We start from the raw sequence: 56,631 nt of genomic DNA on the forward strand, positions 1-56,631 counted from the left end.
GCTCGTGCCGCTGATGGTCGTGGTGGTCGCTGCGGCGATCCAGTACGGCCGGGTCTTCGTGGTCGCGGCGACGGTGGCCGCGCTGTGTGCGGTCAACACGCTGTATCAACTCGTGTCCGCGCTCTGATCCGTGTGTCCCGGGCGGGTGTATCGCCGCCGGTACACTCGCCGACGATGGCCGAATCAGAGATCGACGACGACCCGGCTGCGTTGCGAGCCGAGATCGACCGCCTGCGTGAGCTGGTCGGGCCGTCCGAACAGAGCTACGCCGACCTCCGCCACGAACTGCTGGCCGCTCGCGACGCGGCCCGCGGCGCCGAGGCCACAGCCGGCAGCCTCCGCGGGCAGATGGCCGAGCTGCACGTGGCGCTCGACCGGGCGCAACAAGACCAGGAGCACTTCCAGAAGACCGTGTTCAGCGCGATCCGGTTCGGGCGCCGGCGTGTCGGACGGGCCATGCGCTCGCGCCTGCTGTGAGCTGACCGATGGCCCCACGCATCTCGGTCCTGACGACCGTGTTCGACCCCGAACGCGAACATCTCGAGGCGTGCCTCCGGTCGGTGGCCGACCAGGAGTTCACCGATTGGGAACACGTGCTCGTCGACGACGCCTCGACGAAGCCGTGGGTCGCGGACGTGCTCGCCGACGCTGCCAGGGCGGACCCGAGGGTGCGCCTCGTCACGCGAACGGCGAACGGCGGCATCGTCGCCGCCGGCACGGACGCTCTCGCGGCGGCAACCGGGGAGTGGGTGGCACTGATCGACCACGACGACGAACTCGAACCGACCGCGCTGGCAGCGATGCTCGCCGCGGTCGGTGACGACACCGACGTCGTGTACAGCGATCACGATCTGCTGCGGGCCGACGGTCGCTACGCGTCGCCGTCCTACAAGCCCGACTTCTCGCCCGAACGGCTGCGCAGCCAGAACTACATCACCCACTTCCTGATGGCGCGACGTGCACTGGTCGAGCAGGTTGGCGGGTTCCGGCAGGGGTTCGACGGAGCACAAGACCACGACCTGGTCCTCCGTCTCACCGAGCAGGCCCGGCAGGTGACGCACGTGCCGCAGGTGCTCTACCACTGGCGTCAGTCGCCAGCGAGCGTCACCTCCGACAGCGCCAACAAGCGCTGGGCATTCGACGCCGGTGTGCGTGCGGTGGGCGACCACTGTCGCCGGGTCGGCATTGACGCCACCGTCGAACACACCGAACACGACGGCTGCTACCGGGTCGACCGTCACCTCGCCGACCAGCCGCTGGTGAGCGTGGTGATTCCCACTCGTGGATCATCCGGGCGGGTGTGGGGCGTCTCCCGGGTGTTCGTCGTCGATGCCGTCCGCAGCATCCTCGAGACGTCGAGCTACACCAACCTCGAGTTCGTGATCGTCCACGACACCGTCACACCCGAGCCGGTCATGCAGGCGCTCGACCGACTCCTCGGCGACCGCCTCGTGGCGGTCCGGTACGACCGCCCGACGTTCAATTTCTCGGAGAAGATGAACATCGGCGTGCTGCACGCCGGCGGAGATCTCCTGCTCCTGCTCAACGACGACACCGAACTGATCGAGCCCGACAGCATCGGTGAACTGGTGGGGTTGCTCGCCGACGACGACGTCGCGATGGCCGGCGGCAAGTTGCTGTTCGAGGACGGCACGCTCCAGCACGGCGGTCACGTCTACCACCACGACCTGATGCACATCTGTTTCGGATGGAGCGGCGACTCGCCGGGGCCGTGGCCGCTCCGCCCGCTCGCGGTGGCCCGTGAGTGCAGCGGCGTCACCGCGGCCGCCTCGCTCCTGAAGCGGTCGGTCTTCGACGAGGTCGGCGGCTTCCCCGAGGCCCTCCCGCTCAATTACAACGACGTCGATCTGTGCCTCAAGATCCGCGACCTCGGACACCGGATCGTCTGGACGCCGTGGGCCTCGTGGTACCACTTCGAGAGCCGGACGCGGGACAGCGTGCTCCAACCCGAGGAGTACCAGTTCATCAACCAGCGGTGGCACACCGAGATCAACAACGACCCGTACTACAACGTGAATCTCGCGCCGAACCGCAACGACTGGCTCGAACGGCCCTTGCGGTCGGGTGCCCCGCCGATCGAGACCCGGCCGAACGCCGTCCGGCGACTCGTCGCCCGGCTCCGAGGTCGGTGAGGTGATGGCCGGCCGATGGTGGGCGGCGATCCGGCGCCGGCTCGTGAGCGTCCGGTCCGCTGAACGTGCTCCTCACGGCGTCAACGTCGTCGGCTACCTCGATGCGACGAGCGGGCTGGGGGAGCGGGCGCGCGAACTCGCCGCGACGCTCCGGTCCGGCGGCGTGGCGGTCAGCGAGTGGTCGGTGCCCGCGACCGGCGGGCCGGCCGCGACGCACGAGCGTCCGGTCGTCTACGACACGACGATCGCGGTGGTGACGGCGGTGCAGCTCGCCGACGTGACGCAACGTGTGCCGGCGCCGTTCGAGCGAGCCGCATCGACGGTCGGCTACTTCTTCTGGGAGCTCGCCGACGTGCCCGACGAACAGCAGTGGGGCATCGGGCTCGTCGACGAGATCTGGGCGCCGACGCAGTTCGTCGCCGACGCCTATCGAGCCGCGACCGCGGTCCCGGTTCGCGACGTGCCGCTCCCGTTGCCGGATCCGCACCGCCCGCCCGTCGGCTCGAACGGTGATCGCCGTGGTGGGGCCGAGTCGCGACTCGACGTGCTGGTGGCGTTCGACTTCCTGAGCGTGATGGAACGCAAGCATCCACTGGGTGCGATCGAGGCGTTCCGACGTGCGTTCCCCGCCGGCGAAGCGGTGCGCCTCACGGTCAAGACGATCAACGGCGCCGAGCGGCCTGAACAGCTCGATCGCATCAGGGCGGCGATCCGCGACGACGACCGGATCGAGCTGCGCGACGAGCGGTGCAGCAGGGAGGCGTTGAACGAGTTGACCGCATCGTCCGATGTGCTGCTCAGCCTCCACCGGTCGGAGGGACTCGGTCTGCACCTCGCCGAAGCGATGGCGCTCGGGACGATGGTCGTCGCGAGCCGCTACGGCGGCAGTCTCGACCTGATGGACGACGAGTGCGCGGCCCTGGTCGACGTCCGACTGATCGAGGTCCGTGACGGCGAAGGGGCGTACGCAGCCCCGGCACGGTGGGCGGACCCCGACCTCGACCATGCGGCGCGCCTGCTCCGGCGTGCCGCCGATGAACCGGCGTGGCGCGAGTCGCTCGCTCGACGGGCCAGGGAGCGGATCGCCGAGTCGCCGTCGCGCGAGGAGATCGGCGCTAACCTCGCCCGCATCCTGTCGTGATGCGGTCGTGGCATCCGGACAGCCACCTCGATCCATGAGCACCTTCGCATGAGCGTCCCGTCCGTCCGCCGAGTGGCCCGTGGGGCGACCTCGCCGCTGCGTGAGTTCTTCAACCAGCACTTCGAGATGGTCAAGGCCGAGATCCGGTCGGTCGACGCCGGTGCCGAGTTGCCGGCGCTCCAGGCGGTCATCGCCGATCTCGAGGCCGATCTGGTCGAGCAGTCGCTCCACCACGCCCGGGTCCTGTCGCGGCTGCGGGCCGATGTCGGCGCGCTCGACCAGCGCATCGTCGAGCTCGAACGCCTCATCGGACGGCTGACCGACGTGGTCGCGGCGGCCATGCTCGACGACGCTCCCGACGAGAGCTGATCCGGCGATGATCGCGTTCGATCTCCAGGCGATGCAGAGCATCGGCAACAGTGAGCGCGGGATCGCCCGGTATGTCACCGAGGTCGTGCGCCACCTGGTCGACGGCCCGCACCGCGATCGGGTCGACCTGTTTCTGTGGAACGACCGCATGCCCCGCCCCGAGCGCCTCGACGAACTCGGTCTCGGCGACCGACTCCGCTCGTTCTCCGACGTCGCCGGTCGTGACGTCGACGTGCTGCACGTCAACTCGCCGTTCGAGCTGCCGAGTATCGTCGACCAGTTCCCGCCGGTCCGAGCCCGTCATCTGGTCACGACCTGCTACGACCTGATCCCGTACCTGTTCCCGGAGCACTACATCGCCCAGCGGTTCGCCAGCGCGGCGTACCGGCGCCGGTTGGGCGTGATCGCCACGTCCGATGCCGTGGTGACCGACTCGCAGTCGGCCGCGGACGACGTCGTCCGCCACCTGGGGGTCGACGCCGAGCGGGTCACGGTGCTGGGCGCCGGCGTGTCGTCCCAGTTCCGACCGCCCGCCGAGCCGCTCGCCGACCGCATCGCCGGGCTCCGTCGGGAATGGCCCGGTCTCAGCGCCCGCTACGTCCTCGTGCCGACGGCCGCCGACTGGCGCAAGAACTCGCTCGGAGCGATCCAGGCGTTCGCCGGTCTGCCGCTTGAGGTCCGTCGCCGACATCAGCTGGTGCTGTTCTGCCGCCTCACCGACGACCAACGAGCCGATCTCGAATCGGCGGCCGACGCAGCCGGTGTCGGCGACCAGGTGCTGTTCACCGGGTTCGTGCCCGACGAACTGCTGGTCGCGCTCTACCAGAGCGCCGAGTTGGTGATGTTCCCGACCTATTACGAGGGGTTCGGCCTCCCGGTGCTCGAGGCGCGCCGATGCGGGGCCCGGGTCATCTGCAGCAACAATTCGTCGTTGCCCGAGGTGATCGTCGACGTCCGAGCCCGCTTCAACCCGTTCGACCCCGCCGACGTCACGGCGACCCTCCACCGGGCGCTCACCGACGAGGACCTGATCGGCGTGCTCGAACGGGTGCCGGAACCCGGTTTCACCTGGGACCTGGCGGTCGACCGGCTGATCGGGGTCTACGACCGACTGATGACCGACGTCCAGCGGCCGCCTGCATCGTCGCTCCCGGGAGATCCGCCCGAGGTCGCGAGCCGGATCGCGGTCGTCGGCCCGCTGATCCCCGAGCGGAGCGACGACGCCGCCCGGTTGCGTGAGCAGGTGCTGCACCCGCTCGTCGCCGACCCTCGGTTCGACGTGGCCGCCTTCGCAGCCCACCACCTTCCCGAGATCCTCGGCGACATCCCGTGCCCGATCCGACCGTTCGCCGAGTTGGCGCTGGCGTGGGAGTCGGGCGATATCGACGCGATCGTGTACGCCGTCGGTGAGCAGCTGCCACGGGCGCAGCTCGCGGCGATGAGCCTGCTGCCCGGACACGTCGTGCTGCTGTCGGGCCCCCGGCCCGGCACACCGGAGGACCGGGCGCTGTCGACGCACGCTGCCGACGGCAGCGACCTCGTCGACGGACTGTGGTCGGCGATCAGCGAATCGCGTCGGGCGGTCGCGGCTGCGACCACCTGATCCGCGGGACACGGGCGAGGAGCTCGTCGCGCTGCGCCGACGTATCGGCGGCGAGGGAGGACCCGTGCGTGCCCATGCCGCGGTGGTGGACGACGGCCACGTCGGGTACGACGCGGAGGCCGCCGCCGAGCCGGCCGGCGCGCAGCGCGAACTCGACGTCTTCGTAATAGGCCGGGTGGAACGCGGCGTCGAACCCGCCGAGGCGTTCGTGCTCACTGCGATCGATCAGCCAGCATGCGGCCGACGCGTAGTCGGGTTGCCGGTCGTCGCTGCCACCGAGTGACGACGGCGACGTGATGGGGGCCGTCGAACCGTCGGCGAACAGTACGTGGCCCGCCTCCTGTACCCGGCCGTCGGGCTCGATGAACACCGGAGCGACGATCGACGCGTCGCCGCCCAATTGGTCGATCAACGGGCGGATCCAGCCGGCGTGGACGACGAGGTCGGGGTTCACGAAGGCGAGGATCCGGCCCGTTGCGTGCAGAGCGCCGAGCTCGCATCCGCCCGCGAACCCAAGGTTCCGGCCAGGTGACACGATCCTGACCCCGGCGGTCGACAGCGCGAGTTCGTTGCGGGAGCGCCGGGCTGCGACGGGGTGCTCGTTGTCGACCACGATCACCTCGTAGTCGAGATCGACGTCGGCCATCGACTCGGCGATGGCGGCGATGGCGTCGACGACCAGCGGTCCGGTCCCGTAGGTCACGGTCACGAACGACACGTCGACGGGGCCGTCGGACGCAGGTATCCGAACGACCGGAGCCGCCGACCGGGTTGCGGTGGCGTGCCAGACGGCCGTCACGCGGACGGCCCGCCCGTCGGATCGAGCTGGGCCCGGTCGAGCCGTTCGCCGAGCGAGTCGCGTTCGGCGGTGAGGAGCTCGATGCGTTCGAGCAACTCACGTTCGTTGCGCACGAGTTCGTCGTCGGCGTGCCGGAGCCGGCTCCGCAGCTCGATGTTCTCGGCTCGGAGCCGAGCGATCGTGATGGTCGTGTCGGTCGGGACCGCGGCGACCACATCGTCGAACCAGCGGTCGATCGCTGCGACGGCGTCCGCCCCGGGCTCGAGACGCAGGGGGCGATGTGCCGGGTCGCTCGTGGCCGGGTCGGCTGCTGCCCGTACGACGAGCCAGAGATCGGTCGGCCGCGCCGGTGCCGGCAGCAGGTCGACGAGGAGTTCGTCGGTGAGTGCCGTCTCACCGGTCGGGAGCACGCCCAGGTGCTCCAGCATGCGCGACCGCACGTCGGCTGCGTCGGGCTCGACGGTGCGTCCGAACAGTGCGACGAGGTGCGGCGCCCGCTCGCCCAGGTCGTCGATGTCGATCGTCGCGTCGACGTCGCCGGGCCACGCCGCGTGCGCCATGGGCAGCCATGGGCCGACCGTCTTGCCGTCGGTGCGCAGGTCGAGCGTGACGGGTCCCACCCGACGCTCGAGTTCGGCGCGAACGACGCGAGCTTCCATCTCGGCGATCGTGGGATCGGTCGAGGCGCCGGACGCACGCACGACCCCCAGCCGCAACGTTCCGGGGTCGTCGGCGTCGTTCGTGGTGTCGGGTGTCATGGCGCTCCGATCGTGGTGTCGCCGGTGTTCAGCCGGCGTGTTCGGCCGTCAGCTGGCGTTCGTGCCACCGGTAGGCGGTCTCGACGATCTCCGTGAGACCGTACTTGGCCTGCCAACCGAGCACGGACTCCGCGGTGGACGTGTCGGCGAACGTGGTGACCGGATCGCCGGGGCGGCGATCGACGTACTCGTGCGGGACGGGCCGTCCGGCGACCGACTCGATCGCGTCGAGCACCTGCTTGATCGACGACCCGACACCCGTGCCGACGTTGACGGCGGTGGTGGCTCCGCCGTTGCCGAGGTAGTCGATCGCCGCGAGGTGTGCCGCGGCCAGATCGTCGACGTGGATGTAGTCGCGGATACAGGTCCCGTCGGGTGTCGGGTAGTCGTCGCCGTAGATCTGCAGCGGTGCGCCACCGGTGAGCAGCGCCCGGATCGCCACCGGGATCAGGTTGAGCGCGTAGGTCCAGTCCTCGCCGATGCGGGCGTCGAAGCTCGCTCCGGCGGCGTTGAAGTAGCGAAGGCTGACACTGCGCAGTCCGTGGATCTCGCCGTACCAGTGCAGGACCCGCTCGACGATCGCCTTCGTCTCGGCGTACACGGACTCGGGAGCGATCGCCTGGCCCTCGTCGACGGGTACCCGCTCGGGAGTGCCGTAGACCGAACACGACGACGAGAACACGATTCGGTCGACGCCGCCCCGCCGGATGCCGTCGAGGAGTCGAACGGTGTTGTCGACGTTGTTGTGGAAGTACTTGGCCGGCTCGACCATGGACTCGCCGACGTTCTTGTACGCCGCGAAGTGGACCACGGTGTCGACGTCGTGCTCGCGGCAGGTCTGCGCGACGAGGTCGCTGTCACCGATGTCGCCGACCACCAGCTCGGCGTCGATCACGGCGTCGGCGGTGCTCAGCTCGAGCGAGTCGAGCACGACGACCCGGCGATCGGCCGCCCGGAGTGCACGAACGGTGTGGGCGCCGATGTATCCGGCGCCGCCGGTGACGAGAGTCGCAGGAGACATGGCGGTGCACTGTACCGTTCGACGCGTGTACGCCGCCGTCGTCGTGACCTACTCGGCACCCGCCGAGGTGCTCGACCGGTGTCTGCGCTCGGTCGTCGACGCCGGCGGCATCGATCGCATCGTGGTGGTCGACAACGGCGGGCGGGCGGTCGTCTCCGACGACCTCGCCGACAGGGTCGAGCTGATCGTGCTGGACAACCCGGGCTACGGCGCGGCGGCCAACCGGGGGTTCACCGCGGTCGCCGACGCCACGGCGATCGCGCTGCTCAACGACGACGTCGTCGTGCAGCCCGGCTGGTTCCCTCCGCTCGCCGATCGCCTGGCGGCGCCTCACGTGGGGGCGGCGCAGCCGATGCTGGTCGGTGCCGACCACGCGGTCGTGACCAGCCTCGGTGTCGAGCTCGACCGGTTCGGCGCCGGATCCGACATCGGCGACGGGGCGCCGGTCCCTGCCGACCGGTCGGCGAGCGACCTCGACATCTTCAACGGAGGCGCCGTCGTGTTCGACCCACGCTTCCTCCGAGCGACCGGGGGGTTCGACGAGTCGTTCTTTCTGTACTACGAGGACGTCGACCTGGCGTTGCGCGGGCGACGCATCGGGTGGAGGTATGTGCTCGTGCCCGAATCGGTGGTCGAGCACCGACGGGGGACGTCGACGGGCGCCGACACCGAGGGCACGCGGTTCCATCAGGAGCGCAACCGGCTGTGGACGGCGTTCCGGTTCGGCGCACCGACCACCATCGTGCGTGCACTGTGGCTCTCGATCCGGCGGCTGCGTCGTGCGCCGCGGTCGGTGCACCGCCGGGCGCTGCTGGCAGGGTTGTCGGGGGCGCCGCGGCGACTGGTGCGGCGGGTCAGAGCCCCTGGTACACGAACGGCACGTCGCTGACCGCGGCGATCGCGACCCAGAGCAGCAGGAGCGCGATCGCGAGGCCGACGGCGGCTTCGGCGAGGTGGGTGCGGATCGGCGATTTCACGAACAACTCCAGTTCGGGTCGATTCGGGTCCACTGCGCACAGAGCCGCTCGACGAGCACGTCGCCGAACGGCTGGGCGTCGTTCATGTGGACGTGGTCGATGAAGAGCCCGTCGCTGTCGAAGTCCCGGCTCATCGAGCGTGGTTCGATCTCGATCATCGGGTCGTCGACATCGGCCGCGACCGACGCCCAGAACGCCTCGACGTCTCGGGCGGCGGCGTCGAACTCGGGGTCGGCGAGGCTGTCGGGGTCGAAGATCGTGGTGTACATGAACACGGGCACGTCGGCGTCGGCGAGTCGATCGATCAGCGCGTCGACGAAGAACCGGGCCTCGTCGCGGCTGGGACCGATGCCCTCCATCAGCGTGCGCACCCGTACGTCGTCGTCCTCGACCCGCTCGGGGCCGTACGCCTGCGTGATCCAGAAGGTGCTCGGTTCGGTCGGGAGCCGCGGGTCGCCGGGGTCGGCCGCAGCCGGTTCGTCGGGTGCGACGATCAGATCGAGCCGGTCGGACTCGTCGTCGGCCCGTTCGTTGAGCCGTGACTGCACCTCGACGAGGGGGATCAGCGCTCGGCTCGCCCGCCAGGCGACGTCGGCGGGCGACGTGAGCAGGGCACCCCACGACGCGGTCGCGGGTCGTTCGAACAGCAGGCCGAGGTTCGACACGTCGAGGTTGGTCCAGTCGCGCATCGACCACTCGCTGCGGGCCCACGCCGGGTTCAGGGCCATCACGATCGCGTCGGCGTCGTGGTCGATCGCGGTGTCGACCGCGCGGAGCATGTCGATGAGGCGGGGCGCGATCACGTTGTAGCTGTCGATCAGCAGTGGACGACCACCGACCGCGTCGATGCGGTTCTCGACCGCACCGGGCACCGACACGGTGTTGAGCTTGACCTCCGACCCGCCGATCCAGGCCACGGTGAACGAGCCGTCCGCGTGATCGGGTGGGAGGAACCCGGCGAAGTCGGTCCTCGAGATCGGCCCGACGTACCGCACGTTCGAGGGAGGGTTGTCGGGGGAGTGGGCGCGATCGGTGTATCGAGGGAGCGACGGAGCCAGCACCGCCGAGATGATCAGCGTCCATGCGAATGCCCACGCCGCCACCCGGACGAAACTGGGCCAGGTGCGGAACACGCCGAAGCGGTCGGTGAGGATGCGGAGGACACGGGTCATGCTGCGACCCCCAGCATCGCACCGTAGAAGTCGACGGCACCGTCGAGCGACAGGTGCAGCAGCGGCAGGCTGGCACCGAACCAGGAGAAGATCCCGACCGACTTGGCGTACCGCGCCACCGGTGAGGTCGACGGTGGCCGGCGCTGCGAGACGACTCGATGGCCGACGAGGAACGCGGCGTGGTAGAGGCCGAACACGAGCGTCGCCCACGACACGCCGTGCCAGAGGGCGATCAGCAGCATCGTGATCGTCGTGCCGGCGTACTGGCGACGCGGGTGGCCGGCGACCAGCGGCGTGTACACGTTGATCCGCAGGAACCGGGTGAGACTGATGTGCCAACTGTTCCAGAACGCGGCCGGGGTGGTCTGCCGGTACGGCCGGTCGAAGTTCGGTCGCAGGTTCGCCCCGAGCAGCGTGCCTGCCCCGATCGCCATGTCGGAGTAGCCGGCGAAGTTCACATAGAAGAACCAGGTGAACGCGATCAAGCCGACCCACAACCGCCACGGTGCGTTGTCGGCGTAGAACGCGAAGATCTCGACCGACCAGTCGAGGAGGTAGGCGATCACGAAGACCTTGAACAACCCGGTCAGGATCTGCGAGGTGCCCGACAGCAGCCGTTCACGTTCGAGGGGGACCCGATCGATCAGCGTCTTCTCGGTCTCGTCGTAGGAGGCGATCGGCCCGACGACGAGCAGGGGAGGGAACAGCCCGGTCGCGAGCACACGGCCGGGACGCAACCGGTCGATCAGCCCGAGGTGGCTCCGCACGAGCAGGTCGGCGGCGCGGAAGGCCCCGAACGACAGCCCGATCGGTGCGAGGATCGGTGCGGTGTAATCGAGGGCCTCGATCCACGTCGACGGCCACGCGACCAGATCGTGCGTGAGCACGTTGAACTCGATCACGAACTCGATCGGCCACACCTTCCAGAGCACCACCGGCAGCAGGGTGACGCCCAACGCGGCCGCGAGCACTGCGAGCCCGGCGCGACGTTCGCCGGTGGCGGCCACCAGCGGTTGCAGTGCGGCGACGACGAGCCAGAACACGAGATGGAACAGGGCCAGGCGCGGGGCGATCAACGCGAGCAGGTAGAGGCCGGCGAGCGTGATCAGCGCGACCCGCGCGCCGGTGGCGCGCACGACGAGCAGCACCGGCACCAGCACCAGGAGGAGCGGGAAGAGGCTGGCGAAGTAGTCGAACGAATCGAAGACCGGGATCACCGGGCGGTGACCTCGATGTGGTCGGGAATCGACGGTGCGCGGCCGGGAGGCAGGACGACCTCGCCCGCCCCGCCGGTCGCTTCGAAGCCGTGATCGGCGAGCAGCTCCGCGACCATCCCGTTGCGGTCGGTCGCGACGTACCGGCCGGCGATCGGAAGGTCGCCGTCGGCGCGGAGCACCGACACCGAGTCGGCGAGCATCGCGGTCTCGACGCCGCGTCCGAGCACCCGGCAGCTCATCAGTACGGTGTCGAGTGACCACTGCTCGTCGTCACGCACTGCGATGACCACGCCGATGATGCCGTACTCGCCGAAGCGGTCGTCGGCGGCGTAGGCCAGCACGATCGCGTCGTCGCGTTCGACGAGATCGGCGACCTCCGGTTCGGAGCGGCGCACGGTCGTCAAGTTGAACTGATTGGTCTTGTTGATCAGCTGCGTGACCCTCGTGAGGTCGGACGAGCCGACCTCGATGCGGCGAACCGTCAGACCGAGCGATGTGAGGAACTCGCCGTGCGTCATCGTGGTCGCCGCATGTTCGCGCCCGCCCTGGGCCCGGATGCGCGCGGTTCGCTCGCGGTCGTCGTCGGTGACCTGCATGTTCCGGAACCAGCCCGACTCCGCCAACAGGTCGGGGAGCGCCTCGATGTCCTCGGGAACCAGCAGGGTGCGCACGGACGGCAACTGCTCGTTGACGGACCCGACCTCGAACGGACTGTCGTCGACGAACACGAACGAATCGAGACCGAGGTTGAACTCGTCGGCGAGTTCGGCGATGCCCTGCGGTTTCGGGTCCCACGACACCCGCCGGCCGGCGATGTCGTCGTCGGTCAGCACCATGCCGTCGACCTCGTCGAACGCTTGCACGACGGTCTCGGGGTCGTTCTTGCTGGCGAGCGCCAGCAGCACGCCACGGTGGCGCAGGCGGCGCGCCGCCATCTGGAAAGCTCGATGGGCCGACCCGGGGAACGCGTCGCCGGCCTCGAGCCCGCCGATGCCGTCGTCGACGGCGATGCCGCCCCAGATCGTGTTGTCGCAGTCGAGGACGAGCACCTTCGGTGCAGCGCTGGTGCGGCGTAGGACGACCTCGGCGATCGACCGGCCGACCACGTGCGCGAACTCGGTGGTGAACGGCTGGCGGTACATCAGCCAGTTGCGGCGGTCGAAGGAGTTGGCGGTGCCCGACGCGAGTTGAAGCGCGGCGAGCCGGACCCGTTCGACCGGCGCGTCGGCGAGCCCTCGGTCGAACGCCGCGTTGACGTCGCGCTGCAGCGAGGCGAGCGAGGTCAGCTCCGACGGGTCGGCGTGGTCGAGTCCGAACCCGATCGGCACCGGAGCGTCGGACACGATGACGTTCGCGTCGATCTGCGAACGGCACGAGGCGACCGCGCGACCGAGGGCTTCCGCGGCTTCGTCGAGCGCGGCGCCTGCCCCGTCGTCGCCGTTCGACCAGCGAAGGAAGTCGCGTTCGAACACGTCCTCGATCCGCCAGAGCACGACGACGTCGTCGATGTCGGGAGCGACGTGTTCGGCAGGCGCCAGACACAGCTGGAAGATCTGGTTGTAGTCGTGGTGCGCCACCGAGGGGGTCAGACCCTCCCCGTCGAGCAGGCTCAGGCCGAGGCCGGCGTCGATGGCATTGGCGGTGAAGCTGGCCACGACGAGGACGCGTCGACCGTCGACGTCACCGGTGGGAACCGCTCGGGTCGCGGCGCGCCATCGCGAGATGTCCGCTCGGACATCGCTCACTCCGCTCATGGCTCAGATCCCGTCGACGCCCTTGCCCTTGAGCACCTCGCGCGCCAGACCGATCGTCTGCATCTTCATGATCTCGCGAGCCCCCAGACGAACGTCGAAGTGGGCTTCGATCAGCTCGACGAGCGTGATCGCGGCGAGGCTGTCCCACTCGCTGGTGTTGTCGGGCGACGTGTCCTCGCCCAGGTCGGCCGGGTCGAGGCCGAGCCCGTCGGAGAAGATGTTGATCAGAGGGTCCGACACGGTGGCCAGTGTACCGGTCGCCGCAGTTCAGCCCGAGAACGCCCGGAGCGCTGCGAGCAGCGTGGTCGGGGCATCGTCGTAGTCGACCGGCAGGAACGAGGCGGTCTGATCGGTGCGGAGCCGGGGCAGTCGCGGTGTCGACACCAGCACGTGCTCGTGCTCCCGACCGAGTGCGGCGCACCGCTCCTCGCCGAGCCGCTTGACGGCCGCGTACTCGGCGAGACCCGACACGTCGTGGTCGACTGCCTCGGACGACGGCCACAGCACACCACGCAGCCGGGCGACGTCGAGGTGGGCGAACACCGCTTCGAAACCATCGACGTAGATCGTCCGGAAGCGTTGTTCGAGCCGGGTCGAGTACGAGCCAGGTGCGCCGTCGAAGATCGGCGGGGACGCGAAGTAGGCGAGGTGCGTCGGCTGCCATCCATCGGCCGTGAGGGCGACGACCCCCGGTCCGGGCCGGGTGACGTCGAGTCGGTGGGCCGTGGCGCCGATCGACATGGCGAGTTGGTCGGCATCGTCGGCGCCGACCCGGTAGGTGAGTCGTACCTCGCCGCCTCCGGCCGCCACGAGCAGCGCCGTGGTGGCACCGAGACCCCGGGAGCCGCCGACGACGAGCCAGCGCTGCCCGGCGAACTCGTCGGGTTCGGGGTGGGCATCGCCGATGGCCGGTGTGATCGGGCGCGGCCGGACGAACGCGACGAGTTCGCCCGCGAGCGACCGACCGGACACGGCGATCGTTGCCTTGGCGAAACGTTCGTCGAAGCGTTCGACGGCGTAGTGCAGGCGGTCCACCCCGTCGTCGTGGCGGAACGTGACGGTGAACGACGAGAACAGCGAGTGCAGACCCGGAACGTGCATCCCGACGAGTCGCGTCAGCGACAGCAACTCGGCTGCACGCTGCGGGCCCGCGACGTCGACGAGGTCGGGGAATCGGTCGCGCAACGTATCGAGGTCGGCGCGCACGTCGATCGACCCTGCGGCACCGGCGAGCTCGTCGACCGGGACCTCGACCGGCACGTCGATCGTCACGTCGGCCGCGGTGCGACCGACGTCGGTCTCATCGCCATCTCGATCGTCATGGCCAGGCGCAGCGTCGCTCGGCGCGAGTCGGACGTGGAGGTCCGCGACGCGCCACACATCGTGCTCGACGACGATGCGGGCTTCACGGTCGGAGACCATCGTGATCCGCGTCGTGAGCTCATCGTCGATGCCGACCGAGCGCCGGAAGGTGCAGCGCACCTGTTCCGGCGGCTGTTGCTGGTGCGCTGCCAGCCGGTCGAGGGCATCGAGGGCGAGATGCACCCCGTGCACTGCCACGCGGCCGAACGGCAGCCGCCGAGCGACGATCGGGTCGGTGTGCAACGGGTTGGCGTCACCACTCGCGGCGACGAAGGCCCGCTGCATCGCGTCGGTGACGCGGTGGGTCGCCTCCCACTCGTCGGACATGCGGGCGATCGTAGTGTTCGGGCACGGCCTGACGGTTGGCGGGCCGATTTCTGGGGTAGACCTCTGTCGTGCCCGCCTTCCGTTCCCGCAACCGGTCGATCTCGATCGTGCCGGTCTCGCCCGAGCAGATGTGGGAGGCATTGACCGATCCCGAACTCCTCGCCGATCTCACGCCGCTGGTCGACCGGATCGAGGCCACGGGCGACCGATGGTCGTGGACGCTCGCCGGCATCTCCGGTCTCGGTATCGAGGTCGCGCCGACGTTCACGGAGCGGATGACCTTCGTGCCGATCAGTCGTATCGACTACGTGCACGAACCACCCCCCGGGAAGTCCGAGCGAGCCGGTGTCGACGGCACCTACCTGATCACCAAGGTCGACGACGACAGCACCAAGCTGGCGATCGATCTGACCCTCTGCGTCGAGCTACCGCTGCCCGGTTTCAGCCGCTCGCTGGTCGAGGGCATCATGGCGCGGTCGATGGGCCGTACGGGCGACGCCTTCGCCCGGAACCTGTACCGCCACCTCGATCTCGATCCCGACACGGTGTCGATCAAGGTGGTCGAGGGCGAGGGCGTCGCTTGAGGTCGTCCGACCTCCGCCTCGGCTCGCGCCGAGTACGTCGAACCTGACGATGGGTGTGGCCGCGGGCGCCATCCTGGCGCTCACGTTCGTCGGGTGGGCCGTCGTGTTCGGGCCGTCCCGCCGCGGTATCTGGCATCGCTCGTGGATCACCGCCGCGGTGCTCGTCGCGGTGTCGGTCGGCGCGCTGTGGGGTGCCGGCGAGCTGGGCGACGCGGTCGGAACCGTGTCGCCGGCTGCCGTGCTCGCCGGGGGAGCGGTCGGGATCGTCTGGGTCGTCGTGACCCAGATCGGTCACGCCGTGCTGTGCCGGGTGCTCCCGTCGTTCATCGAGCGGGTGCGGGATCTGTACTCGATCGCCGCGGGTGATCGGCGAGGCGACGTGCTGATCGCCCTGGTGGGCATGGCGGTCGCCGAGGAGTTCGTCTTCCGACTCTTGGTGCAACGCGAGCTCGGTCTCGTCGTTGCGGTCGTCGCCTACACGGCCGTCCAGGCCGTCGTGCGGAACTGGGCGCTGATGCTGGCCGGGGGAGCGTGCGGCGTCGTCTGGGGGCTGCTGTACGGCTGGCAGGAAGGCCTCACAGCGCCGCTGTTGGCCCACATCATCTGGACGGGCACGCTGACGTTCGTCTGGCCGCTGCGGGGCTGCAGCGCCCCGTCGGTGCCCGATGAGCCGGCGATCGCCGGCGAACGTTGAGCGGATCTCGCGGTCAGGCGAAGATCCGAGCGCTCGACTCGATCGCTTCCCGGAGCGGCGTCGGCGCCGGGCCGCCCGCGACCTCGAACCAGTCGGTGGCGTCTGCGCCTTCGATGACGGGGAGCGGGGTGTCGCCGACCGTGATCCCGCTGAAGCCGGTGACCGTCTCGACCATCTCCGCGAATGCGGCGACGGTCGTGCAGTGACCGGCGAGATTGAACGTCGGAGCCCCGGGGAGCTCGACTCGGGCAGCGTGGATGAACGCGGCGGCGACGTCGCGAGCGTGCTGGAAGTCGAGCGAACCGCCGAAATCGATGTGGAAGGGTTCGCCGTGCACGGCCCGTTCGATCGCGACGCTCGGCAGCGAGGTCATGCCTTGGTCACGGCCGGGACCGAAGACGGTGTGCGGGCGGAGACCGACGCTGCGGACCCGTTGTTCGTGCCAGTAGACCTCGGCGAGGTCCTCGGTGGCGACCTTGTAGACGCCGTACAGCGTCGTCGGCTTCCTGGGGGCGTCCGACGGGATGATCCGGTCGGCGTAGTCGTCGGTGGTGCCGAACACGGCGATGCTGCTCGCTTGGGCGATCTGTTCGATCCCGTGCCGAGCCGCGGCTTCGAAGACGTTGACGGTGCCTGTCACGTTCACGGCGGCGCCGGCTGCAGGGTCGGCGCGGCAGAAGGGGATCTGGAGCGCGGCCAGGTGGATGATGCGAGCGGCTCCCTCGGCCGCTGCGATCACGTCGTCCTGGACGGTGAGGTCGCCGGCGACCCAGGTCGCCTCGGGCACGGCACCGTCGTTGATCAGCCGGTGGCGGTGGTCGTCGGTCCCGAGGTCGAACGCCACGACATCGACACCCTCGGCGCACAGCAGCTTGACCACCCAGGCGCCGATGCATCCGTTGGCGCCGGTGACGAGCACCCGGTCGGTCACCGGCCGATCTCCGAAGCACCAGCGGACTCGGACGGCGCACAGACGTGAGTTGCGTGGATGGCCACGACGATGGTGGGGTGGCTGAACATTATAGGATCAGCCTATTGCTCGGTCGTCCGCCGGGCCAATCCGGGGGCAACGCCGTCAGGCGTCGGCGCGACGGCGCCGCCGCATGTCGGCGGCGTACTCGTCCGCCAGCGACGACTTCTCGTCGTCGCTCAACGCCTTCCCGGCGAGTTGGAACACCTCCTGCTCCTCCTCGTCGAGGTGGTGCGTCAACAGGTGTGCCAGCTTCTCCGCTGTCTGGATCCACTGCGGGCCGCTCATGTCGTAACCCTCGAGCTGCTCGACGAGGTCGTCCAGTTCCTTGTGCTCGGCGACGGAGTGGCGAGCCTTCTCCTGGGTGAGGTCGTGCTCCATCAACGGGACGTAGAAGAAGCGTTCCTCGGCGCCGGCGTGCGCCTCGAGCTCGCGCTTCAACCGTGCGAACAACTCGTTGCGACCGTCACTGTCGCCGTGGGTCTTGGTGAGCAGGTCGGCAAGCGTCCGCTGGGTCTCGTGGTCGGCACGCAGGGATTCGAAGATCGTCATGATCCAACTTCTTCCCGGGCGCGATCGATCTGAAACCCGATCGGGTGTCGTCGATGACCCGATCGCGCAGGATCGTCGGGCGCTCGCTGCGGTCGACGGCGATCGATCTACGCTCGGGTCATGACACGCCCCCACACCGGACGCTGGTTCGAACAACTCACACCCGGCACGGTCATCGACCACGCGATCCGCCGGACGGTCACCGAGTCCGACAACGTCATGTTCACGTCGATGACGATGAACCCGGCCTGGCTCCACCTCGATTTCGACTACGCCGAGAACGAGACCGAGTTCGGCAAACCCCTCGTCAACTCGATGCTGACGATCGCGATGGTGATCGGTATCAGCGTGCACGAAACGACGCTCGGGACCACGGTCGCGAACCTCGGGTTCAGCGACGTCTCCTTCCCGGCCCCGATGTTCCATGGCGACACGCTTCGCGTCCAGACCGAGGTGACGGAGGCGCGTACGTCGTCGTCACGTCCGCGTCAGGGCATCGTCACGTTCGAGCACCGCGGCTACAACCAACACGGCACCCTCGTGTGTCGGGCCGTTCGTCAGGCGCTCATGCACATGACGCCCGACGACGACTGAGTGATGACTCAGGTGCGTCGGTGTGTCACGACTCGGCCAGTTCGATGACGCGGCGGGCCTGGGCGGCCAGGGGTTCGTCGACCATCTGCCCCTCGAAGTCGATCGCGGCGATGCCCTCCGCCGCGGCCTCGTCATACGCGGCGAGCAGTCGCTCGGCCCGTTCGACCTCCTCGGCCGACGGCACGAAGTGTTCGTTCGCCAGGGCGACCTGCCCCGGATGGATGCACAGCTTGCCGCCGTACCCCATCGCCCGGGCCTCGATCGCCTCACGGACGAACCGCTCGTCGTCGCGGAAATCGGCAACGACCTGGTCGAGCACGGGCACCCCGGCGAGTCGGGCGGCGATCGCGACCTGGGCGCGGGCGAACGACACCTCCGCGTTGTCGGGGGTGCGGACCCCGCCCATGTCGGCGATGAAGTCCTCGGCACCGAAGTAGGCCGAGTTCACCTGGTGGTGGGCGAGGATCGCACGGGCGTCGGCCACACCGAGCGCGGTCTCGATGCCGACCATCACCCCGAGGTCGGGGATCCCGCGGTCGGCGAACGCGGCGGCGACGGCGTCCATCTGTTCGACCGACTCGACCTTCGGGACGATCGCCGCGGTCATCTCGTACGACAGGGCTTCGGCGACGTCATCGGCGAACCACCGCGTCGGCACGGCGTTGACGCGCACCACCACGGTGGCGCCGTCGTCGATGAGGCGTGGTGCCCATTCGGCAGCGTTGCGGCGCGCCTGCGCCTTCGCGTCGTCGTTCGCCGGGGTCGCGTCCTCGCAGTCGATCACGATCGCGTCGGCCCGACGGCCGCCGAGCTTGGCGAGGAAGTCGGGGCGCACCGCCGGCGCGAACAGCAGCGAGCGCAGTCGGGAGAACTCGGTGACGTGACGTCGGGCGGGCATCGGAACAGTCTGGCGGTTCAGGCGCCGATGATCGAGCGCTTGGCGACCTCTTCGAGCATGACCTCGGTCGCCCCGCCGCCGATCGGCAGGATGCGGGCGTCGCGGTACATCCGCTCGACCGGTGTCTCGCGCATGTAACCCATGCCGCCGTGGAACTGCACGCAGTCGTACATGATCTGGTTGACGATCTCGGCGCCGAACGCCTTGACGCCCGACATCTCCTTCACGTTGTCGCGGCCGGGGCCCATCACCTCGTCGCCGAGCCAGGCGGCGTGGTACATCGAGGCCCGCACCGCGTCGAGCTTGGCCTGGTTCATCGCCATCCGCTGCCGGATCGCCCCGAGGTCGTACAGATGGCCGTCGAACGCCGTGCGCTCCTGGGTGTACGCGAGCGTCTGGTCGATCGCCGCCTGCGCGGCGCCGACGCCCATCCCGACGAGCACCATGCGTTCGTTCTGGAAGTTCTTCATCGTCTCGTAGAACCCGCGATGGACCGTGCCGAGCACCTGGTCGTCGGCGATCCAGACGTCGTCGAGTACGAGTTCGGCGGTGTCGGAGCAGCGCCAGCCGTGCTTGTCGAGCTTCTTCGACACGGTGAACCCCTCGGTGCCCGACGGCACGAGGAACATCGTGATCCCGTACTTGTTGTCGGGGTCGGTCTTGGCGGCGACGATCGTCATGTCGCCGTAGACGGCGTTGGTGATGAACGTCTTGGTGCCGTTGATGCGCCAACCGTCGCCGTCCTTGACCGCCTTGGTGCGGATACCGGCGACGTCGGAACCGGCGTCGGGTTCGGTGACCCCGATCGACAGGATCGTCTCGCCGGTGAGCATGCCGGGCAGCCACTGCTCGAGCTGTTCGGGTGATGCCGAGTTGACCAGATGTGGGCCGGCCATGTCGGTGTGGACCAGCACGGTCACGTCGAAGCCGGCGAACGTCGAGGCGCCGAGCGCTTCGGAGAACACGGCCGAGGCGAGCATGCCGAAGCCGAGACCGCCGCGCTCCTCGGGCACCCGCAGGCCGAACATGCCGAGCGCGCCCATCTGCCGCAGGACCTCGCGGGGGACCTTGCCGTCGGCCTCCCACTCGTCGCCGTGTGGGATGACCTCCTTGGACACGAACTCGACGGTCTGGTCGTAGATCGCCTGGAGTTCGTCGGTCATGTAGATGTTGCGGTGCGTCATGGCGCTGGCTCCCGGGAGTCGGAATCGGAGTCGGAATCGGTGTCGGAATCGGTGTCGAAGGTGACGAGGGCCTGGTGGGAGGCGACCTGGTCGCCGACGGCGACGGTCACGTCGGCGACGGTGCCGTCGACCGGCGAGCTGAGCGTGTGGAGCATCTTCATCGCCTCGATGACGATGCACGTGTCGCCGGCGGTGACGGTCTGCCCGGGCTCGACGGCGATCTCGGCGACCGACCCGGGGAACGGGGCGACGACGGCATCGCCGTGCGCTGCGCCGCTGACCGCCTCACCCGCCCACACCTCGGAACGCTCGGGAACCCGGAAGTGATGCGGGTACCCGTCGATCGCGATCGTGAGCCGGCGCTCGTGGGTGACGGCGCCGCGGCACGATCCGAGCGGATCGACCGGGAACCGGTCGGGGGCGACCTCGTGGAGTTCGCCGTCGATCGATCGCACGGTGGTCGGGATGCTCGGTCGATGCGGTGTCAGCCGGAACGGAGTCAGGTGGGTGAAGAGCGACGGCCGCCCAGCGCTCGGCTGTCCGATCGCGTGCCACGCGGCAGCGGCGTAGGGCGCTGCCGGAGCCGGGTCGGCCGGGATCGGGGCCTCGTCGAGGAAGCGGGTGGTCACCCGTCCGTCGATCACCGGCTGCTGATCGACCAGCCACCGGTGGAACGGCCCGGTCGTGACCACACCTTCGATCCGGAGGCCGTCGAGCCATCCGCGCAACGTGGCGAGTGCCGCCGGTCGGTCGGTGTCCCAGACGATCAGCTTGGCGATCATCGAGTCGTAGAACGGGCTGACCTCGTCGCCTTCCCGTACCGCGGCGTCCCATCGGAACCTGCCTGGTGGGCGCCGATCGGGCTGGTCGGTGTCGTAGCCGAGCCGGAGTCGTTCGACGGCGCCGATGTCGGGGCTGAAGTCGTTGGCCGGATTCTCGGCGTTGATGCGGCACTCGAAGGCGTGACCGGTGAACGTGACATCGGCCTGGGTGATCGGGAGTCGTTCCTCCCGCGCCGAGCGGATCATCAGTTCGACGATGTCGAGACCGGTGACCTCCTCGGTGACCGGGTGCTCGACCTGGAGCCGGGTGTTCATCTCGAGGAAGAAGAACTCGCCGGTGGTGTCGTCGACGATGAACTCGACGGTGCCCGCCGAGTCGTACTCCATCGCGACGGCCAAGGCCACGGCGGCGTCGTGCAGGCCCGTACGGGTTGCGTCGGGCAGGTTCGGCGCCGGCGCCTCCTCCAACACCTTCTGGTAGCGGCGCTGCACCGAGCACTCTCGGGTGCCGAGGTGGACGACATTGCCGTGCCGGTCGCCGACGACCTGGACCTCGACGTGACGGGGTCGCTGGATGTAGCGCTCGACGATCATCGCGCCGTCGCCGAAGTTACGCTCTGCCTCGGTGGACGCCTCGGCGAGCGCGGCGGCGAACCCGTCGGGGGAGTGGACGATACGGATGCCCTTGCCGCCACCGCCGGCCGCCGCCTTCACGAGCACGGGGAAGCCGATCCGCTCGGCGGCAGCGGCCAGATCCGCGGGGTCCTGCGACTCGTCGAAGCCGGGGATGATCGGCACGCCGGCGTCGGCGGCGATGCGTCGGGCCTCGATCTTCGAACCCATCCGCTCGACGGCGACCGGATGCGGGCCGATCCATCGGGCGCCGGCGTCGACGACGGCCCGAGCGAACCCGGCGTTCTCGGCGAGGAATCCGTAGCCGGGATGGACCGCGTCGGCGCCGGTCTCACGGATCGCGTCGAGCAGTCGCTCCTGCGACAGGTACGACTCGGCCAGCGACGCCGGCCCGAGCCGGTACTGCACGTCGGCTTCCTGCACGTGGGCGGCGGCGCCGTCGGGATCGCCGTACACGGCCACCGTCTCGTGGCCGAGCCGACGCGCGGTCCGGATCACCCGGCGGGCGATCTCGCCCCGGTTCGCGATCAGGATGCGCATCTCAGCGCTCCCCGGCTACGCAGGCCGTGGTCGGCCGCTCGCTCGTGCTCGTGTGAGGGTTCGGCGTCGTCATGATTACATCCGGTACACGAGACCGTTGGCCGGCTTCGGTTCGTCTTGGCGGGCGGCGAGGGCGAGGCACAGGCCGAGGGCGTCGCGGGTCTGTTCGGGTTCGATCAGGCCGTCGTCCCAGAGTCGGCTGGTGGCGTAGTACGGGTTCGATTGCGTCTCGTACTGGTCGCGCACCTCAGCGCGCAATGCGGCGATCTGGTCGTCGGTCGTGTCGCCGCCCTTCATGCCGGCGAGCCGGATGTCGACCAGCACGGTCTCGGCGGTCTCGGCCGACATCGTGGCGATCCGCGAGTTGGGCCAGGCGAACAGGAACCGTGGCTGGAACCCACGGCCGCACATGCCGTAGTTGCCGGCCCCGTACGCGCCGCCGATCAACACCGTGTAGCGAGGTACGGTGGCGTTGGCGACGGCCGCGACCATCTTGGCGCCGTTCTTGGCGATGCCGCCGGCCTCGGAGTCGCGGCCGACCATGTAGCCCGAGGTGTTCTGGAGGAAGACGAGCGGGACCCGCCGTTGCTCGCACAGCTCGATGAAGTGCGTCGCCTTGAGCGCGGCCTCGGAGAAGATGATGCCGTTGTTGGCGATGATGCCGACGAGGTGTCCGTGGATGCGGGCGAACCCCGTGACGATCGACTCGCCCCAGTCGGGCTTGAACTCGTGGAACCGCGACCCGTCGACCAGCCGGGCGATGATCTCGATGCCTTCGAAGGGGATGCGGTCGTCGGCCGAGATCACCCCGTACAGCTCGCCGATGTCGTAGGCGGGTGGCTCGACATCCGGGGTCCAGTCGAGCCACGGCTGACGCTGGTCGATGCGGCGCTGCGACGTGGTTTCGCAGATCTCGCGCAACTTGCCGTACGCCTCCTGCTCGCTCTGGGCGATGTAGTCGCTGACGCCGGACGTGTAGGTGTGGAGCTGGGCGCCGCCGAGGTCGTCGGGTTCGATGATCTCGCCGAGCGCGGCCTTGACGATCGGTGGGCCACCGAGGAAGATCCGGCCGATGCCCTCGACCATGATCACCTCGTCGCTGAGCGCCGGCACGTAGGCGCCACCGGCGGTGCATCCACCGAGCACGACCGAGAGCTGCGGCAGGCCGGCCGCCGACAGCCGCGCCTGGCGGTAGAAGGAGCCGCCGAAGTGGTCTTTGTCGGGGAAGATCTCGTCTTGCAGCGGCAGGAACGCGCCGCCGGAGTCGACCAGGTAGATGACGCCGAGGTCGTTCTCGAGCGCGATGTCCTGGGCCCTCACGTGCTTCTTGATCGCCATCGGCACCAGCGAGCCGCCCTTGACGGTGGCGTCGTTGGCGATGAACATCCACGGCACCCCGTGCACCACACCGATGCCGGTGACGATGCCGGCGCCCGGCACCTCGTCGTCGTACTGACCCCACCCGGCGAGCGTGGAGAGCTCCATGAAAGCGGTGCCCTCGTCGATCACCATGTCGATCCGGTCGCGGACCATGACCTTGCCGCGTGAGAGGTGGCGTTCGATCGAGCGGTCGCGGTTGTGGCCGCCGTCGATCGCCCACTGCTGGCGTTCGCGCAACGTGACGGCCTCGCCGACGTTGTGTTCGAAGTTGGTGGAGAACCGCTCGGAGGCCGGGTCGATCTTGGAGTGGATCGGTCTCATGCTGCCGCTCCGGTCCAGAACTGCCGGGCGATGGCGTCGGCGAATCGGTCGAGGGTGCCTCGGTCGGGGTCGAACCACTCGACGGAGGAGTTCATCGCGCCGAACAGTGCGAGCCGGGCCACGGTGATGTCGATGTCGGCCGCGACGGAGCCGGTTCGCTGGAGATCGTGGAGCAGCTCGGTCCACCTCGCTTCGTAGGCGTCGCGACTCGGGACGAGCGAAGCCCTGACCGAATCGGGTGCGGTGCGGAAGGTCACGACGTGTGCCGCGGTGTACGGCCCGTTCTCGAACAGCGCCGACAGGTGGGCGCGGGTGTGCGCCACGATCCGCGGGAACGGCTCGGCGTCGCCGTGCGTCGCCTCCGCTCGATCGAATGCTTCGTGCATGACGTCGAGCCCCCGTTCGAGGATCGCGGTCAACAACTGGTCCTTCGACGAGAAGTGGTAGTAGAGCGACCCGGCCTTCATCCCGACGACTTCGGCGAGCTGCCGGAGCGACGTGCCCTCGTACCCACGTTGGAGGAACAGGTTCGCGGCCTCGTCCATGATGCGCGATCGGGCGGGCTCGACCGCCGTGTCGGCGGCGATGTTCGAGGCGGCGAGCGACATGATCGCAACCTACCTAACGTCCGTTAGAACGTCAAGGCGAGCTTCCCACGTGCTACGAACGGGTCATGTCGTCCGAGCCCCACGTCGCGCTGCTCCGAGGGATCAACGTGGGGGGCCACAAGATGATCCCGATGGCCGAGTTGCGCGCCGCGCTCGAGTCGGCGGGGATGAGCGACGTCCGCACCTACATCCAGAGCGGCAACGTGGTGTTCTGCCCGGCCGGTGCGGCCGCCGGGGAAGCCGACCTCGTGGACGCGGTGCGATCGGTGGTCGGCGACCGGTTCGACCTGGATGTTCCGGTCGTCGTCCGGTCGCTCGTCGACATCGAACGGATCGCCGGCGCCCATCCCGACGCGGGCCGAGAGGTGCCGCCGAAGTGGTTGCACGTGTATCTGCTCGATCGATCCGCCGACCCGGCGGATGCGCCCGATCCTGGGCGTTTCGGTGACGATCGGCTGGTGGTCGACGGGCGCGAGATCTACGCCGCCTACCCGTCGGGATCGGGACGATCGAAACTCACGCTCGACATCGTCGAGCGCTCGTTCGGCGTCACCGCAACCGCTCGCAACCTGTCGACGCTGGCGGCGATCGTCGCGCTCGGTCGCCGTGTCTGACCGTCGGTGAGCTGCATCCGGAGGTCGACCTCCCGAGAAATTCTCGAAGATCGCGTATCAGTGGGCGGCCTCGCGACTCTGTGTCCTGTATGGGCCCGACACCACTGCTGCTGGTTCCCACCGGCGTAGAGTCGCCGGTATGGCGTCTGAGCCGCGGTTTTCGCCCGATGACTCCCTCGCCGACCTGGTTGCCGGGGCCCTCGACGGTCATGGTGCTGCCTGGAACGCCTTGGTCGGCCGACTCGAACGCGTTGTGTGGAAGTCGGTCAACATGATGACCACCGATCGCGAGGTACGCGACGATGCATTCGCGGCGACCTGGCTCCGACTCGCCGAGCGCCTCGACGGCATCCGCGAACCCGAGAAGCTGCCAGGTTGGTTGACGACCACCGCGACCAACGAGGTCCGACAGATCGTGCGGCAACGACACCGTCAAGACCTCTCCATCACCGAGTCGTGGTCGTCGTCGAGCGGCATCGGTGACCTCGTCGACACGCTCGTGGGTGACGACGGTGAACATGCCGACGAACTGATGGCCGACGAACGGCGTCGCCACGTGCGCGCAGCGTTCGGACGGCTCGACGAACCGTGCCGCGAGATCATCACCGTGTTGGTGCTGGCCGATCCGCCAGTTCCGTACGACGAAGCGAGCGATGCGCTCGGTCGCCCGATCGGTTCGCTCGGGCCATCGCGTCGCCGTTGCCTCGACAAGATGAGGACACTCCTCGAACCCCCACCAGGAGGTACGCCATGAGCGACGCGCCCGACGCTTCGATGCTCGCCAGGATCAGCGAGGCGTTCGACTCGCTGGAGCCGATCCCGCCACACCTCACGGATGCCGCGCAGGCGGCGTTCACGTGGCGACGGGTCGACGCCGAACTCGCCGACCTGCTGTTCGACTCGGCGAACCACGAACTCGTCGGCGTGCGCGGCACCACCTCCGATCGTCGCTCGTTCCGTTTCGGCCACGGCGACGCCGTGATCCGCGTGCATCTGACGCAAGCCACGATGATCGTGATGCTCGAGCCACCGATGTCGGTGGGGTGCCGGGTCACGAGCCAGGACGCCACCGAGGAGCACCGCACGGACGAGTACGGCGAACTCGCCGTCGACGCGCCGGAACTTCCGGCCCGCATCGAGGTCGACCTGCCGGGCGGCACGGTCGTCACCCCCTGGATCAGCGGCTGACGACTCGCCCGCTCACGGCGTGTTGACGACCGTGCCGAGGCCTGGATAGCGGAAGTGCCCAGGGCGGTCGAGGAGCCACGCGGCCGCGTCGCCCGGCCGACCCTCGGTGTTGCGACCCATCCACTCCCAGGCGATGGCGGCGGCGACGATCGGCCCGGAGAACGACGTACCGCTCCACACGGCCCAACCGTCGAAGTCCTCGCCGTCATGGCTGGCGTCGTCGCCGAGGTCGAAGAAGGTCGACACGACATCGACGCCCGGAGCGCACGCGTTCACCCACGGGCCGTGGTTGGTGAACGGGGCCGGCCCGTGTGGCCCGAGGGCACCGACGCCGATCACGTTCTCGAACGATGCGGGCCAGGTGGGTCGGCACGACGCGTCGTTGCCGGCGGATGCGACGAAGACCACACGGTCGCGGATCAGGTCGCCCGCCTCGTCACCGTCGCCGTTGTAGCGCGCCTGGATCGTCGCGATCGCCGACGCGATCGCGATCGGCGGGTCGTCGTCGTCACAGAACCCACCGAACGACATCGTCACGATGTCGAACGGCGGCTCCGGGTTGCCGTCGTTCGGGAACTGCTCGAGCAGCGCCTTGGCGATCGCCGCGTCGTCGGTGTCGCCGTACGAGCTCAACGCCCGGACGCAGGTGACTGCCGCGCCCGGTGCCAGGTTGGCGACGATGCCGGCGATGAACGTGCCGTGGCCTGCCGCCGGGTCGAGCACGCGGTTGCCGTCGCCATCCCAGACATCGCCGTTGGCGTCGGGGTCGGGCGGAGGTGTCGGGATCACGCACTTCTCGAGCAGTTCGAGCGCTCGTTTCGCGCTCGGTGTGGCGTCGGCGGCGGTGGCGCCGGCTCGGAAGATGTCGGTCGATCCGCCCGTGTCGACGACGAGCACGTTGCAGGAGACGTCGGGGCGTGCTCGACGGCGCGACAACTCATCGGCGGTCGGAGCGACCGCCGGTGCGGCAGTCGACTCGCGCGGGCTGACGATCTGGCCGGTCCACACCCCGCAACTCGCCTCGCAACCGCAGCCGCCGGGATATGGGGTGCCGCCGGGGTAGGGGGTGCCGCCGGGGTAGGGGGTGCCGCCGGGGTAGGGGGTGCCGCCGGGGTAGGGGGGTGCCGCCGGGGTAGGGGGTGCCGCCGGGGTAGGGGGTGCCGCCGGGGTAGGGGGTGCCGCCGGGGTAGGGGGTGCCGCCGGGGTAGGGGGTGCCGCCGGGGTAGGGGGTGCCGCCGGGGTAGGGGGTGCCGCCGGGGTAGGGGGTGCCGCCGGGATATGGGGTGCCGCCGGGGTAGGGGGTGCCGCCGGGGTTCGGCGCTCCGATCGGATGCGCGAAGAGCACGTGGTTCACGCGCGCCGAGAATCCTTCGGATCGGAGCTCGAGCGCCACTGCGACGGGGTCGGGGATGCCGCGCACCAGGACGAGGTCGTGGGGGGACGTCTCGGCCCCGTCGGTCTCCGTCTGCGCCTTGTCGGTCGGCGTTCGTCGATCGATGATCACCTCGACATCGAGATCGTCGACGTCACGGCCGAGCCGCACGGAGATCTTCTGCAGGGCGGCCCGGGTCGAGATGACCTCGTTCGGCCGGTACGCGAAGTGCGAGTCGGATCTCCCTGCCCGGAACTGGACGCGACGATCCCACGGCGTGTTCGGCTGCTTCATGATGGCCCTTTCGACGTCGGACTTCTGGCCATGAGAGCATGACACGTGGCCGACGGCGGACCGAACGATTATTGCCAGACCGAGTATTGGGACCGGCTCGTCCAGCGCGGGCCGGCGGCCGCGCTCCGGAGCGTCGAGGAGGTGTTGGCCGACCCGGACGTCGCCGACGACGCCAGGGCGCTCGCCCACAACTCGGCTGCTCGGTCGCTGTTCGAGCTCGGTCGTGTTCGAGATGCCCTCGCCGCAGCACGCTCTGCGATCGACATGGCGGCCGACGCCGGCCCCGAGGTGAAGTCGATCGTCGAGATGTCGAGTTCGGTCGTACTGGCCGAGGCCGGGTTCGTCGACGAGGCGCTCGGTGGATTGGAAGCGCTCGCCGCCGCCCATGGCGGGGTCGATCTCGGGCGGGTTCGTTTGCAGATCGGCTATGTCCTGCACCACGCCGGTCGCCTGCACGAGGCCCTGGCGGAGTTCGATGTCAGCGAGCGGCTCTTCCTCCACGGCGGCGAGCTCCGCGACCGGCTTCGGGTCCACCAGAACCGTGGCCTCGTACTGCTGCAGCAGGGGCGGCTCAACGAGGCTGCCTCCGACTTCGAGCGGGCGGAGGCCTTGGCGCTCGAACTCGGCATGATCGCGGCCCAGGCGCAGAGCGTGACCAACATGGCCGTCCTCCACGGACGTGCACGGCGGTTGACCGAGTCGATGCAGGCGTTCGATCGGGCGTTCGATCTCTTCGAGCAGGCGGGCAACCCGGCTCGTATGGTGGCCTTGGCCGAGATCGACCGTGCCGAGGTGATGATGCACTCGGGTCTCCTGCTCGACGCGATCGACGCCTGCCGGGCTGCACTCGAACTGGTCGAGCCGAGCGGCAATCGGATCCTGCTGGGTGACGCCCACCTGATGGTGGCGCGCGCCGAACTCGCCGCAGGACATCTCCGAGCGGCGACCCAATCGGCGTCGCGCTCGATCGAGATCTTCGGTGCGTCGGGTCGGCCCGACATGGTGCCCCAGGCCAAGGCGATCGCTCTGACGGCCGTGTTGCTCACCGAACGAGCGCCGGATCGGGTCATGCCGATCCTCGGCGAGGTCGCGGTGGTGGTCGGCCTGCTCCGTGCCCACGGCTGGCAGGCCAGCGCCGACGAACTCGCGCTCGTCCGAGTGCGGGCCGGCCTGCGGCATGGACTCGTCGACGAGATCCGGCCCGACATCGACGAGCTGCGATCGGGGGTGACCGACGGACAGCGACAGACCGTCCTGGCCGGCTGGTTCGCCGAGGCGATCGGTTGCTCCCTGGCGGGCGACACCGTCGGCGCCCTCGCCGGGTGCCGGACCGGCCTCGACCTGGTCGACGACATCGTCGCCGAGGCGACCACGCTCGAGCAGCGGTCGGCTGCGATGCGGCTCGGCCACGATCTCAGCCAGTTCACGATCGAGCTGGCGGTCGACATGGGCGACGCCGACACCGCACTTGCCGCTGCGGAGGGGACCCGAGCCCGCGCGCTACACGACGAACTCGCGGGCGGTGAGCGTCACCGCCCGTTGACGGAGTCGGGTGCGCAGCGGCTTCGCGGTGAGCTGGCCACTCGACTCGGTACCCGTGTGCTCATCGAGTGGATCGTCGTGCGCGACCACGTGTGGGCGGTCGTGTTCGACGCCGACGGCAGTCGGCTGGTCAGGGTGGCGGATCGTGCCGAGGTGACCAGGGCGCGCGATCGGGTGGTGATGTGGCTCGACCTCGCTGCGGCCGAGCCCGACGAGTCGAGCGGCCGGGCGCTGCGCGCCGGACAGACCCTCGACGAGTTGTTGATCGCCCCGCTCGAGCTGCCGAATGATGTCGGGGTCGTCATGGTGCCGGTCGATCTCTTGCACGGCATTCCGTGGTGCGGGTTGCCGAGCTTCTCGGCTCGCCCCGTCTCGATGACACCGAATGCGCAGGTGTGGATGGAAGCCGATCGTCGGGCCGCCGGCGCCGTCCGGTCGGTGAGCGTCGTCGTCGGTCCGGAGTTGACCGAGAGCGACACCGAACTGGCGGCGATCCAGCGTTGGTACCCCGGTTCGGCAGTGGCGTCGGGCCCGAGCGCGACCGCGCACACGGTGCGTTCGATGTTCGCCGGTTCCGACCTCGTGCAGATCGCGGCGCACGGGAGGTTCCGCTCCGACCATCCGCTCCTGTCGACGCTCGATCTCCACGGAGGTGAGGCGACGTTGTACGAGGCGATCCCCGACCGTGTCAGGTCGAAGTTGGTCGTGCTCTCGAGTTGCGAGGGGGGAGCGCAGGGCACCGCCGATGGTTCGGAGGTGCTCGGGATGTCGGCGGTGTTGCTCGCGCGCGGTGCCTCGACGGTGATCGCACCGCTGACGGTGGTGCGCGAACTCGAGTGCGCCGAGTTCATCGCCGACGTCCACGGCGAGCTGGCTGCGGGTGAACACGTGGCATGCGCGCTCGCCAACGTTCGTGGACGCTGGCTCGCCGACGACGACCTCAGCAGGTGGGCGGTCGCGTCGTCGTTCGGTTGCTTCGGGTCGGGGGCCGTCGTCGTCGCCGGGTAGTACCGGCGGCGGCGCCGTACGATCGAGCCGTGCCCGAAGGTGACACGCTGCGACGGCTGGCCGACAAGATCACGCACCGGTTCGCCGGCGCACGCGTAGAGCGTTCGGTGATGCGAGATCCTCGGCTCGCGGGCGTCGATCTGGCCGACTCGAGGCTCGTCGATGCCGACGCGTACGGCAAACACCTCTTCGTCCGCTTCGATGACGGCCGCTCACTGCACGCCCACCTGCTGATGACCGGCGGGTTCGAGGTCGGTGCGCCGTCGCGAGAGTCGACGTGGCGTCGGCGGGTCGAACTGTGGTTGGAGTCCGGGCGCCTGACCGGTGTGGCGGTGCCGATCCTCGGCATGATGCCGACGACGGCCGAGCACGAGATCACCGATCATCTGGGCCCTGACCTGTGCGGTCGGTCCGGTCCGCCGGAGATCCCCGAGATCGTCGAGCGGCTGCTCCGGGCGCCCGACGAGCCGGTCACCGGAGCGCTGCTCGACCAGCGCAACGTCGCCGGGTTCGGCAACGTCTACGTCAACGACGTGCCCTTCATCACCGGTGTCGACCCGCAGCAACCGGTGGGGAGCATCGACGGTCTCGACCAGATGGTCGCGATCGGCGTGGCGCTGATCCGCACCAATGCCGATCGAGGCCCGCAGAACACGACGGGCCGCCGGCTCCACACCGATGCACGATGGGTGCACGGGGTGGGTCGGCGGCCATGTCCGGTGTGCGGCGAGCGGTTGCGTTACGAGAGCGAGGAGCAGACGCCGTGGCGACGTTCGATCACCTGGTGCGGGAGCTGTCAGCCGCTCAGCGATCGGGCGGTGGTCGACCTACGTCGAACCCGTCGCCTGATCGGATTGCACCCAGCGGTGAAGCAGGCGGTCTTTCCGCCCGCTTCACCGTGACGTCTGGGACGACGAACTTCAGGCGATGGCGTGCTCGCGGCGGGTGCTGAGCACCATGACGCCGCCGATGAGGAGCATCAGTGCGCCGATGGCCATCATCGTGTTGGTCGTTCCCGGACCGGTCTTGGGCAGTTGGGCCAGGACGGTGGTCGGCGAGTTGCTGTCCGTGCCGACCGTGGTCGGGGGAGAGGCCTCGACCGAGGTCGTCGTGCCCTGGTAGCAGTTCGGGTCGTCCGGCGGCAGCTCCGGGTCCCATTCGCACGGCAGCGTCGTCGTGGTGGTCGGCCCGCCGCTTTCCGACACGGTGGTCGTCGTCTCGGCCACGGTGGTGGTGGTCTCGGCCACGGTGGTGGTGGTCTCGGCGACCGTGGTGGTCGTCTCGGCCACGGTGGTGGTCGTCTCGGCGACCGTGGTGGTGGTCTCGGCCACGGTGGTGGTGGTCTCGGGGAGCGTGGTGGTCGTCGTCGTGGTGGTGGTCGACTCGTCGCCGTCGCACAGGTGGGAGAGCACGAACCTCACGTTGCCCGAGCTCGTGTACCCGCCGGGTGTGATCTCGGCCTCGGAGCCGAATGCCACGAGATCGCCGAGGGAGTATCCGGCCGGCACGGCGACGAACACGTTGTCGGCCTGACCGCCGTTGGAGATGATGTCCGATCCGTCGAAGTCGATGATCGTGCCGCCGAGGTTCAGGCTGATCGTGACGAACGCGTACGTGCCGTCGTTCGGTGCGATCACGAAGTGCCAGTAGTCGCCGACCGAGGAGGGGCAGTCGTCACCGACGTCGGCCCCGCTGTTGGACAGCGGAACGAAGTCGGTGTCCTCCAGACCGGCGACCGGATTCCCGGTGACGCCGAGGGTCAGTGCGATCGCTCCCAGGAATGCCAGCACGACCCCGATGATCGTGCGTGGGTGGCGGCGCGTATCGCCCGGATGCAGTGCGTTTGGTGTCATAGCGTGATCTCCCGTGTTCATCGAACGCTTACCGTACCCATGGAGGCACACGCAAGGTCAAGCAATACCAAAATTCTTGACAGCTTGGTGAATTCCAGGATGACCGAACCACGCCGAGCGTTGACGCTGGCGCTCGGTGTGGTCAGTTTTGGTCGCGCAGAAAGCGTCGGAGGATCTTGCCGCTCGCCGACTTCGGGATCTCGTCGGTGAACTCCACGAGGCGGATGTGTTTGTAGCTCGCCAGGTGTTCGGCCACGTGTGCTTTCACCTCGTCCTCGGTGAGGTCGGTGCCGGGCTGCGCGACGACGTAGGCCTTCGGGAGTTCGCCGGCTTCGACGTCGGCCACGCCGATCACGGCGACGTCGGCGATCTTCGGGTGCGAGATCAGCAGCGCTTCGAGTTCGGCCGGGGGCACCTGGAAGCCCTTGTACTTGATGAGTTCCTTGACCCGGTCGACGATCGTGACGTGATGGTGTTCGTCGATGACGGCGACATCTCCCGTGTGGAGCCAGCCGTCGTCGTCGATCGTGTGCCGCGTCGCTTCGTCGTTGTTGAGGTACCCGGTCATCACCTGTGGGCCGCGAACCCAGAGTTCGCCCTCGGCGCCGACATCCTGATCCTCGCCGGTCGCGGGGTCGACGAGGCGGCACTCGGTGTTGGGCACCGTGATGCCGGACGTGCCCGATCGGAAATCGCCGACGACGGTGCAGTGGCTGACCGGGCTGAGCTCCGTCATGCCGTACCCCTGGACCACCTCGCAACCGACCCGCGCCGCGGCTTCGGCGGCCAGTTCGGCGCCCAGCGGCGCGGCGCCCGAGAAGATCTGCTTGAGCGAACCGAGGTCGAACTGCTCGACCATCGGATGCTTCGCGAGTGCCAGCACGATCGGTGGCACCGCGTAGAAGCGGGTGACCTTGCGTTCCTGCACGATCGTGAGCGCCTGCTCGAGATCGAAGCGCGGCATGGTGATCACCGTCATGCCGGTCGCCAGCGAGGAGTTCATGAGGACCTGCATGCCGTAGATGTGGAAGAACGGCAGGAACGACAGCGCTGCCTCGCCCTCGTCGTCGACCTGGATGCAGGGTTCGCACTGGGCGATGTTGGCGACCAGGTTGCGGTGCGTCAGCATGACGCCCTTCGGGAGGCCGGTGGTGCCCGACGAGTAGGGGAGCACGACGACGTCGGCGGCGGGGTCGATCGGTGCCTGGGCGATCGGCTCGCCCATCAGGGCCATGGCGTCGCCGACGCCCTCGCCGCCGTCGAGTGAGAGCACCTCGCTCACGCCGGTTCCCTCGATCGCCTCGAGTGCGGTCTCGGCGAACACGCCGACCGTGATCAGCATCGAAGCTCCTGCGTCCTGGAGCTGGAACCTGACCTCTTCGGCGCCGTAGGTCGGATTGATCGTGGTGATCGTTCCGCCCGCGACGGCGACCGCGTGGAACACGATGGCGTACTCCGGGATGTTCGGCGCCATCAGCCCGAGCGTGTCGCCCTTGCCGAAGCCTCGTTCGGCGAGTCCACCGGCGAACCGGTGGATCAGATCCTTCAGTTGGGCGAACGTGTAGGTGCGTCCCGACGGCCCGTCGATCACGGCGGGGCGGTCCGGATGATCGACGGCCCCACGGAGCACGTACTCGGTGACCGGAAGTTCGGGAATTTCGACGTCGGCGAGCGGGCTCCGGTGGATGATCATCCCGTCGACACTACGTGCTCGCCGATCCGGTCGAGAAAGCGTTGTGCCGCCATCGCCGACTCCTGGCGCCACAGTCCGACCGGGTCGTCCGGCGGCCCGACCGTCAGCGCGTCGAGGGCCGGTCGAAGTAGGGCACGTTGGCGGTCGACGAGGTCGCTCGCGTCGATCCCGGCGCGCTCGTTCAGCCGGAGTTTGAGGAGGAACTCGATGCGGAGATCTCGCACGTGTTCGACCGGTTCGGCGAGCCACGTTCGGGTCGTGTCGAGCCCGGCCGGCGTCGCGGTCAGCGTGGCGCGCCGTTCGCCGTCGCGGCGGGTGATCGATCCGGCGTCGACCAGCCGCTCGATCGCTCGGTACGTGAGCCCGCGGCTCAGCGACCAGATGCGCCCGAGGTCGCCGTCGGGCCGCAGGAGCTTCACGAGCGTCCAGCCGTGAGTGGGACGTTCGGCGATCGCGGCCAGGCAGACGTGGTCGGCGAGAGAGCCGGGCGGTCCGGACATGGGCGGAGTCTACGACGCTGCGATGCGATAGTCAGAAACTGACTATCGAGCGCTCGGTTTCGTCGGCGGTCCCGATGTCGTGCTGACTTCGCCGAACGTCCCGCCGGCGCCGACTCGACGAGATGGTGTCTGTCAGCGCTCTTCTGTCACCTGCAGCTGCCGGGCGTGGTTCCCATCGTTCTCCTCACAGATGCCGGAGTTCGACCGGACCCAGAGGGTGACGTCGTGCGATCCCGCACCCAGTCCCTCGAACAGCATGGTTCCGATCAGTGCCTGACGGTCGCTGTCGGCTCCGGTGATGAACGCCGAGCGATCCGGGCCGACGCCGCCGTCGGCGCTGACGCCGTCGACTCTGAGTTGGTACTCGCAGAAGAGTCCTCCGGTGCCGCGCTGGTGGGTGTTGAGGTCGAGGCGGATGACGGTGTCGTCGCTCACCTTGTCGAACGATCCGACATCGCGAACCTTCTTGAAGGTGAACGCCCCCGTTGAGAAGTCCACGGGGGCCTCGCCGGACCACGTCAGCAGTGTTCGCACCGGATCGAATCGAACGGCGGCCTCTGCCTTCGTGTAGACGTCGGCGCTGTCGGCCTTCGCAGCGACGGCGGCGTCGACTTCGTCCTCTGTGTAGTAGCGGTCGTCGTGGTCGTGGTCGACCGTGTAGCCGACCACATCGACGAGAACGTCGGCTCTGGCGGCGCCCGATGGCATGAACACCCACACTTGGAGCTTGCCGTCGCCGGACAGATCGACCGTGGCGGCGTTGGGTTCGACCGAGCCGGCCTGGAAGTTGACCGTGCTGGTCGTCGGTGAACCGGCGGCGCCGCCCTCTCGCAGGGTCAGGAACCCCTGATCTGTCGGCAACACCACGGTCACGTTGACGAGCACGGCAGTGGCCCCGGCGGGTACGACGGTCTCTGTGGCGGTGCCGGTATCGGTTGCGACGTCGACCTCGCCCGTGACCTGGAGCTCGCGTGGGGCGTCCTTGGTGAACGCCCCGGCGAGCCCGAGTGCGGTGCGTGTATCGAGGATTCGCTTGGCGTCGACCGTGACGGTGACGGGCTTGTCGCCGGAGCCGCTCGACGCCTGCGCCAGGCCGATTCCGCCCCCGCCGAGCGTGATGGCGATCGCGGCGCCGATGGCACTCCAGCGCGTGCGCGAGATCTCTGATCGTGAGTTGTCGGATGTCATTGTTCGGTCCTCGATCGCAGGTGATGAGCGTGCGCCGGATCCCCGTCCGGATGACCCGACGTTAATCGTCTGCGCCCGGCAGGTGGTGGAGCGATCGTCTGCTCGGTGACGGTGTGGTGTCCGGCGGTCGTCACTTCCGACTCTCGCTCGGAGCTCGCCGTCATCGCGAGCGGCCCGCCCGGCTCAGACGAGAAGCCGCTCGAGCGGCACGTGAGCCCGCGGCTGAGCGACCCAGCCTGGCGAGGACCGGCCAGGGGAGTCGGACGACCCGGGGAGTCGGACGACCCGGGCGAGTCGGACGACCCGGGCGAGTCGGACGACCCGGGCGAGTCTGCGGCGCTGCGGTGTGATAGTCAGAAACTGACTATCATTGCCCCATGCACCGAACACGGTCGTCGGCCGTTCGCCTGATCGGTGTCGTGGCGGGACTGATCGCGGTCGTGGCATCGTGCGGCGGTGACGAGCGCGTCGTCGTGTTCGCCGCTTCGTCGCTGACCGACGTGTTCGAGCGTCTCGAACTCGAGTTCGAGGCAGCTCACCCCGACGTCGACGTGATCGTCAACGTCGCCGGTTCCTCCTCGCTCGTCGCGCAGTTGGCCGACGGCGCCCCGGTCGATGTCCTCGTCACCGCCGACCAGGACACGATGGCGACGGCGGTGGCGTCGACCACGATGGCCGGTGACCCGGTCGTACTGGCTCGCAACGAACTCGTGATCGTCGTCGAGCGGGGAAATCCGCTCGCGATCGGATCGCTCGACGACCTCTCCGACGACGTCGTCGTCGTCCTCGCCGCACCGGACGTGCCCGCCGGCGCCTACTCGCGTGCGGTATTGGCGTGTGCGGGCGTCGACGTCGATCCGGCGTCGCTCGAACAGAGCGTCCGGTCGGTCGCAGCCAAGGTCGCGCTCGGTGAGGCCGACGCCGGCCTCGTGTACCGCACCGACGTGTCCGACGATCTCGATGCCGTCGAGCTGCCCGACGCCTGTCAGGTGACCGCTGACTACCCGATCGTGGTCGTCGTCGACGCACCGGCCGCCCGCCGGTTCGTCGAGTTCGCGACCGGGAGCGCCGGAGCCGATGCGTTGTCCGACGAGGGCTTCGTGCTGCCGTGACCGCCACGACGCGAGGACGGCCGAAGCTGCCGATGTCGGTGATCGTCCTCGGCCTGCTCGGGGTCGCGTTCTTCGTGATGCCGTTCATCGGACTGCTGATCCGTGCTCCCGTCGGGTCGATCCCAGATGTGCTGGTCGACGACGGCGTCCGCACCGCGCTGGTGCTCTCACTCGTCACGTCGGTGACGACGACCGCCCTGGCGATCGTGCTCGGCGTGCCCGTCGCATGGCTGCTCGCCAGGAGTGCGCTGCCGGGCCGCAGGTTCGTCCGGGTGCTGTGCACGCTCTCGATGGTGCTGCCGCCGGTCGTCGCCGGCGTTGCGCTGTTCCTCGCGCTGGGTCGGCGCGGCGTGATCGGTGAACCGCTCGACGATGCGTTCGGCATCACCTTGCCGTTCACGATGGCGGCCGTCGTCGTCGCCCAGTTGTTCGTCGCGATGCCGTTCCTCGTGCTGACCGTCGACGCTGCGCTGCGCGCGCTCGACCCGGCGGCGGAGGATGCCGCGAGGACGCTCGGCGCGAGCGAATGGTACGTGTTCCGCCGGGTGACGGTGCCGTCGATCCGACCGGCGCTGGTCTCGGGCATCGTGCTGACCTGGGCCAGGGCGCTCGGTGAGTTCGGAGCGACGATCACGTTCGCCGGCAGCCTGCCCGGCGTCACGCGCACGGTGCCGCTCGCGACCTACCTCGCGCTCGAGAACGACCCGGAGCAGGCGATCCTGCTCAGCCTCGTGCTCGTCGCGGTGTCCTTCATCGTGTTGTTCGGCCTGCGCGAGCGTTGGGTGGGCGCTGCGTTCGGGGCGCGGCCGTGACGTTGACGGTGCAGGGTGCTGTGCAGCTCGACGGGTTCCGGGTCGACATCGACCTCGAGGTCGGTGCCGGCGAGACGGTCGCGCTGCTCGGGCCGAACGGGGCCGGCAAGTCGACCGTGCTCCGGGCGATCGCCGGATTGATCCCGCTCACGAGTGGCCGGATCGAACTCGACGGCACGCCGTGGGATGCGCCGGAGGTGTTCGTGCCGCCGGCAGGTCGACGTGTCGGCGCCGTGTTCCAGTCGTACCGACTGTTCGATCACCTCGACGCCCGCGAGAACGTCGCGTTCGGTCTGCGTGCCCGTGGGATGCGTCGCGGAGACGCCCGTGCGGCGGCCGTTGCTGCGCTCGATCGCCTCGGGGTCGCTTCGATCGCCGACCGGTACCCCGCGGATCTGTCGGGCGGGCAGGCGCAGCGGGTCGCCGTGGCACGGGCACTCGTGGGCGACCCGTCGGTCGTGCTGCTCGACGAGCCGATGGCGGCACTCGACGTGTCGGCACGGAGTGCGGTACGCCACGAACTCGCCGACTGGCTGGCGGCGGTGGGGGCGTCTCGTCTGCTCGTGAGTCACGATCCGGTCGACGCGCATGTGCTCGCCGACCGTGTCGTGGTGCTCGAGGCCGGAGCCGTCACGCAGCGGGCGCGCCTGTCGGAGCTGGCCGCCGCACCGAGTTCGGCGTACATCGCCGACCTCGTCGGGACCAACCTGCTGCGGGGGACCCTCGCCGGCGGAGCGTTGCAGGTGGCGAACGAGGTCGTCATCCACGTCGGTGCCCACGACGCGCCCGACGGCCCGGTGATCGCAACCATCCGTCCGGCGGCGATCGCACTGCACCGTGACCATCCCGAGGGCAGCCCACGCAACGTGTGGCAGGCGGAGGTCGCCGGCGTCGAGCGTGCGGACGACCGGGTGCGCGTCCGGATCGGCGGCGACCTGGATCTCGTCGTCGAGGTCACCGCTGCCGGATTCGGATCGCTCGGTGTCGATGTCGGCGACACGATCTGGGCGTCGGTCAAGGCGTCCGAGATCAGGGTCGTCGCCGACGCGTGACGTACGGTGTCGTACGTGACACATCGTGATCCTGTCCTGATGGGCCCCGGCCCGTGCAACCCCTATCCCGAGGTGATGGAAGCGTTCGCCAGGCCCGTCCTGGGGCACCTCGACCCCGACTTCATCGAGCTGATGGACGATGTCGGCGACCGATTGCGGGCGGTGTTCCAGACCGAGAACCGCCTGAGCTTCGCCGTGTCGGGCACCGGTTCGGCCGGGATGGAAGCCGCCGTCGTGAACTTCGTCGGCCCGGGCGACACCGTGGTGATCGGGGCCAACGGGGTCTTCGGTGGCCGGTTGTGCGACGTCGCCGAGCGGTGCGGCGCCGAGGTGGTCCGCGTCGATGCGCCGTGGGGGACACCGATCGACCCGCAGACGCTGCTCGACGCCCACCCGTCGCCCTCGATGATCGTGGTCGTGCACGCCGAGACCAGCACGGGCGTCCGCAACGACCTGGCGACGCTGGGGGCGAACAAGGGCGACGCGCTCCTGCTCGCCGACTGCGTGACCTCGCTGGGTGGCATCGACCTCCGGCTCGACGAGTGGGGCGTCGACATCGCGTACAGCGGCACGCAGAAGTGCCTCGGCGTACCGCCGGGACTGGCCCCGCTGTCCGTCTCGGATCGTGCGCTCGAGCGGCTGCGCGAGCGCCCGCCTTCGTGGTACCTCGACCTCAACATGATCGCCGGGTACGTGACCGGCAGCGGGGCCCGCGCCTACCACCACACGGCGCCGATCTCGATGCTGTACGCGATCCACGCAGGTCTGGGTGTCGTGCTCGACGAAGGTCTCGCCGCCGCGCAGGCGCGGCACCAGCGGTGCGGTGATGCGCTCCAGGCCGGGCTCGTCGAGCGAGGTTTCGAGTTGTTCGCCGCCGAGGGCAACCGCCTGCCGCAGCTCACGTCGGTGCGGGTGCCCGCGGAGAAGTTGCCGAGCGGACAGTCCGAAGCCGACGTGCGCCGGACGCTGCTGTTCGACTACGGCATCGAGATCGGCGGCGGACTCGGCGACCTCGCGGGCAAGGGCTGGAGGATCGGCCTGATGGGCCACACCGCGCGGCAACGCAACGTCACGTTGCTGCTGGCCGCGCTCGACGAGATCCTGGCCTGATCGCGGCGGGGCATCAGACCCCGGACGCGAGATTCCCACGAGGTGGTTCCGTCGGACCCGGAACAGTTTTGGGACCAGGAGCCACGCTCGTCGCTCGTGGCGACGGTGTGGGTCTGCGTCCCCTGATTGCACCTCGTGGGATCTGATTGCAGTGTCGCACCGACCGACCGGCTTGTACAGGGAATTTGGTCCCGTCGGTCGTGATAACTGCGTTGTCGCGGCCGGCCCGGTACCGGCGCCGTCAGACGACGATGTTGACCATGCGGCCCGGCACGACGATGACCTTCTTCGGAGCGGCACCGGCGAGCGCGCCCTGCACCTTGTCGTCGGCGAGCGCGGCGGCTTCGACCGTGGCCGCGTCGGCGTCGGTCGCGACGGTCACGCGCCCGCGCACCTTGCCGTTGACCTGCACCGGGTACTCGATCGTGTCGTCGACCAGGTACCGCTCGTCGGCGACCGGGAAGTCGAGGTAGGTCACGGTGTCGTCGTGACCGAGCTTGCGCCACAGCTCCTCGGCCATGTGCGGCGCCAGCGGCGCGAGCATCAAGGTCATCTGCTCGGCGATCGTTCGCGGCGTGGTGTCGAGCTTGGTCACGGCGTTGTTGAGTTCGATCAGCTTCGCGATCGCCGTGTTGAACCGCAGCGCGTCCATCTCGATGCGGACCGTGTCGATCGTCCGGTGCAGCAACCGCGTGATGTCGTCGCTCGGTTCGACGTCGGCGACGACACAGGCCCCCGTCTCCTCGTCGACCATCGTGCGCCACAGCCGCTGGAGGAAGCGGTACATGCCGATCACGTCGCGGGTCTCCCACGGACGTGATGCGTCCATCGGGCCGGTCGCCATCTCGTACAGCCGCAGGGTGTCGGCGCCGTACTCGTCGTACATCTCGTCGGGCGAGACGCCGTTCTTCAGGCTCTTGCCCATCTTGCCCATTTCGCGGGTGACCGGCTTGCCGTCGTGGAAGTACTCGCCGTCCCGTTGCTCGACCGAGGTCGCGTCGACGTAGATCTCGCGCTCGTCCTTGTAGGCGGCGGCCTGGATGTAGCCCTGGTTGAACAGGCGGGCGTACGGCTCCTTCGAGGTGACGTGGCCCAGGTCGAACAGGACCTTGTGCCAAAAACGGGCGTACAGCAGGTGCAGCACGGCGTGCTCCACGCCGCCGACGTAGAGGTCGACACCGCCCGGGTGATCGGTGCGGCGATCGGTGCGTGGGCCGACCCAGTACTCCTCGACGGCCGGGTCGATGAACGCCTCGTCGTTGGTGGGGTCGCAGTAGCGAAGCTGGTACCAGCACGAGCCGGCCCACTGCGGCATGACGTTGGTGTCGCGGCGATAGGTCTGTGGCCCGTCGCCGAGGTCGAGGGTGATCTCGACCCAGTCGTCGAGTCGGTCGAGCGGGCTCTCCGGGTTGGAGAACTCGTCGTCGGCGTCGAACGTGCGCGGCGAGAAGTTGTCGGTCTCCGGCAGCTCGACGGGCAGCATGTCGTCGGGCAAGGTGTGCGGGTTGCCGTCGGCGTCGTAGACGATCGGGAACGGTTCGCCCCAGTACCGCTGGCGGCTGAACAGCCAGTCCCGCAGCTTGTAGGTGATGGTGGCCTCGCCGTGGCCGTTCGCCTCGAGCCACTCGTTGACGGCGGCGATGCCGGCAGCCTTGTTGTCGATGCCGTTGAGGTCGAGCGACTCGTTGGACGAGTTGACGTACGGGGCGTCGCCCACGTACGCCTCGGGCCACAACCCGGTGTCGAGCGCGGTCGACGGGGTGGCGCGGATGCGATGGTGCTCGAACCAGTCGGCGGGCGGTCGCTGGATCGGGCGGATCGGCAGCGCGAACTGGCGGGCGAACTCGAAGTCGCGCTGGTCGCCGCACGGCACGGCCATGATCGCCCCGGTGCCGTAGCCCATGAGTACGTAGTCGGCGATCCAGATCTGGATCGGCTCGCCGTTGAGCGGATTGGTCGCGTACGAGCCGGTGAACACGCCGGTCTTCTCGCGGGTGTCGTCGGTGCGGTCGATCTCGTTCTTCGCGGCGGCCTGTCGCCGGTAGGTGGCGACGGCGTCGGCCTGCTCCGGTGTCGTGAGTTCGTCGACGAACGGGTGCTCCGGTGCGAGCACCATGAACGTCGCGCCGAACAGCGTGTCGGGCCGGGTGGTGAACACCGTGATGTTGCCCGCTTCGCTGGCGAAGTGGACGTTCGCGCCGTGGCTGCGCCCGATCCAGTTGCGCTGCATCGACTTGATCGCGTCGGTCCAGTCGAGCAGTTCGAGGTCGTCGATCAGCCGGTCGGCGTAGGTGGTGATCCGCATCATCCACTGCCGCATGTTGCGCTTGAAGACCGGGAAGTTGCCGCGGTCGGAGCGGCCGTCGGCCGTGACCTCCTCGTTGGCGACCACCGTGCCGAGGCCCGGGCACCAGTTGACCGGCGCGTCGCTGACGTAGGCCAGGCGCTGGTCGTCGACGACCGTGCGCCGCTCGTCGGCCGACAGATCCGCCCAGGCCCGGCCGTCGGGTGTGGTGCGAGCGCCGGACTCGTACTCGGCGATCAACTCGTCGATCGGGCGGGCGCGATCTTGCTCGTGGTCGTACCAGGCGTTGAAGATCTGGCTGAAGATCCACTGTGTCCACCGGTAGTACTCGGGGTCGGTGGTGGAGATGCTGCGCCGCTGGTCGTGCGCCAACCCGAGACGACGGAGCTGACGGCGGTACGTGGCGACGTTCTGCTCGGTGGTGATGCGCGGGTGCTGACCGGATTCGACCGCATACTGCTCGGCCGGCAGGCCGAAGGCGTCGAAGCCCATCGTGTGCAAGACGTTGTGACCCGTCATCCGCTTGAAGCGGGCGAACACGTCGGTGCCGATGAATCCGAGCGGGTGGCCGACGTGCAGGCCGCTTCCGGACGGGTACGGGAACATGTCGAGCACGAACAGCTTCTCACCGCGCTCGGCGGCGAGTTCGGCGTCACCGAGCGGTCCCGCCGGGTTCGGTGTCTCGAACGTCCGGTTGCTGTCCCACCAGTCCTGCCAGTGGGATTCGATCTGCTGCGCGAGCGCAGCGGAGTAGCGGAACGGGGGAGTCTCGCTGACGTTCGTGTCGGGGGTGTCTGTCGTGGCGCTCATACCGGCCCACCAGCCTAGGGTTTCGGCCTGGCTGCCGAAGGTGCCCGTTCGAGTTCGGGCAGACCCGGCTGCGGATCGTCGGCCCGAATTGAGGTAGCCGCGTGCGAGTGATTGGGTAGTCGGTGGGCGACCCGTTCGACGGTGTCCGTGCGAACATCGTCGAACGGGCCACGGACCACGGGCCCGAGCAGTGACGGAAGGAACCCATGACGACTCGGCGACGTGATCACACTCCACGACACGACCGGCTGCGGGTTGCCGTGCTGGCTGCCGTGCTGCTCGGCGTTCCGGTCGCGTGCGGTGGCGACGATGCTGACAGCGAGCCGGCCGAACCGGCCGACGAACCCGATGCCGATGAGCCGGTCGAGTCCGACGCCGACGAACCCGCCGGCGGCGACTCGGACCCGGGCGGCGGGCTCGGCACCGGGACCGGGACCGTGTCATTCGACGGTGAGGAGTACCGGTTCGAGATCGGGCGCGAAGCCGGGCAGTGTCGCAACCTGTACGACGTCCTCGTCGTGGATCTGCCACTCGTCGAGGCGAACGGGACGGAGGTCCCGCCGGACTCCGGCCGTCTCGAGCTCCAGGTCGAACTCGACGACGTCGAGGACTTCGAGCCCTGGGCCGATCTGAGCATCCCCGGAGGGCGCTGGTTCGCCGGCGACGACGAGGTGGCCGCGATCACCGATGTCGAGACACCGGACCTCACCCTCACGGCGTCCGGGACGAGCATCACCGGGACCCAGGCGATGGTGCCCTTGGTGCAGGGCATCAACAGCGCCATCGACGCGAAGATCGAGATCACATGCGAATGAGACGTTCGTTCGCGCTGCCCGTGATGTTCGGTGCCGTCGCGCTCGTCGCCGGTTGCGGCGGTGGTGACGGCGACGGCGCGGCACCGGTCGACGCGAGCGATGCAGCCGAGCCGGCCCCGGACCCCGATGACGACGCGCCTGAGCCGGCGGAGTCCGACGAGCGCGTGGCCGAACCCGATGAATCCTCAACTGATGAATCCTCAACTGATGAATCCTCAACTGACGTGGAGCCCGTCGGTGACGACGAGCCGGATGCCGAACCGACGACCGGTCCGGCAGCGATCGACCCGGCGACCCTGGAGCCGGGCACCGCGCTGTTCGTGGTCGACGGGAACGAGTACCGGTTCGCCCGAGGCGACAGCATCTTCGATGTGTGCGAATTCGAACCGGACTTCGACCTCGGCCAGGCCAAGATGGATCTGGTCGACGGGCCCGAAGACGGGTCACCGCACCTGCAGATCGGGTACGGCGGCGACAAGCAGATCGTGGTGCTGGCGGTCCCGCCCGACATCGCGTACATCGCGGGCAAGGGCGAGGAGACCGACCCCTACTTCCAGCATTTCGGGGTCGTGCCGCCCACCGCCGGTCCGATCGACGTGGTCGACGGCGGGGCGTCGGGGCAGATGCCGATGATGAAGGTGCTCGCCGACGAGTTGGTCGATGCGAGCTTCGCCGTCCGCTGCAGCTGACACGAGAAAACGTCCCCGGGATCGATGCCGGAACCGGCCCCGCGCCGCCGTCGCTCCGGCCCGAACGGCCCGACCGTGCTGTGACAGGCTCCTGAGATGGGGACCGATGGGGATCAGTCAGGCCTGGACGTCGACGTCGTCGTGGTCGGCGCCGGGATGGCGGGGTTGTACCTGCTCCACAAGTTTCGTTCGAGCGGGGTGACGGCGATCGCGCTCGAGGCCGCATCCGACGTGGGCGGCACCTGGTACTGGAACCGGTATCCGGGTGCGCGCTGTGACATCCAGAGTCTCGACTACCAGTACACGTTCGACCCTGACCTCCGGCGTGAGTGGCAATGGTCGGAGAAGTACGCCACTCAACCGGAGATCCTCCGCTATCTGAACCACGTGGCCGACCGGTACGACCTGCGGCGCGACATCCGCTTCGACACCCCGGTCGATCGAGCGGTCTGGGACGACGAGGGGACGTGCTGGCGCGTCCACACGGTGTCCGGCGACGAGATCACCTGCCGGCACTACGTGATGGCGACGGGCACGCTCTCGGTCCCGAAGGATCCCGACCTCCCGGGCGCCGATCGGTTCGCCGGCGCGACCTATCTGACGGGGAAGTGGCCCCACGACGGGGTCGACTTCACGGGCAAACGGGTGGCGGTGATCGGCACCGGTTCGTCGGGGATCCAGACGATCCCGCACATCGCCGCCGAAGCAGCACAGCTCACCGTGTTCCAACGCACCCCGAACTACTCCATGCCCGCCGGCAACGGGCCGATCCCCGAGGACAAGCGGTCGCAGCTCGAGGCCGACCCCGAGGCGTACCGCCACGCGGCCCGCTGGTCGCGGGCCGGTGTACCGATGCCACAGCCGACCGACAGCGTGTTCGCGGTGTCCGACGACGAGCGGCTGCGGCGGTTCGAGGAGGCGTGGGCGCAGGGGGAACTCCTGGCGGCCAACAGCAAGTTCGTCGATCTCGGCATCGCCGAGGCCGCGAACGAACTGTGGTGCGAGTTCGTCCGCGACAAGATCCGGTCGACCGTCGACGACCCGGCGACCGCCGAGGCACTGTGCCCGACGACGTACCCGTTCGGTACCAAGCGGCCCTGTCTCGACACGAACTACTTCGAGACGTTCAACCTGCCACACGTCCGTCTCGTCGACCTCCGATCACAGCCGATCGAGTCGATCACCGAGACGGGCATCGAGCTGCCGGGCGAGCACCTGGAGTTCGACGCGATCGTGTACGCCACCGGGTTCGACGCACTGACCGGCGCACTCGTCGGTGTCGACATCCGCGGCCGCGGCGGCCTGACGCTGCGAGAGAAATGGGAGCACGGACCGCGGACCTATCTCGGGCTCACCGCGGTCGGTTTCCCCAACCTGTTCATGGTCACCGGCCCGGGCAGCCCGTCGGTGCTGTCGAACATGGTGGTCTCGATCGAGCAGCACGTCGACTGGATCGCCGACGCAGTCGCCTCGATGCGCGACGACGGGTACACGTCGATCGAACCGACACCGACGGCCGAAGACGGATGGGTGCAGCACGTCAACGACTGCGCCGACATCACCCTCTTCCCGAAGGCCGACTCGTGGTACATGGGGGCCAACGTGCCCGGCAAACCGCGGGTGTTCCTCCCGTACGTCGGTGGCGTCGACACGTATCGGCGCACCTGTGACGAGGTGGCCGAGCGCGACTACCTGGGGTTCCGGCTGGCCGGTCCCGCCGGCGAGCACTGCAACGACGGGGTGGTCAACCGGCTGCAACTCGACGTGATGTTCATGCTGCAGGCGATGCAGGAGATGGAGCTCCCGCCGATCGAGTCGATGAACCCGACCGACGCTCGCGCGTTCATGGAGGCGTCGTCGGCGCTGCGACCGCCCGGCCCTGAGGTCGGTGAGATCGTCGACGGGTCCCTGCCGGGGGCGGATGGCGATCTGTCGTATCGCCGGTACCGGCCGAACACCCCCGGACCGCATCCGATGGTGGTGTACTTCCACGGCGGCGGCTGGGTCCTGGGCGACCACCGGTCCGACGACCCGTTCTGTCGCGATCTCTGCGTACGGTCGGGAGCCCTCGTGGTGTCGGTCGACTATCGACACGGGCCCGAGCATCGTTGCCCCGCCGCTGCCGACGACGGGTTCGCTGCCGTGCGATGGCTGGCCGACCATGCGGCCGAGATGGGAGCGCAGCCCGGCCGTCTCGCGATCGCGGGATGGAGCGCCGGGGCAAACCTCGCCACGGTGACGACGCAGCGGATTCGCGACGATGGAGGACCCGCGCTCGCGGGGCAGCTGCTGATCACGCCGGTCACCGACGGCAGCACCGACCGCCCGTCCATGTCCGAGAACGCCGACGGTTTCGTGCTGACCAGGGCGCTGATGGAGTGGTTCTGGGGGCACTACGCCGACGAGCAGCAGCGGTCCGACCCGATCGCGTCGCCGCTGCTCGCCGCCGATCTCACCGACCTCCCGCCGGCGGCGATCTTCACCAGCGAGTTCGATCCGCTGCGCGACCAGGGTGCGGCGTACGCAGCGGCCCTGAGCGCCGCCGGGGTGCCGACCGAGCATCATCTCGGTCGTGGTCACGTCCACACGTCGTTGACCGCGGTCGACATGATCATCTCGAGCGGCTCGATCCGAGCGGCCATGGCCGACGCCGTCCGGGGCTTCTTCGCTGACTGACCGACGGTTTCGTGCCGCCCGACCGGGGGTACGTCCGGGTCAGCCATGACCACCTCGGACGACTCTGCGGCGCCGGAGCGCGACGGACGCGACGTCGACGAGCAGTTCCGCGCCCTGCTCGAAGGGCTGCGGACGTCGCTCCCCGGCGTCCAAGTGCTGTTCGCGTTCCTGCTGACCGCCCCGTTGCAGAGCGCATTCGCCGACTTCGACGGATTCGAGCGCGCGTCGTTCGCGGTCGCGTTCTATTCGTCCGGGCTGGCGTCGATCCTCCTGATCGCGCCGAGCGTCCACCAGCGGATGCGCGCGCCGGCGACCGGCATCGAACGTCACTCCCGGCGGCACCTGATCATCGCCACGTGGATCACGATCGTCGGTACCGTCGCGATGGGGGTGGCGATCGTGGCGACGACGCTCGTCGTGTCGAGTTTCGTGTTCGGTCGAGGTACCGCCTTCCTGACCGGTACCGCGATCGCCCTGTTGGCGGCCTGGGCGTGGTGCTACGTGCCGCTGGTCACCTTCAGGCGTCGTTGACCGACGGCGCACGTTTGCCGGGCGCCGGCCACGGGTACGCCAAGCCCGTGCGCGTCGACCGCGCGCAGGAGGAGGACCCGACATGACCGACCCGAACACTCCCGACGAAGCGTCCGGTGGTTCCACGTTGTTGGAGGTGCTCGCCGAGGCGGCCGATGACGGCTTCAGCCAGCAGATCGTGGTCACCGACGACGGCGACCTCCGCTGCACGAAGTGTGACACCACCGTGGCCCCGGCCGACTTCGACGTCGTCGGCTTCCGCCGACTCGAGGGCGCCAGCGACCCGTCCGACATGCTGATCGTCGTGTGGGGCACGTGCGACGGGTGCGGTGAGGGTGGTGTTGCGACGGTCGGATACGGCCCCAACGCAGGACCCGCCGACGGCGCCGTCCTCGATGCGCTCGATCTCGACGACGCCACCGACGAGGTCGGCTCGGCAGGCGCTTCCGCCAACTGACCTCGACGGGCGGCGCGTCAGGCGATCGGCAGGCCGGCGGCGAACGACTCGCGGAGGCGCTCGAAGCCGTCGTCGAGCGTGACCGCGGGTGACCAGTCGAGTGCAGCTCGCACTTCACGCTGATCGAACCAGTGAGCCGTCGAGAGCTGCTCGGCGAGGAAGCTCGTCATCGGCGGGTCATCGGTTCGACCGAGTCGGTGCCAGAGGTGTTCGGCGACGGTGCCCCCGGCGGTCGCGATCGCGGTCGGGACGTGCCGCTCTCGCCAGTCGACGCCTGCCGCCGAGGTGATCCGCGCGACGAGTTCGTGGACCGTGCGTGGCTCGCCGTTCGACACCACGAACACCCGGCCACCGAGCGACGGCGCCCGATCGAGGGCCGCGACGAGCGCATCGGCGGCGTTGGAGACGTAGGTCGTGTCGATGAGGGCGGCGCCCGAACCGACGAGCGCGAGGCGGCCCTGACGAGCCCGCTCGACGATCCGTCCGACCAGTTGTGTGTCGCCGGGACCCCAGACGAGGTGCGGGCGGATCGCGACGATCGGCATGTCCGGTGATGACGCCTCGAGGGCGATGATCTCGGCCATCGCCTTGCTGGTCGCGTAGTGGCCGCGGGTGGCCGCCGGGTCGGCGGCATCCGCGCCGGCGCCGACCAACGCCGACCCGGCGTGAGCGACCGACGGCGATGACACGTGGACGAACCGGCTCACCCCGGCGCTGCGGGCTGCGTCGATGACGAGACGCGTCCCGTGCACGTTCGTGAGCTCGAAGTCGCTCCACGGCCCGGTGACACCGACCTTGGCCGCGAGGTGGATGACCGCGTCGTGGCCGACACAGGCCCGCCCGATGGCGTCCCTATCGGTGATCGAGCCGCGGACGGTTCGCTCGTGTGGGCTCTCACCTCGCTGGAACGTGGTGACGTCGTGGTCACCGAGTGCATCGACGGTCGCGCGGCCGATCAGGCTGGTCGCACCGGTGACGAGCACCCTCACGGGTCGGTGACCCGCCCGCCGGCGAGCGCCTCGGCCGCCCACCGCGCCAATGCCGACCGGTCGATCTTGGAGTTGTGTCGACGGTCGACGGGGAGTCGCGGCACATCGAACACGGCCGCGACCGGTGCACCGACCATCTCACGGACACGATCGTGCGTGGCGAGGTCGGCGAGCTCGGCACGCGACACCGGCGTCGCACGTTCGACGACCACGACGATCTGTTGGATGCCGGGCGGCCCGACGCCGACGACGGCCGCGAGCGCGACATCGTCCACCGATTCGACCCGCTGCTCGAGCGCGACCGGGGTGACCGGCCCCTCGGGGGTGGTGATCACGTGTCCGATGCGTCCGCCGACCCACAGCCGACCGTGATCGTCGAGATGGCCGACGTCGCCGGTGGCGTGCCAGCCGACGGGCTGCCCGGAGTCGTGCTCGGTGCGCCACAATCGGTCGTAGCCGCGTCGTTGGTGCGGCGCCCGCACCACGATCTCGCCGACCACGTCCGGTTCGGTGGTGAGCTCGCCGGGTGCGGCCGCGAGAGGTCGGATCGCCGCGTCGACGCTCGGGAGCGGGTGCCCGACGCAGACGCCGTCGCCCTGGTTCGATTCGGAGCCGGCGAGCTCGTCGAGTTCGTCGAGCGAGACGCTGGCGACGGGGAGACACTCGGTCATGCCGTACGGGGTGCACGCCGACGCGTTGGGAAACAGCTCGCGAGCCGCCCGGAGGAGCGCCGGGCGCACCGGTGCTCCGGCGGAGAGCAGGAGCCGCACGTTGTCGAACGCGGCGCGGTGCGCCGCGGAGAGCTGGTCGGCGGTACGCACCACGTTGGCGAGGGCCGCCGGCGAGGCGAAGACCAGGGTGGCTCGCACCCGGAGCACCGCGTCGCCGAGCGCTGTCGCCGTGAGCGTGCCGGGCGCCGCCACGTCCATGTCGGGCACGACCGACGGGATGCCGAGCAGCGGCCCGTACAGCGCGAACGGTGCGAACGCGGCGACGAGCCGATCGTCGAGGGTGATGTCGTACAGCGAAGCGATCGCATCCCGCTGGGCGGCGAGTGCGTCGTGCGTGTAGAGCACGCCCTTCGACGGACCGGTGGCGCCCGACGTGAATGCCACCGCGGCGATCTCGCCGCCGTCGACGGGGCGGGGGAGCGAGCCAGGTGTCGTCCGGAGCGCCGGCAGGTCGGTCGCGACGCCGAGCGCGAGCTTCGACGCGCGGCCGAGCGCGATCGTGCAGATCCGACGTCCCGGCCACCTCAGCGCTCGCGCGGCGGCGAGCGCTTTGGGGATGCCGATCAGATGGTCGGGGTCGGCGACCTTCATCGCAGCGCTCATCCCGGTGCGGCCGAGCCCGGAGTCGACGAGCACGGCGACCGCACCAGCGCGCCAGCACGCCATCAGTGTCACGCTCAGGTCGATGCCCGGGGGGATCATGAGCGCGACGCGTTCGCCCCGGCGGACGCCGTCGGCCGCGAGCCCGGCGGCGGTGGCGTCGACCAGGACGTCGAACTCGCGCGTGTCGACCGCGCGACGGTCGCCCGTCATCTCGGCCACGGCGAGCCGCGGTTCGGGCGGGGCCGGGATGTCGAGCAGCGACGACGTGGTCGTGTCGGCGGGCGCCGGTGCGTGGTCGGCGTCGAGTTCGTCGATCCAGGTGAGTGCGGTCGTCAGGCAGTCGGTGTCTTCCGACACGAAGTGTCCGGCGGTCGGGTACCGGTGCACGTCGGCGTGCGGCAGGCGCGCCTCGAGGTCGTGGAGGTAGAGGTCGGAGAACACCCGGTCGGCAGCACCCCACAGGAGCAGCGCCGGGACATCGGCGAAGTCGGCCAGTCCGGCCGCGATCGCGTCGAGCGTCTCCGCGCTCGGATGCTCGGGTTCGAGCGGGATGTCGGCGACGAACTCGCCGATCGCGGTCCGCCGGTCGGCGGTCCGGTACGGGGCGAGCAGTGCCTCGCGGACCTCGGCATCAGGGCGTTCGTCGGACAGTTCGATCGCGCCGCGGATGAACGCGGTGGTCGAGGTGGTCACCGCGCGCAGCATCGGGGCCGACCGGACGAGGCGGATCACGCTCGGCGCCGGCGACCCGGGCGGTTGGTGCACGGCGGTGTTCATCAGTACCACGCCGTGCAGGTGGCTCCGGTGTCGCTGGGCCCAGCCGAGCGAGATCGGTCCACCCCAGTCGTGGGCGACGGTGACCGTCGGCCCGATGATGCCGAGCTCGGCACCGACCCGGTCGAGGTCGTCGACGCGGGTGGCGAGCCGGCGGAGCGTGCCGGTGCGCTCGGAGAACCCCATGTCGAGGTGGTCGACCGCGACGACGCGCACGTCGTCGGGGGCGTTGGCCAGCAGGTGCCGGAACAGGTACGACCACGACGGGTTGCCGTGGACGCACAGCAGCGTCAGGCGCGGTGGCGTCGACCCGGACCAGTTGTCGAGGACGTGCCAGGTTCGTGGTGTGCCGTCGCCGTCGTCGGCGGTGACCAGGCGTGACCAGCTCGGCTCGAGTCCGGCGAGACCCGGTGGCGGGAGCGTCGCCGGCTCGGTGTGCGTCACCAGCGGAGTTCGATGACGCCGGCGTTCAAGCCGGAGCCGATACCCATGCACAGGACCGAATCGCCGTCGCCCAATGTGTCTTGCACGTGCGCGAGCGTGATCGGGATCGCAGCCGGGCCGATGTTGCCGTAGAACGGGAACGTCTTGGGCACCTTGTCGGCGTCGAGGTTGAGCACGTCGAGCATGGCGTTGGTGTGCACCTCGGAGATCTGGTGGAGGATGTAGCGGTCGCGTCCGCCCCAGCTCTCGCCGGCGCCGGCGTCGTCCCAGGCGAGCTTGGCCAGCTCGGTCCCGGCGTCGAGCAGCGCCTTGGTGTCGGTGGTCATGCCCTCGAGCGAACCGACGCACAGTTCGTGGTGCTGCGTGGCGGCCCGGAAGAAACCCTTGAGCATCTGATGACTACCCGGGTTGGTGGAGTGCCGGCCGACGACCATCGCCGCGGCGCCCGAACCGAGCGTGAGCGTGGCGAAGTTGGCGAAGATGTCCTCCAGGCCCGTGCCGTGCTCGTTGAGGTAGTTGATCGTGTTGTCGTAGACCTGGTTGGTGCCTTCGCCGTCGACGATGAGGGCGTACTCGATCTGACCGGAGTCGATCATCACGCCGGCGAGGTGCATCGCGTTGACGAACCCCAGGCAGGCATTGGAGATGTCGAAGTTGAGACACGTGGTCGGCAGGCCGAGCGCGTCGTGGACGGTGACGGCGCTCGACGGTTCGAGTCGGGCCCGACACACGCTCGTGTCGACCATGAGGCCGATCTTCGAGCGGTCGACACCGGAGGCGGCGATCGCCTTCTCACCGGCTGCTGCCGCGGCGTCGGTGAACGTGACGTCGTCGGGCCACTGGCGACGCTGCCGGATTCCGGCGAGCGATTCGAGGAGGCCGGGTTTGCCCTCGGTGCGCTCGTAGAACGGGGCGAGGCGGGCGTCGACCTCGTCGGACGTCACGACGATGGGCGCCTCGTGGAGTTCGACGGAGATGACCGCGACGTCATCAAAACTGAAGTGGGCGTTCTGGATCATCTCATCCTCGGGTTCGACCGTATGGTTTCCCCACCCTATTGACATCGGCCTGTCGTCAGGGACCACGGAGCGATCTTGCTGCGTCGGGACGTCGGATTCGGACGCTCTCCGTAGAGTCTGATGCGTGCTCGCCACCCTGGGTGACCTCCTCGAAGATGTCGTCATTCGCGTCGACGACCCCGTCAACGTGGCGTCCGACACGTCGGCCCGCATCGAACGACGACGTGGCGGCAGCGCTGCCAACGTCGCGGCGGCAGCCGTGCGCGCCGGGAGCGCGGCACGTTTCCTCGGTCAGGTCGGTGACGACGCGATCGGCCGAGCCCTGGTCGACGAGCTCACCACCGTCGGTGTCGACGTCTCGTTCGTTCGGTACGACGGGCGAACCGGCACGATCGCCGTGCTCGTCGACGCCACCGGCGAACGAACGATGCTGACCGATCGCGGGGCGTGCACGGCGCTCGAGCAGCCAGACGTGGCATGGCTCGACGGGGTCTCCGAACTGCACGTGCCGTTGTATTCGCTGGTGGATGATCCGCTCGCTACCACCGCGCTCACGGTGATCGGATGGGCGCACGACCGGGGTGTCGACGTGTCGATCGACGCGAGTTCGGTCGCGCTGATCGAGGGCCACGGGGTAGGGGCGACCCTCGAGTTGTTGCAACGACTCCGTCCGGCGGTCGTGTTCGCGAACGCCGACGAGGCGAGTGTGCTCGGTGTCGTCGGCCCGGTGGTCGGCGCGGTGACGGTGGTGAAGCGCGGCGCCGGCCCGGCAACGGTGTTCGCCGCCGGCGAGCGACACGACGTCGCGGCGGAATCGTTGCCCGAGGTCGGCGACACGACCGGCGCCGGCGACGCGTTCGCCGCCGGCTTCCTCGCAGCCGACTGGCGGGGCGACGTCGTCGGCGCCGCCCGGGCCGGGCACCGTTCGGCCGCTTCGATCATCGCCCGTTCCTGACCGGGCCGACTGCGCCCACGGTCGACTCGCCGCCTACCGTTCCGTCATGACACCGGATGTCCAGGTCTCCCGTACGATCGCCGCTCCGCCGTCGGCGGTGTTCGCCGCACTCACCGACATCACCCGCATGGGCGAGTGGTCGCCCGAGACGGTCAGGGCCGAGTGGAACGACGGTGCCACCGAAGCAGCGGTCGGTGCGAGCTTCACCGGTCACAACCGCAACGGGGACCGGGAGTGGGTGACCGAGGCGATGATCGTCGAACTGGTCCTCGACGAGACGTTCCGGTTCGACTGCAGCGTCCGTGGCTTCGTGTTCTCGAAGTGGGGCTACACCCTCGAGCCGACCGAGGGTGGCTGCATCGTGACCGAGTCGGCCCAGGACCTCCGGCCCGAGAGCGCCCTCGAGTACAGCGCACAGGTCTCGGGGGTCACCGACCGACTCGAACACAACCGAGCGGGTATGGCGGCCACCCTCGAGCGGCTCGCCGACGCGCTCGAGGGGTAGCCGGGCCCGGCCGTCAGGCGGGGGAGAGCCCGAACTTCGGGTACTCGGTCTCGACCATGGCGGCGTACAGCCAGACCCGGTAGTAGTAGTTGCTCACGCGGACCAGGAAGTCGCGCATGCCCTTCGGCCAGGCGCCGGTGAACAGCACCGCGAACCAGCCGGCGATGGCGACCGCCGCGGCAGCGATGCCGAAGAAGATGAACACGACGTAGTGGGGGATCGCCAGCAGGACGTTGAGGGCGAGCTTGCGCGACCCGGTCTCGGCTGGTTCGGGCAGGTTGAGCGTGATCGGCGGGTAGGCATCGTTGTCGGCACCGCCGGTCCGGAAGTCGAACGGCGGGTAGGTCTCGGAGAAGCCGACGAGGAAGCCGGTCGCCCGGGCGTCGTAGCGGACGTACAGCGTCATCACGCCGTAGAGGCCGCGGTTCAACTTGCCGGTGAACAGCAGCACCAACCAGTAGATGACCGCAACGACGCCGGCGAGTGACCGGAGCGCGTACGAGATCACGGCGTGGGGGATGTACAGCAGCCAGTTGACGAGTGGCCGCCACCGGGCGACCTCGTAGGGCGAGTCGACGACGTAGTAGTCGCGCTCCGGGGTGGGGATGGTTTCGGTCATGTCAGGGCACTCCTCGTGATGTTCGTTCTCCCCTCACGGTACGTGTGGTCCGCCTGTGGCACATCGGCCGAACGGCCGGTCGTGCCGAGCCCTCGGTCATCCTTCGGGCCGATCCGGGCCGATCCGGGCCGATCCGATCGCTACGATTCGTCCATGGCGACCGAGATCGTGTGCACCCAGTGCGGCGTCGACGACCATCTGACCGGTACCCGCCGCGACGACGACCTCATCGAGTTGCACTGCGAATGGTGCGACATCACGTTCACCCGGGATCCGCGCCCGTCGTGCCAGAAGTGTGGTGGTTACGAGATGGAAGCCATGCCGAAGGTGCTGGTCGAGAAGTCGCGGGGCACGCAGATGTCGATCCAGGGCGTGCAGCGCGAGTTCATGTGTCGGGTCTGCGACGCGACCGAGATCCGACGTCAGCGCGACGGCCACCTGCCGACGCGTCTCGACGGGAGCCAGTGAGCGTCGGTCGGATCAGCCGGCCGGTGTGACGTCGGTGCCGGCGACCCAGACGGTGACGATGTCCTGGGGCCCCGCGAGCCGGACGATCCGTTCCTCGAACACGTCGTCGCGGTCGTCGTCACCGTCGGAGCGACAGGCGACGTCGGGGACACGGACGGCGATCGCGTCGAACGCGCGACCCGGAGCGATCAGCCCGACGTCGGCACCGACGAGGTCGGCCCCACCGAGCGTCGCCATCCAGAACGCGGTGGCGATGTCGATGCGTGCCGACGGGTCACCGGCGTCGGCGAGCTGCTGTGATGCGACGACGGCGTGGGAGCACTGTGAGAGCAGCGACGGCGACGGGCCTCCGGCCACGTCGGTGCCCAGACCGACCCGGACGCCGGCGTCGAGCGCGGCGCGGGCCCGGAACGGCCGGTTCGCGAAGTAGACGTTCGACAGCGGGCAGTGGGAGACACCCGCACCCGTCGCCGCGAGCAACGACCGGTCGGCATCGGTCAGATGCGTCGCGTGGGCGAGCACCGAGTGGTCGCGGAGCAGCCCGAACCGGTCGAGCGCGTGGGCATCGGTGACGCCGCACCGGTCGAGCACGTGCCCGTGCTCCCAGTCGCTCTCCGAGCAGTGCGTCTGGACGCGGACCCCGGTCGCCGCCGCGAGTTCACCCAATCCGGTGAGCGCCGCGTCGGTGCACGCCGGGACGAACCTCGGGGTGATGATCGGTTCGACCAGCCCGCGGCCCCCGTCGACGCGTCGGACGGCGTCGATCGAGCGGGAACTGGCATCGACGGCGGCGGCCGCGGACGGATCTCGATACCAGTCGGGAGTCCCGTCGGGGTGGTCCATCGCGACCCGACCGACGAAGGCTCGTTGTCCGTGCCGGATGCAGACCTCGGCCAGCGCCGTGGTGGCGTCCTCGTGGATCGAGCCGTAGTACACGGCGGTCGTGGTCCCGTGTCGCAGCAGGGCCGGGACCATCTGCGCCCACACCTTCGTCGAGTACTCGACGTCGGCGAATCGAGCCTCGAGCGGGAAGGTGTACTCGAACAGCCACCGTTCGAGCGGTAGGTCGAGACCGACGCCGAGTTGCGGCCACTGCGGTGCGTGCAGGTGGGTGTCGACCATGCCGGGCAACAGCACGTGGTCCGCATCGAGCATGACGTCGGGGGCGACGGTGTCGTCGGCCGGGGCGACCGACCGGATCGTGCCGTCTGCCTCGATCACCACGTCGTGCCGTTCGAGTCGCTCGAACCGGCCCGGCTCCGGCGTCTGCACGATCGTCGCCCGCACCGTCGTCGTCAGCTCGCTCATCCCGCGACCTTGCCAGCCGGGCGCCGATCCGGCCAACCCTGCCGCGCGGGAACCGGGCGCACCGCGCCGTGGGTAGCGTCGGCCGAATGACCGCGGCGCGCCCGGACGACGAGAGCTTCATCCGCCGATCACTCGAACTCGCCTCCGCGGCCCGGGCTCGCGGCGACCATCCCTTCGGGGCGCTGTTGGTCGGGCCCGACGG

55 protein-coding genes (1 of these 55 only partly in view) are annotated in these 56,631 nt (G+C 69.3%); 27 read left to right on the forward strand and 28 right to left on the reverse strand.

The window, feature by feature from the left end:
* Window positions 1–174 precede the first annotated feature (174 nt).
* The 5 genes from R8G01_00005 to R8G01_00025 are packed head-to-tail and all read left to right on the forward strand — an operon-like array spanning window position 175 to window position 5,266.
* A complete protein-coding gene (locus tag R8G01_00005) occupies window positions 175–477 on the forward strand; it encodes a hypothetical protein (GenBank protein MDW3212349.1) in 303 nt (100 codons plus the stop codon).
* 8 nt (window positions 478–485) lie between these two features.
* Window positions 486–2,153: a glycosyltransferase gene (locus R8G01_00010; protein ID MDW3212350.1), complete on the forward strand. Its 1,668-nt coding sequence runs from the start codon at window positions 486–488 to the stop codon at window positions 2,151–2,153.
* A gap of 4 nt (window positions 2,154–2,157) precedes the next feature.
* Entirely contained in the window at window positions 2,158–3,294 is a 1,137-nt protein-coding gene (locus tag R8G01_00015; GenBank protein MDW3212351.1) for a glycosyltransferase, read from the forward strand.
* A gap of 48 nt (window positions 3,295–3,342) precedes the next feature.
* The gene (locus R8G01_00020; GenBank protein MDW3212352.1) at window positions 3,343–3,663 is read left to right on the forward strand and encodes a hypothetical protein; all 321 of its coding nucleotides are present in this window, start codon (window positions 3,343–3,345) and stop codon (window positions 3,661–3,663) included.
* 7 nt (window positions 3,664–3,670) lie between these two features.
* Window positions 3,671–5,266 carry a glycosyltransferase family 1 protein gene (locus tag R8G01_00025; protein ID MDW3212353.1) on the forward strand — a complete coding sequence of 532 codons (1,596 nt, stop codon included), beginning with the start codon at window positions 3,671–3,673 and terminating at the stop codon, window positions 5,264–5,266.
* Here the strand turns inward: R8G01_00025 and R8G01_00030 are convergent.
* The 3 genes from R8G01_00030 to galE all read right to left on the reverse strand — a co-directional run bounded on the left by R8G01_00030 (window position 5,226) and on the right by galE (window position 7,844).
* On the reverse strand, window positions 5,226–5,975 hold the full coding sequence (locus R8G01_00030; GenBank protein MDW3212354.1) for a glycosyltransferase: 750 nt from the start codon (window positions 5,973–5,975) through the stop codon (window positions 5,226–5,228). The genes R8G01_00025 and R8G01_00030 overlap by 41 nt on opposite strands.
* An 86-nt stretch (window positions 5,976–6,061) precedes the next feature.
* The gene (locus R8G01_00035) at window positions 6,062–6,823 is read right to left on the reverse strand and encodes a hypothetical protein (protein MDW3212355.1); all 762 of its coding nucleotides are present in this window, start codon (window positions 6,821–6,823) and stop codon (window positions 6,062–6,064) included.
* A 28-nt stretch (window positions 6,824–6,851) separates the two neighbouring features.
* Window positions 6,852–7,844 (reverse strand): UDP-glucose 4-epimerase GalE, encoded by a 993-nt coding sequence (galE, locus tag R8G01_00040; GenBank protein ID MDW3212356.1) that lies wholly within the window; start codon window positions 7,842–7,844, stop codon window positions 6,852–6,854.
* Between the two features lie 25 nt (window positions 7,845–7,869).
* On the opposite strand from galE, the gene R8G01_00045 reads away from it, so the two are divergent.
* Complete coding sequence (locus R8G01_00045) at window positions 7,870–8,733, forward strand: glycosyltransferase family 2 protein (GenBank protein ID MDW3212357.1); 864 nt, start codon at window positions 7,870–7,872, stop codon at window positions 8,731–8,733.
* Here the strand turns inward: R8G01_00045 and R8G01_00050 are convergent.
* Genes R8G01_00050 through R8G01_00075 form a run of 6 tightly spaced genes read right to left on the reverse strand, consistent with a single transcriptional unit; the run spans window position 8,699 to window position 14,653 of the window.
* Window positions 8,699–8,821 carry a hypothetical protein gene (locus tag R8G01_00050; GenBank protein ID MDW3212358.1) on the reverse strand — a complete coding sequence of 41 codons (123 nt, stop codon included), beginning with the start codon at window positions 8,819–8,821 and terminating at the stop codon, window positions 8,699–8,701. The genes R8G01_00045 and R8G01_00050 overlap by 35 nt on opposite strands.
* The gene (locus R8G01_00055; protein MDW3212359.1) at window positions 8,818–9,993 is read right to left on the reverse strand and encodes a hypothetical protein; all 1,176 of its coding nucleotides are present in this window, start codon (window positions 9,991–9,993) and stop codon (window positions 8,818–8,820) included. The genes R8G01_00050 and R8G01_00055 overlap by 4 nt, the downstream gene beginning before the upstream one ends.
* On the reverse strand, window positions 9,990–11,210 hold the full coding sequence (locus R8G01_00060; protein MDW3212360.1) for an MBOAT family O-acyltransferase: 1,221 nt from the start codon (window positions 11,208–11,210) through the stop codon (window positions 9,990–9,992). The genes R8G01_00055 and R8G01_00060 overlap by 4 nt, the downstream gene beginning before the upstream one ends.
* Entirely contained in the window at window positions 11,207–12,964 is a 1,758-nt protein-coding gene (locus R8G01_00065; GenBank protein ID MDW3212361.1) for an HAD-IIIC family phosphatase, read from the reverse strand. Before R8G01_00065 ends, R8G01_00060 begins: the two co-directional genes overlap by 4 nt.
* A 3-nt stretch (window positions 12,965–12,967) precedes the next feature.
* Window positions 12,968–13,204, reverse strand: coding sequence for an acyl carrier protein (locus R8G01_00070; protein MDW3212362.1), 237 nt, complete (start codon window positions 13,202–13,204; stop codon window positions 12,968–12,970).
* Window positions 13,205–13,231: 27 nt separating this feature from the next.
* A complete protein-coding gene (locus R8G01_00075; GenBank protein ID MDW3212363.1) occupies window positions 13,232–14,653 on the reverse strand; it encodes a MaoC/PaaZ C-terminal domain-containing protein in 1,422 nt (473 codons plus the stop codon).
* 68 nt (window positions 14,654–14,721) lie between these two features.
* Between R8G01_00075 and R8G01_00080 the strand changes: the two genes are divergently transcribed.
* Window positions 14,722–15,237, forward strand: coding sequence for an SRPBCC family protein (locus R8G01_00080; GenBank protein ID MDW3212364.1), 516 nt, complete (start codon window positions 14,722–14,724; stop codon window positions 15,235–15,237).
* A gap of 49 nt (window positions 15,238–15,286) precedes the next feature.
* The gene (locus tag R8G01_00085; GenBank protein MDW3212365.1) at window positions 15,287–15,931 is read left to right on the forward strand and encodes a CPBP family glutamic-type intramembrane protease; all 645 of its coding nucleotides are present in this window, start codon (window positions 15,287–15,289) and stop codon (window positions 15,929–15,931) included.
* A gap of 13 nt (window positions 15,932–15,944) precedes the next feature.
* Here R8G01_00085 and R8G01_00090 read toward each other — a convergent pair whose 3' ends face one another.
* Both R8G01_00090 and R8G01_00095 read right to left on the reverse strand, forming a co-directional pair.
* Window positions 15,945–16,862, reverse strand: a complete 918-nt coding sequence (locus R8G01_00090; protein MDW3212366.1) for an NAD(P)-dependent oxidoreductase — start codon at window positions 16,860–16,862, stop codon at window positions 15,945–15,947.
* Between the two features lie 144 nt (window positions 16,863–17,006).
* Window positions 17,007–17,453 (reverse strand): hemerythrin domain-containing protein, encoded by a 447-nt coding sequence (locus tag R8G01_00095; protein ID MDW3212367.1) that lies wholly within the window; start codon window positions 17,451–17,453, stop codon window positions 17,007–17,009.
* Between the two features lie 120 nt (window positions 17,454–17,573).
* Here R8G01_00095 and R8G01_00100 point away from each other — a divergent pair, with 120 nt between their 5' ends.
* A complete protein-coding gene (locus tag R8G01_00100; protein ID MDW3212368.1) occupies window positions 17,574–18,047 on the forward strand; it encodes a MaoC family dehydratase in 474 nt (157 codons plus the stop codon).
* 25 nt (window positions 18,048–18,072) lie between these two features.
* On the opposite strand, the gene R8G01_00105 is transcribed toward R8G01_00100, so the two are convergent.
* The 5 genes from R8G01_00105 to R8G01_00125 form a co-directional block, all read right to left on the reverse strand.
* Entirely contained in the window at window positions 18,073–18,945 is an 873-nt protein-coding gene (locus tag R8G01_00105) for a CoA ester lyase (GenBank protein MDW3212369.1), read from the reverse strand.
* Window positions 18,946–18,962: 17 nt separating this feature from the next.
* A complete protein-coding gene (locus R8G01_00110; protein ID MDW3212370.1) occupies window positions 18,963–20,129 on the reverse strand; it encodes an acyl-CoA dehydrogenase family protein in 1,167 nt (388 codons plus the stop codon).
* On the reverse strand, window positions 20,126–22,084 hold the full coding sequence (locus tag R8G01_00115; GenBank protein ID MDW3212371.1) for a biotin carboxylase N-terminal domain-containing protein: 1,959 nt from the start codon (window positions 22,082–22,084) through the stop codon (window positions 20,126–20,128). Before R8G01_00115 ends, R8G01_00110 begins: the two co-directional genes overlap by 4 nt.
* A gap of 75 nt (window positions 22,085–22,159) precedes the next feature.
* Complete coding sequence (locus R8G01_00120; protein ID MDW3212372.1) at window positions 22,160–23,785, reverse strand: carboxyl transferase domain-containing protein; 1,626 nt, start codon at window positions 23,783–23,785, stop codon at window positions 22,160–22,162.
* Window positions 23,782–24,393 (reverse strand): TetR/AcrR family transcriptional regulator, encoded by a 612-nt coding sequence (locus R8G01_00125; GenBank protein MDW3212373.1) that lies wholly within the window; start codon window positions 24,391–24,393, stop codon window positions 23,782–23,784. The genes R8G01_00120 and R8G01_00125 overlap by 4 nt, the downstream gene beginning before the upstream one ends.
* Before the next feature lie 65 nt (window positions 24,394–24,458).
* On the opposite strand from R8G01_00125, the gene R8G01_00130 reads away from it, so the two are divergent.
* From R8G01_00130 to R8G01_00140, 3 genes are all read left to right on the forward strand, one after another.
* Window positions 24,459–25,007, forward strand: coding sequence for a DUF1697 domain-containing protein (locus R8G01_00130; protein MDW3212374.1), 549 nt, complete (start codon window positions 24,459–24,461; stop codon window positions 25,005–25,007).
* A gap of 139 nt (window positions 25,008–25,146) precedes the next feature.
* Window positions 25,147–25,761 (forward strand): sigma-70 family RNA polymerase sigma factor, encoded by a 615-nt coding sequence (locus R8G01_00135; protein ID MDW3212375.1) that lies wholly within the window; start codon window positions 25,147–25,149, stop codon window positions 25,759–25,761.
* On the forward strand, window positions 25,758–26,195 hold the full coding sequence (locus tag R8G01_00140; protein ID MDW3212376.1) for a hypothetical protein: 438 nt from the start codon (window positions 25,758–25,760) through the stop codon (window positions 26,193–26,195). The genes R8G01_00135 and R8G01_00140 overlap by 4 nt, the downstream gene beginning before the upstream one ends.
* Window positions 26,196–26,207: 12 nt before the next feature.
* Here the strand turns inward: R8G01_00140 and R8G01_00145 are convergent, their stop codons facing one another.
* Both R8G01_00145 and R8G01_00150 read right to left on the reverse strand, forming a co-directional pair.
* Window positions 26,208–27,203 (reverse strand): S8/S53 family peptidase, encoded by a 996-nt coding sequence (locus R8G01_00145; protein ID MDW3212377.1) that lies wholly within the window; start codon window positions 27,201–27,203, stop codon window positions 26,208–26,210.
* Complete coding sequence (locus R8G01_00150) at window positions 27,133–27,861, reverse strand: hypothetical protein (GenBank protein ID MDW3212378.1); 729 nt, start codon at window positions 27,859–27,861, stop codon at window positions 27,133–27,135. Before R8G01_00150 ends, R8G01_00145 begins: the two co-directional genes overlap by 71 nt.
* A 45-nt stretch (window positions 27,862–27,906) precedes the next feature.
* On the opposite strand from R8G01_00150, the gene R8G01_00155 reads away from it, so the two are divergent.
* Entirely contained in the window at window positions 27,907–30,411 is a 2,505-nt protein-coding gene (locus tag R8G01_00155) for a CHAT domain-containing tetratricopeptide repeat protein (protein MDW3212379.1), read from the forward strand.
* 29 nt (window positions 30,412–30,440) lie between these two features.
* Window positions 30,441–31,313, forward strand: coding sequence for a DNA-formamidopyrimidine glycosylase family protein (locus R8G01_00160; GenBank protein ID MDW3212380.1), 873 nt, complete (start codon window positions 30,441–30,443; stop codon window positions 31,311–31,313).
* Window positions 31,314–31,331: 18 nt separating this feature from the next.
* Here R8G01_00160 and R8G01_00165 read toward each other — a convergent pair whose 3' ends face one another.
* The 4 genes from R8G01_00165 to R8G01_00180 all read right to left on the reverse strand — a co-directional run bounded on the left by R8G01_00165 (window position 31,332) and on the right by R8G01_00180 (window position 35,645).
* On the reverse strand, window positions 31,332–32,264 hold the full coding sequence (locus R8G01_00165) for an LPXTG cell wall anchor domain-containing protein (GenBank protein ID MDW3212381.1): 933 nt from the start codon (window positions 32,262–32,264) through the stop codon (window positions 31,332–31,334).
* Between the two features lie 142 nt (window positions 32,265–32,406).
* Window positions 32,407–33,957 carry an AMP-binding protein gene (locus tag R8G01_00170; GenBank protein MDW3212382.1) on the reverse strand — a complete coding sequence of 517 codons (1,551 nt, stop codon included), beginning with the start codon at window positions 33,955–33,957 and terminating at the stop codon, window positions 32,407–32,409.
* A complete protein-coding gene (locus tag R8G01_00175) occupies window positions 33,954–34,457 on the reverse strand; it encodes a hypothetical protein (protein MDW3212383.1) in 504 nt (167 codons plus the stop codon). Before R8G01_00175 ends, R8G01_00170 begins: the two co-directional genes overlap by 4 nt.
* 132 nt (window positions 34,458–34,589) lie before the next feature.
* Window positions 34,590–35,645 (reverse strand): hypothetical protein, encoded by a 1,056-nt coding sequence (locus R8G01_00180; protein MDW3212384.1) that lies wholly within the window; start codon window positions 35,643–35,645, stop codon window positions 34,590–34,592.
* 377 nt (window positions 35,646–36,022) lie between these two features.
* On the opposite strand from R8G01_00180, the gene modA reads away from it, so the two are divergent.
* From modA to R8G01_00200, 4 genes are read left to right on the forward strand one after another with little or no spacing between them, the layout of a single operon-like run.
* Entirely contained in the window at window positions 36,023–36,757 is a 735-nt protein-coding gene (gene modA / locus R8G01_00185) for a molybdate ABC transporter substrate-binding protein (GenBank protein MDW3212385.1), read from the forward strand.
* Complete coding sequence (locus R8G01_00190; protein ID MDW3212386.1) at window positions 36,754–37,569, forward strand: ABC transporter permease; 816 nt, start codon at window positions 36,754–36,756, stop codon at window positions 37,567–37,569. The genes modA and R8G01_00190 overlap by 4 nt, the downstream gene beginning before the upstream one ends.
* A complete protein-coding gene (locus R8G01_00195; GenBank protein MDW3212387.1) occupies window positions 37,566–38,621 on the forward strand; it encodes an ABC transporter ATP-binding protein in 1,056 nt (351 codons plus the stop codon). Before R8G01_00190 ends, R8G01_00195 begins: the two co-directional genes overlap by 4 nt.
* Before the next feature lie 15 nt (window positions 38,622–38,636).
* On the forward strand, window positions 38,637–39,731 hold the full coding sequence (locus R8G01_00200) for an alanine--glyoxylate aminotransferase family protein (GenBank protein MDW3212388.1): 1,095 nt from the start codon (window positions 38,637–38,639) through the stop codon (window positions 39,729–39,731).
* A gap of 241 nt (window positions 39,732–39,972) precedes the next feature.
* Here the strand turns inward: R8G01_00200 and leuS are convergent, their stop codons facing one another.
* Window positions 39,973–42,846 carry a leucine--tRNA ligase gene (gene leuS, locus R8G01_00205; protein MDW3212389.1) on the reverse strand — a complete coding sequence of 958 codons (2,874 nt, stop codon included), beginning with the start codon at window positions 42,844–42,846 and terminating at the stop codon, window positions 39,973–39,975.
* Between the two features lie 206 nt (window positions 42,847–43,052).
* Between leuS and R8G01_00210 the strand changes: the two genes are divergently transcribed.
* From R8G01_00210 to R8G01_00230, 5 genes are all read left to right on the forward strand, one after another.
* A complete protein-coding gene (locus R8G01_00210; protein MDW3212390.1) occupies window positions 43,053–43,661 on the forward strand; it encodes a hypothetical protein in 609 nt (202 codons plus the stop codon).
* Complete coding sequence (locus R8G01_00215) at window positions 43,658–44,350, forward strand: hypothetical protein (GenBank protein MDW3212391.1); 693 nt, start codon at window positions 43,658–43,660, stop codon at window positions 44,348–44,350. Before R8G01_00210 ends, R8G01_00215 begins: the two co-directional genes overlap by 4 nt.
* 96 nt (window positions 44,351–44,446) lie before the next feature.
* A complete protein-coding gene (locus R8G01_00220; GenBank protein ID MDW3212392.1) occupies window positions 44,447–47,026 on the forward strand; it encodes an alpha/beta hydrolase fold domain-containing protein in 2,580 nt (859 codons plus the stop codon).
* A gap of 45 nt (window positions 47,027–47,071) precedes the next feature.
* The gene (locus R8G01_00225; GenBank protein ID MDW3212393.1) at window positions 47,072–47,557 is read left to right on the forward strand and encodes a DUF6328 family protein; all 486 of its coding nucleotides are present in this window, start codon (window positions 47,072–47,074) and stop codon (window positions 47,555–47,557) included.
* An 82-nt stretch (window positions 47,558–47,639) separates the two neighbouring features.
* Window positions 47,640–48,014, forward strand: a complete 375-nt coding sequence (locus tag R8G01_00230; GenBank protein ID MDW3212394.1) for a hypothetical protein — start codon at window positions 47,640–47,642, stop codon at window positions 48,012–48,014.
* A gap of 17 nt (window positions 48,015–48,031) precedes the next feature.
* Here the strand turns inward: R8G01_00230 and R8G01_00235 are convergent, their stop codons facing one another.
* From R8G01_00235 to R8G01_00245, 3 genes are read right to left on the reverse strand one after another with little or no spacing between them, the layout of a single operon-like run.
* Entirely contained in the window at window positions 48,032–49,003 is a 972-nt protein-coding gene (locus R8G01_00235) for an NAD-dependent epimerase/dehydratase family protein (GenBank protein MDW3212395.1), read from the reverse strand.
* Window positions 49,000–51,555, reverse strand: coding sequence for an alpha/beta fold hydrolase (locus tag R8G01_00240; protein ID MDW3212396.1), 2,556 nt, complete (start codon window positions 51,553–51,555; stop codon window positions 49,000–49,002). Before R8G01_00240 ends, R8G01_00235 begins: the two co-directional genes overlap by 4 nt.
* On the reverse strand, window positions 51,552–52,574 hold the full coding sequence (locus R8G01_00245; GenBank protein MDW3212397.1) for a 3-oxoacyl-ACP synthase III: 1,023 nt from the start codon (window positions 52,572–52,574) through the stop codon (window positions 51,552–51,554). Before R8G01_00245 ends, R8G01_00240 begins: the two co-directional genes overlap by 4 nt.
* A gap of 124 nt (window positions 52,575–52,698) precedes the next feature.
* Between R8G01_00245 and R8G01_00250 the strand changes: the two genes are divergently transcribed.
* Window positions 52,699–53,529 carry a PfkB family carbohydrate kinase gene (locus R8G01_00250; protein ID MDW3212398.1) on the forward strand — a complete coding sequence of 277 codons (831 nt, stop codon included), beginning with the start codon at window positions 52,699–52,701 and terminating at the stop codon, window positions 53,527–53,529.
* Window positions 53,530–53,575: 46 nt separating this feature from the next.
* The gene (locus R8G01_00255; GenBank protein MDW3212399.1) at window positions 53,576–54,034 is read left to right on the forward strand and encodes an SRPBCC family protein; all 459 of its coding nucleotides are present in this window, start codon (window positions 53,576–53,578) and stop codon (window positions 54,032–54,034) included.
* A 13-nt stretch (window positions 54,035–54,047) separates the two neighbouring features.
* On the opposite strand, the gene R8G01_00260 is transcribed toward R8G01_00255, so the two are convergent.
* A complete protein-coding gene (locus R8G01_00260) occupies window positions 54,048–54,653 on the reverse strand; it encodes a DUF4389 domain-containing protein (GenBank protein ID MDW3212400.1) in 606 nt (201 codons plus the stop codon).
* A gap of 153 nt (window positions 54,654–54,806) precedes the next feature.
* On the opposite strand from R8G01_00260, the gene R8G01_00265 reads away from it, so the two are divergent.
* Complete coding sequence (locus R8G01_00265) at window positions 54,807–55,121, forward strand: hypothetical protein (GenBank protein ID MDW3212401.1); 315 nt, start codon at window positions 54,807–54,809, stop codon at window positions 55,119–55,121.
* 12 nt (window positions 55,122–55,133) lie between these two features.
* Here the strand turns inward: R8G01_00265 and R8G01_00270 are convergent, their stop codons facing one another.
* The gene (locus R8G01_00270) at window positions 55,134–56,429 is read right to left on the reverse strand and encodes an amidohydrolase family protein (GenBank protein ID MDW3212402.1); all 1,296 of its coding nucleotides are present in this window, start codon (window positions 56,427–56,429) and stop codon (window positions 55,134–55,136) included.
* 86 nt (window positions 56,430–56,515) lie between these two features.
* Here R8G01_00270 and R8G01_00275 point away from each other — a divergent pair, with 86 nt between their 5' ends.
* Window positions 56,516–56,631, forward strand: partial view of a nucleoside deaminase gene (locus R8G01_00275; GenBank protein MDW3212403.1) — the 5' portion only. It continues 373 nt past the right edge of the window; only the first 116 of its 489 coding nucleotides appear in the window; the start codon lies at window positions 56,516–56,518; its stop codon lies beyond the right edge, outside the window.

It is taken from the genome of Ilumatobacteraceae bacterium, assembly GCA_033344875.1.
Taxonomy (GTDB): domain Bacteria; phylum Actinomycetota; class Acidimicrobiia; order Acidimicrobiales; family Ilumatobacteraceae; genus Ilumatobacter.

Excerpts from the sequence above, each read along its gene's own strand:
- R8G01_00005 (MDW3212349.1), top strand. The coding sequence starts at position 175 with ATGGCCGAATCAGAGATCGACGACGACCCGGCTGCGTTGCGAGCCGAG.
- R8G01_00010 (MDW3212350.1), top strand. The coding sequence starts at position 486 with ATGGCCCCACGCATCTCGGTCCTGACGACCGTGTTCGACCCCGAACGC.
- R8G01_00015 (MDW3212351.1), top strand. The coding sequence starts at position 2,158 with ATGGCCGGCCGATGGTGGGCGGCGATCCGGCGCCGGCTCGTGAGCGTC.
- R8G01_00020 (MDW3212352.1), top strand. The coding sequence starts at position 3,343 with ATGAGCGTCCCGTCCGTCCGCCGAGTGGCCCGTGGGGCGACCTCGCCG.
- R8G01_00025 (MDW3212353.1), top strand. The coding sequence starts at position 3,671 with ATGATCGCGTTCGATCTCCAGGCGATGCAGAGCATCGGCAACAGTGAG.
- R8G01_00035 (MDW3212355.1), bottom strand. The coding sequence starts at position 6,823 with ATGACACCCGACACCACGAACGACGCCGACGACCCCGGAACGTTGCGG.
- galE (MDW3212356.1), bottom strand. The coding sequence starts at position 7,844 with ATGTCTCCTGCGACTCTCGTCACCGGCGGCGCCGGATACATCGGCGCC.
- R8G01_00055 (MDW3212359.1), bottom strand. The coding sequence starts at position 9,993 with ATGACCCGTGTCCTCCGCATCCTCACCGACCGCTTCGGCGTGTTCCGC.
- R8G01_00065 (MDW3212361.1), bottom strand. The coding sequence starts at position 12,964 with ATGAGCGGAGTGAGCGATGTCCGAGCGGACATCTCGCGATGGCGCGCC.
- R8G01_00075 (MDW3212363.1), bottom strand. The coding sequence starts at position 14,653 with ATGTCCGACGAGTGGGAGGCGACCCACCGCGTCACCGACGCGATGCAG.
- R8G01_00085 (MDW3212365.1), top strand. The coding sequence starts at position 15,287 with ATGGGTGTGGCCGCGGGCGCCATCCTGGCGCTCACGTTCGTCGGGTGG.
- R8G01_00095 (MDW3212367.1), bottom strand. The coding sequence starts at position 17,453 with ATGACGATCTTCGAATCCCTGCGTGCCGACCACGAGACCCAGCGGACG.
- R8G01_00100 (MDW3212368.1), top strand. The coding sequence starts at position 17,574 with ATGACACGCCCCCACACCGGACGCTGGTTCGAACAACTCACACCCGGC.
- R8G01_00105 (MDW3212369.1), bottom strand. The coding sequence starts at position 18,945 with ATGCCCGCCCGACGTCACGTCACCGAGTTCTCCCGACTGCGCTCGCTG.
- R8G01_00110 (MDW3212370.1), bottom strand. The coding sequence starts at position 20,129 with ATGACGCACCGCAACATCTACATGACCGACGAACTCCAGGCGATCTAC.
- R8G01_00115 (MDW3212371.1), bottom strand. The coding sequence starts at position 22,084 with ATGCGCATCCTGATCGCGAACCGGGGCGAGATCGCCCGCCGGGTGATC.
- R8G01_00120 (MDW3212372.1), bottom strand. The coding sequence starts at position 23,785 with ATGAGACCGATCCACTCCAAGATCGACCCGGCCTCCGAGCGGTTCTCC.
- R8G01_00125 (MDW3212373.1), bottom strand. The coding sequence starts at position 24,393 with ATGTCGCTCGCCGCCTCGAACATCGCCGCCGACACGGCGGTCGAGCCC.
- R8G01_00130 (MDW3212374.1), top strand. The coding sequence starts at position 24,459 with ATGTCGTCCGAGCCCCACGTCGCGCTGCTCCGAGGGATCAACGTGGGG.
- R8G01_00135 (MDW3212375.1), top strand. The coding sequence starts at position 25,147 with ATGGCGTCTGAGCCGCGGTTTTCGCCCGATGACTCCCTCGCCGACCTG.
- R8G01_00140 (MDW3212376.1), top strand. The coding sequence starts at position 25,758 with ATGAGCGACGCGCCCGACGCTTCGATGCTCGCCAGGATCAGCGAGGCG.
- R8G01_00150 (MDW3212378.1), bottom strand. The coding sequence starts at position 27,861 with ATGAAGCAGCCGAACACGCCGTGGGATCGTCGCGTCCAGTTCCGGGCA.
- R8G01_00165 (MDW3212381.1), bottom strand. The coding sequence starts at position 32,264 with ATGACACCAAACGCACTGCATCCGGGCGATACGCGCCGCCACCCACGC.
- R8G01_00170 (MDW3212382.1), bottom strand. The coding sequence starts at position 33,957 with ATGATCATCCACCGGAGCCCGCTCGCCGACGTCGAAATTCCCGAACTT.
- R8G01_00175 (MDW3212383.1), bottom strand. The coding sequence starts at position 34,457 with ATGTCCGGACCGCCCGGCTCTCTCGCCGACCACGTCTGCCTGGCCGCG.
- R8G01_00180 (MDW3212384.1), bottom strand. The coding sequence starts at position 35,645 with ATGACATCCGACAACTCACGATCAGAGATCTCGCGCACGCGCTGGAGT.
- modA (MDW3212385.1), top strand. The coding sequence starts at position 36,023 with ATGCACCGAACACGGTCGTCGGCCGTTCGCCTGATCGGTGTCGTGGCG.
- leuS (MDW3212389.1), bottom strand. The coding sequence starts at position 42,846 with ATGAGCGCCACGACAGACACCCCCGACACGAACGTCAGCGAGACTCCC.
- R8G01_00210 (MDW3212390.1), top strand. The coding sequence starts at position 43,053 with ATGACGACTCGGCGACGTGATCACACTCCACGACACGACCGGCTGCGG.
- R8G01_00215 (MDW3212391.1), top strand. The coding sequence starts at position 43,658 with ATGAGACGTTCGTTCGCGCTGCCCGTGATGTTCGGTGCCGTCGCGCTC.
- R8G01_00220 (MDW3212392.1), top strand. The coding sequence starts at position 44,447 with ATGGGGACCGATGGGGATCAGTCAGGCCTGGACGTCGACGTCGTCGTG.
- R8G01_00225 (MDW3212393.1), top strand. The coding sequence starts at position 47,072 with ATGACCACCTCGGACGACTCTGCGGCGCCGGAGCGCGACGGACGCGAC.
- R8G01_00230 (MDW3212394.1), top strand. The coding sequence starts at position 47,640 with ATGACCGACCCGAACACTCCCGACGAAGCGTCCGGTGGTTCCACGTTG.
- R8G01_00245 (MDW3212397.1), bottom strand. The coding sequence starts at position 52,574 with ATGATCCAGAACGCCCACTTCAGTTTTGATGACGTCGCGGTCATCTCC.
- R8G01_00255 (MDW3212399.1), top strand. The coding sequence starts at position 53,576 with ATGACACCGGATGTCCAGGTCTCCCGTACGATCGCCGCTCCGCCGTCG.
- R8G01_00260 (MDW3212400.1), bottom strand. The coding sequence starts at position 54,653 with ATGACCGAAACCATCCCCACCCCGGAGCGCGACTACTACGTCGTCGAC.
- R8G01_00265 (MDW3212401.1), top strand. The coding sequence starts at position 54,807 with ATGGCGACCGAGATCGTGTGCACCCAGTGCGGCGTCGACGACCATCTG.
- R8G01_00270 (MDW3212402.1), bottom strand. The coding sequence starts at position 56,429 with ATGAGCGAGCTGACGACGACGGTGCGGGCGACGATCGTGCAGACGCCG.